This window comes from Cellulomonas avistercoris (genome assembly GCF_014836445.1).
In the GTDB taxonomy this organism is placed as follows: domain Bacteria; phylum Actinomycetota; class Actinomycetes; order Actinomycetales; family Cellulomonadaceae; genus Cellulomonas; species Cellulomonas avistercoris.
The window spans coordinates 215,932-263,044 of record NZ_JACSQV010000004.1; the positions used below are offsets into that span (position 1 = coordinate 215,932).

Below are 47,113 nucleotides of genomic sequence, written 5' to 3' on the forward strand. Positions count from 1 at the left end.
CCCGGGACGTGCCCGGACGGCCGCGCGAGGGCTCCGTCAGCCCTTGACGGCGCCGGTGAGGCCACCGACGATGCGCCGCTCGAACAGCGAGAAGAAGATCAGCGCCGGGATCATCGACAGCGACGTGAAGGCCAGCACCCGGGCCGTGTCGACCGAGTACTGCGAGGCGAACGACTGCACACCCAGGGGCAGGGTGTACATCGCCTCGTCGTTGAGGATGAACAGCGGCAGCATGTAGCTGTTCCAGCTCGCCACGAAGGCGAGGATCCCGACCGTGACGACGCCCGGGATCGACAGCGGGACGACCATGCGGAAGAAGAACCCGAGACGGCTCGCACCGTCGATCGAGGCGGCCTCCTCCAGCTCCTTGGGGATCGCCCGCAGGAACGGCACGAGGATGATGATCGTGGTCGGCAGCGCGAACGCGACCTGCGGGAGGATGATCCCCGCGAGCGAGTTCATGAGCCCGAGGTTCTTGATGAGGATGTACAGCGGCGTGATCGCCACCGTCATCGGGAACATCAGACCGGCCGCGAACAGCGAGTACATCGCGGGCTGCGCCTTGAAGTCGTACCGCGCGAGCACGAAGCTCGCCATGACCCCGAGGATGACCACGCCGATGGTCGTCGCGATGCCGCAGATCGCCGAGTTGGCGGCCTGCTGCCAGAACATCGAGCTGTTGAGCACCGAGGCGTAGTTGCCCCACTCCCATGTCGTCGGGAAGCCCGACGGGTCCATGGTGATCTGCGAGTTGGTGCGCAGGCCGCCGAGGACGATGAACGCCACGGGGCCGATGCACACACCGACCAGCAGCCACGCGACGACGTAGACCAGCGGGTTCACCCGCTCGAGCTTCTTGCCGCGCCGCTTGCGCGCGGGTGCCGGAGCGGGTGCCGGGGTTGCCTGGACGGCGATCGCGGACATCACTTCTTCCCTTCCGTCAGCGCGCCCTCGGTGTCGCGGCGAAGCACGAAGCGCTGGTAGGTCAGCGCGATGACCAGCGAGATGATGAAGAGCACGACGGCGACCGCGTTACCGAAGCCGTAGTTCCCGGCGTTGCGCCCGTTGAGGACCATGTAGGTGGCCATCGTCGAGGTGCCGGCCGTGGCGGACACGTACTGACCCCAGATGATGTAGACGAGGTCGAACAGCTGCAGCGACCCGATGATCGACAGGAACGCCCAGATCCGCAGCGTCGGGCCGAGCAGCGGCAGCGTGATGCGCCGCTGGGTCTGCCAGTACGACGCGCCGTCGATCGCGGCGGCCTCGTGCAGCTCCTCCGGGATCGACTGCAGACCCGCGAGGAAGAGGATGACGGCGAACCCGACGTACTTCCACGTGATGATCAGCATCAGCGACCAGATCGCGACGTCCGGGTCGGACAGCCAGTCGACCGCCCAACCCTCGAGCCCGATCTTCTCGAGGAAGCCGTTGACCGCACCCGTGGTCTGGAGCATGAGGCTCCAGCCGGTGCCGACGATGACCTCCGAGACGACGTACGGCACGAAGATCAGGACGCGGATCAGCGAGCGCCCGCGGATCTTGCGGTTCAGCAGCAGCGCCAGGATGACGGCCGCGGGGCCCTGCAGGACCAGGGACATCACGACGATGAAGCCGTTGTGCATCAGCGCTTCGTGGAAGGTCGTGTCCTGCAGGATCGTGACGTAGTTCTCCAGGCCGACGAAGTCGGTGGGAGCGCCGTAGCCCTTCCACTTGAAGAAGCCGTAGTACGCCGCCATGACCACGGGGAAGATCACGAAGGCGACGAACACGATGATGGCCGGACCGCCGAGGAGCGCGATCTCGGCGTGCTTGCGCCAGTCCGTCCGCCGGGTCCGGCGGCGGACCGGGGGCGGTGCCGTGACGGCATCGTCCCCAGCCGCCGAGCGTCCCGCGGGCGACGGCGTCGTGGCGAGCGCGTTCTCGCCCTGGGAGTCGCTCATGGAACTCGTTACTCCTTGGCTGCCGCGGCCTTGACCGTGGCGACGATGCTGTCTGCGTCACCGCTGCCGGCGAGCATCTCGACGACTCCGGTGTTGAGCGCGTTGCCGACGTTCTGGCCGAGCAGCGTGTCGAGCCACACGCTCACGTAGGCGGCGTCGTTGTAGGACGCGAGCACGTCCTGCAGGGCGGGGTCGGTGACGGCGGCCTGTGCGTCCTTGGACGCGGGGATCGTCACGAACGCCTCGGCGTAGCCCTCCTGGTGCTCCTGCTCCATGTAGAAGTTCAGGAAGTCGGCGCACTCCTTGGGGGCGTCCGCGTGGCAGGCGTAGCCGTCCACGCCACCCATCATGGCCGTCGGGTCACCCTCGCCACCGTCGACCGCGGGGAACGGGAACCAGCCGAGGTCGGCCAGCGGCTCGCCGTCCGGGGTCAGACCGGCGATGACGCCCGGGTTCCACGCACCCATGAGCTCCATCGCGGCCTCGTGGTTGGCCAGCAGGCCGGCCGAGGAGCCGGCACCCTGCTGCGCCGTCGTGGTGAGGAAGCCGTTGTTGAACGGCTCGACCTCGGCGAAGTCGGCGTACGCCTGGCCCGCCTCGAGCCAGCACGGGTCGTCGAAGTTCATCTCGGCGGCCGACTCGTTGATGGTGTCCTGCGTGCAGGCACGCAGCGCGAAGAAGTAGTACCAGTGCGCGGCGGGCCACGCGTCCTTCGCACCCAGGGCGACGGGCTGGATGCCCGCGGCCTTGAGCTGCGCGACGACGCCCTCGAGCTCGGCCATCGTCGTCGGCGTCTGGGTGATGCCGGCCTGCGCGAACAGGTCCTTGCTGTACCAGATGCCGCCGGGCAGCACCGCGGTGGGCATGCCGTAGACCTTGCCGTCCACCGCGAAGGCGTCGAGCGTGCCGCCGACGGACTCGCGCACCTCGTCGGAGATCAGGTCGGTGAGGTCCATCGCCTGACCGGCCTCGACGATGTCGGCCAGCTTGCCGCCACCACGCGCCATGAAGACGTCCGGCGCGTCGCCCGAGTTCAGGGCGGTCTGGAGCTTGCCGTCCATGTCCTCGTTCTGGATGGACTGGACCTTGACGGTCACGCCCGGGTTGGCGTCCTCGAACGCGGCGACCGTCTTCTCCCAGTACGCCTTGCCGTCACCGGTCGTCGAGTTGTGCCAGAACGTGAGCTCGACATTGCCGTCGGCGCTGTCGCCGCTGCTGCCGCTGCCCGAACCGCCGCAGGCGGCCAGCGCAAGCGCGCCCATGAGCACCGCGGTCGATACCGCGATGGTCTTCTTTACCCTCATCGGTCGTGTCCTCTTCGTTGAGCCTCACGGGGCCCGGGCGTCGCTGACGCCCGTGGAGCCACCGGGACCGCCGCATCGCGTCCCGCCGTCGCAAGTCGGGCGGCGTCACTCCTTCGGACGCTTGTCAGCACTCCCCCCGTCGTGCGGGGTGGCCGTTTCCGACTGTCGCAGGCGCTCGATTGTAACGTCAAACTGCGATCGATAACGATATCGAAACTCGCCCGACAGGTCAGGACAATCAGCCCGAAGCACCCCGCAGCAGAGCCCTCCCGGTTGTGCAGCGCGGACGGTCGCGGCGGTGTCCCACCGCGACCGTCCGACGACGCGCGCAGGGCCTCGGCGACCTCGACGACGCCACCGGGACCGTCCGTGACCTGCTACTCCTTGGCGGCGGCGGCGTTGACCGTGGCGACGATGCTCGCGGCGTCACCCTGGCCGGCGAGCATCTCGACGACCGCCGTGTTGAGCGCGTTGCCGACGTTCTGGCCGAAGAGCGTGTCCAGCCAGACGGACACGTACGGGGCCTGCTCGTACGCGGCCATGACGTCCATGAGCGCGGGGTCCGTCACGGCACCCAGCGCCTCCTTGCTGGCCGGGATCGACACGAACGCCTCGGCGAAGCCCTCCTGGTTGTCCTTCTCCAGGAGGAAGTTGAGGAACTCCGGGCACTCCTTCGGCGCATCGACGTGGCAGCTCAGACCGTCGATGCCGCCCATCATGGCGGCCGGGTCACCCTGGCCGCCCTCCACCTCGGGGAACGGGAACCAGCCGAGGTCGGCCAGCGGCTTGCCGTCGGGCGTCAGACCGCCGATGACGCCCGGGTTCCAGGCGCCCATGAGCTCCATCGCCGCCTGGTGGTTGGCGACGAGGCCGGCCGACGAGCCGGCACCCTGCTGCGCCGTCGTCGACAGGAAGCCCTCGTTGAAGGGCTCGAGCGCCGCGAACTGCGCGTACTCCTCACCGGCCTCCGTCCAGCACGGGTCGTCGAAGCTGCGCTCGGTCGCCGCGGCCTCGACGGTCTCCTGCGAGCACGCGCGCAGCGCGAAGAAGTAGTACCAGTGGGCCGCGGGCCACGCGTCCTTGGCACCCAGCGCGACCGGCGCGATGCCGGCCGCCTGGAGCTTGGCGACCGCGTCCTCGAGCTCGGTCATGGTCGTCGGCAGGTCCGTGATGCCGGCCTGCGCGAACAGGTCCTTGCTGTAGAAGATGCCGCCCGGCAGCACGGCCGTCGGCATGCCGTAGACCTTGCCGTCGACGGTGAACGCCTCGACGGTCGTGCCCAGCGCGTCCGCCGTGGCGTCGTCGATCAGGTCGGTGAGGTCCATGACCTGCCCGGCCTCGGCGATGTCGGCGAGCTTGCCGCCGCCGCGGGCCATGAAGATGTCCGGCGCGTCGCCCGAGTTCAGGGCGGTCTGCAGCTTGCCGTCCATGTCCTCGTTCTGGACGACCTGGAGCGTGATCTCGACACCCGGGTGCTCGGCCTCGAAGGCGTCGGCCATCTCCTGCTGGTAGGCCTTGCCGTCGTCGGTCGTCGAGTTGTGCCAGAACGTCATCTCGACGGAGCCGTCGCCCCCGCCCGAGTCTCCCGAGCCCCCGCAGGCTGCCAGCGCCAGCGCGCCCATGACCACGGCGGTCGACGCCGCCAGCGTTCTCGTTGCCCTCATCAGATCTGTCCTCTTCGTCGAGCCAGCTGATCCCAGGCGGCGCCTGGGTGCCCCCCGCCGTCAGGTGCGCCCGGCGGCTGCGCCCGCGAAGGACGCGCGGCGTCACCCCGTCGGACGCCCACCGGTCGCGCCCTTGTGTCATCGGCGGCCGGGACGACTCTCGCATTCACCCGATGTATCGTCAAACCTCCCCCGGCACGTACGTGCGCACGACGAAGGCCCCGGTCCCTCGCGGGGCCGGGGCCTTCGTCGGTGGTGCGGGTGCTGCGGGGTCAGGACGCGGGCGCGAGCCCCGTGCCGCCGTCGCCGCGGCCTGCCGCGGTCGGGGCGGGCGGGACGTCCGTGCCGGACCCGGGGGTCCCGACGGGCGCACCCACGGCGACCGGCTCGCGCGACGCGGCCGTGCGCGGGACGCCGTGGAACAGGAACTCCCCGAGCAGACCCTCGCCCTGCGCGTCGACGATGACCGTCTGACCGGCCTTCAGCTCGCCGAACAGGATCTTCTCGGACAGGGCGTCCTCGATGTCCCGCTGGATCGCGCGGCGCAGCGGACGTGCACCGAGCACCGGGTCGTAGCCCTTCTCCGACAGCAGCTTCTTGGCCGCCGGGGTGATCTCGATGGTCATGTCCTTGTCGCGCAGACGCTTGTCGAGCTTCGCGATCATCAGGTCGACGATCTGGAAGATCTCGGTCTGCGAGAGCTGCGGGAAGACCACCACGTCGTCGACGCGGTTGAGGAACTCGGGACGGAAGTGCGTCTTGAGCTCGTCGTTGACCTTGGCCTTCATGCGCTCGTAGTCCGTCGCCAGCTCGCCACCGGCCTGGAAGCCGGTCATGACGCCCTTGGCGATGTCCCGCGTGCCGAGGTTCGTGGTCATGATGATCACGGTGTTCTTGAAGTCGATGACGCGGCCCTGGGAGTCGGTCAGGCGACCGTCCTCGAGGATCTGCAGCAGCGAGTTGAAGATGTCCGCGTGCGCCTTCTCGACCTCGTCGAACAGGACGACGGAGAACGGCTTGCGCCGCACCTTCTCGGTGAGCTGACCGCCCTCGTCGTACCCGACGTACCCGGGGGGCGAGCCGAACAGCCGCGAGACCGTGTGCTTCTCCGAGAACTCCGACATGTCGAGCTGGATCAGCGCGTCCTCGTCCCCGAAGAGGAACTCGGCGAGCGCCTTGGCCAGCTCGGTCTTCCCGACGCCCGTCGGGCCGGCGAAGATGAACGACCCACCGGGACGCTTCGGGTCCTTGAGCCCCGCACGCGTGCGGCGGATGGCCTGCGAGAGCGCCTTGATCGCCGCGTTCTGGCCGACGACCCGCTTGTGCAGGTTGTCCTCCATGTGCAGGAGCCGGCTGGACTCCTCCTCGGTGAGCTTGAACACCGGGATGCCGGTGGCGTTCGCCAGCACCTCGGCGATGAGCTCCTCGTCGACCTCGGCGACGGCGTCCATGTCGCCGTTCTTCCAGGCCTTCTCCTTCTCGATGCGCTTGAGGCCGAGCTGCTTCTCCTCGTCCCGCAGGCGCGCCGCCTTCTCGAAGTCCTGCTCGTCGATCGCGGACTCCTTGTCGCGACGCGTCTCGGCGATCTGCTCGTCGAGCTCGCGCAGCTCCGGCGGAGCCGTCATGCGACGGATGCGCAGGCGTGCGCCGGCCTCGTCGACCAGGTCGATCGCCTTGTCCGGCAGGTAGCGGTCGTTGACGTACCGGTCGGCCAGCGTCGCGGCCGCGACCAGCGCGGCGTCCGTGATGGACACGCGGTGGTGCGCCTCGTACCGGTCGCGCAGACCCTTGAGGATCTCGATCGCGTGCTGCAGGTTCGGCTCGGCGACCTGGATCGGCTGGAAGCGACGCTCCAGGGCCGGGTCCTTCTCGACGTACTTGCGGTACTCGTCGAGCGTGGTGGCGCCGATGGTCTGCAGCTCGCCGCGCGCCAGCATGGGCTTGAGGATCGACGCGGCGTCGATCGCGCCCTCGGCGGCGCCCGCCCCGACGAGCGTGTGGATCTCGTCGATGAACAGGATGATGTCGCCGCGCGTGCGGATCTCCTTGAGGACCTTCTTCAGGCGCTCCTCGAAGTCACCGCGGTAGCGCGAGCCGGCGACCAGGGCGCCGAGGTCGAGCGTGTAGAGCTGCTTGTCCTTGAGCGTCTCCGGCACGTCACCGCGGACGATGTCCTGCGCGAGGCCCTCGACCACGGCCGTCTTGCCGACGCCGGGCTCACCGATCAGCACCGGGTTGTTCTTGGTGCGGCGGGACAGCACCTGCATGACCCGCTCGATCTCCTTCTCGCGCCCGATGACCGGGTCGAGCTTGCCGTCGCGGGCCGCCTGCGTGAGGTTGCGGCCGAACTGGTCGAGCACGGCCGACCCCGACGGCTGCCCCTCGGCGGGGCCGCCCGACGCCACGGGCTCCTTGCCCTGGTAGCCGGAGACGAGCTGGATGACCTGCTGGCGCACGCGGTTGAGGTCGGCGCCGAGCTTGTTGAGGACCTGGGCGGCGACGCCCTCGCCCTCGCGGATCAGGCCGAGCAGGATGTGCTCGGTGCCGATGTAGTTGTGGCCGAGCTGCAGCGCCTCGCGCAGCGACAGCTCCAGGACCTTCTTGGCGCGCGGGGTGAAGGGGATGTGACCCGACGGCGCCTGCTGGCCCTCGCCGATGATCTCCTGCACCTGGGCGCGGACCGCCTCCAGGGAGATGCCGAGCGACTCCAGGGCCTTGGCCGCGACACCCTCACCCTCGTGGATGAGGCCCAGGAGGATGTGCTCGGTCCCGATGTAGTTGTGGTTGAGCATCCGCGCCTCTTCCTGGGCGAGGACGACCACGCGACGGGCTCGGTCCGTGAATCTCTCGAACATGTGCACTCCTCACGAGCGGCGTGCCCCGGCGGCGCCGCGCAGCAGGGGTTTGCGCGGAGCCGGCAGAGCGGCGTGTTTCGATGCTAACGGCGGGGTACCCCCCGGACGTCCCGTGTTCGCCGCAGGCGGAGCGTCCGTCGCCCGTGCGCCGGACGTCGCGCGGCCGGTAACTTCCCTGCCGGGGGCGAACGGCCCCGCTCGTCCGGCACCGCAGCCGGGCGCCGGACGGACGGAGGGTCCCGTGGGACGCGTCGTGGTGGTCGGGTCCGTGAACGCGGACCTCGTCGTGCAGGTGCAGGCGCGCCCGCGTCCCGGGGAGACCGTGCGCGGCGGCCCGCTGGCGGTGGGGCCGGGCGGCAAGGGCGCCAACCAGGCCGTCGCCGCCGCCGTCGTCGGGGCCGAGGTCACGCTCGTCGGGGCTGTCGGCGACGACACCCACGCCGACGTCGCGCTGCGCGGGCTGCGGCGCGCCGGGGTCGACCTCACCGAGGTCGACGTGGCACCCGGTGCGACAGGTACGGCCGTCGTCGTGGTGACGCCCGACGGCGAGAACTCCATCGTCGTCAGCCCCGGCGCCAACGGCACCGTGCAGCCCGGACGTGCGGCCGCCGCCGTCGACCGGGCGCCCGCCGGCGCGGTGGTCGTCCTGCAGCTCGAGCTGCCCGCCGCGACCGTCGAGGCCGCCGTGCGGCAGGCCGCCGCACGGGGCCTGCGCGTCGTCGTCAACGCCGCACCCGCGGCAGCGCTGAGCCCCGCGGTCCTCGCGGCGTGCGACCCGCTCGTCGTCAACGGCTCCGAGGCCGCCGTGCTGCTGGGGCAGGACGCCGTGGGCGACCCCGCCGCCGCCGCGCGTGCGCTGCTCGCGCTGGGCCCGCGGTCCGTCGTCGTGACGCTCGGGGCGGAGGGCGCCGTCCACGCCTCCCAGGGCTCCGAGAAGGTCCGCACGGTGACCCCGCCGCGCGTCGCGGTGGTCGACACCACCGGCGCCGGCGACGCGTTCGTGGGCGCGCTGTGCGCAGCGCTGGCGGACGGCCTCGACCTCGGCGACGCCGTCGGGCTGGCCACGCTGGTCGGCGCCCTCGCGGTGCAGCGCCCGGGTGCCCAGTCGTCCTACCCCGACGCCGCCGAGATCGCGGAGGCGCGCCGCGCCCGCCCCTGACACCGGGCCGGGGCGCGGCAGCGGCGCGCCCCAGGTTTGCGCACCAACTACCGATGGCACCGTGCGGTCGCCCGCCTAGCCTGCAGGAGGCCGCCGGCGTGCGCGGTGACGAGCACGGAGGTGGACGTGGACAGGCGGGCGGGCAGTCGGGGCGCTGCGGTCGTGGTGGGCGTGCTGACGCTGCTGACGGGCTGCGCGTGGTTCGGTGACGACGGGACGGACCGCACGCAGGTGCTGGAGCTGTCCGTCGGCGACTGCGTGGTCACACCGCAGGACGTGCAGGCCGAGCTGACCGACGTCGCGACGGTCCCGTGCGGCACCACCCACCAGATGGAGGTGTACGCGCTGGTGCCCGACGCCCTCGACGGGCCCGACGCGTACCCGGGCGCCGACGCGCTGACCGCCTTCGCCGACGGCGCGTGCGCCGAGCGGTTCGCGGACTACGTGGGCGTCGACTACCGCGACTCCGAGCTGTTCTTCACGTACCTGGTCCCGTCGACCCGCGGCTGGTCCGAGGGCGACACGACCGTCACCTGCCTGGCGACGACGACCGGCGAGCCGCTCACCGCGTCCGTCGCGGGCTCGGAGCGCTGAGCCGTGCCGCTGCCCGTGACCACGTCGGCGACCGTCACCTGCTCGTTCGGCACGGGCCCCGCGACGCTCGTCGCGCTGCCCACGCCGCGCGTCCTGGTCGAGGGACGTCCGGTGGCGACCGTCGCGGACGCCGCTCCCCTGGTGAACGTCCCCACGTTCGCCATGTGCACGTCGCTGGCCAACCCGCAGGTGGCGGCCGCGACGGCGGCCGCGCTCGGGGTGCTCACGCCGATGCCCTGCGTCCCCGCGACGACGGGCACGTGGACGCCGACCGCGCCGCGCACGGTCGTCGGCGGGCGACCCGTGCTCGCGCAGGGGGCGATGTGCATGTGCGCGTACGGCGGCGTCGTCCAGGTCCTCGTGCCGGGACCCGTCCGCACCACCGTGGCCTGACGCCGGTCAGTCGTCCTCCAGCGCCTCGACCTGCAGGACCAGGGCGTCGAGGTCCGCCGTGCGGACGTCGTGCGCCGCCTCCGTGGCCGTGCGGCTGCCGGCGACGACGTCCTCCACCGCGTCGAGCACGCGCTCGACGGTCGCCTCGACGTCCTCGACCACGGCCAGCACCAGCGCCCCGAGCACGTCGGGGTGCAGCACCGGCCGGCCGTCCGGCACGGGCGCGAGCGGGCCCAGCGCGAGGGCGCCGCGGACCGCGACCGTGCCCGCCGGCGAGCCGGCCTCGACGCACGTCGTGAACAGGTCCGTCGTCAGGAGCGCCGCGAGCGCCATGACGTCCGCCGCCCGGTCCGCCGGCACGTCGACCGGCACGCGGCCGTAGCAGGTGACCGTCCCGGCGTCCTCGCGCACCAGCACGAGCACGGGCTCACCGCCGGGCAGCTGCGACGCGAGGTCGAGCGTGCCCGCCTCGTCGTGCACGCGCAGCGGCCGGGCCGGGGCGAGCGCCGCGGCCACCGCGGCGAGCAGCGGCCTCACGGCGTCGCCCCCGCGGCCTCGGCGAGCTTGCGCTGCAGCAGCTCCAGCAGCAGGTCGACCATCTCCGGGGAGTTGCGCTGAGGACGTGCCGCCAGCTCGGCCTCGATGTCCGCGACGGACACCTGGTCGACGAACGCCGCGAACTGCGGCGGCGTCGCGTCGGTCGCGAGCGTGTGCGCGCCGACGACCAGCCCGGCCGCGGCCGCACCGGTCCCCTGGGTCGCCAGCACGGTGGTCATCCGCTCCTTGCGGGCCAGGTGCTCCTCGCCCTTGAGCGTCTGGCGCACGCGCCAGAACAGGCCCCGGTCGTCGCGGGCCTTGCCGCCGTTCGCCTCACCGCCCGCCTGGACGGTGTTGCGGTCGCCGGCGAGCTGCCCCGAGCGCCGCCAGCGGTCCGTCAGGCCGCCCGCGGTCCCGCCGGCCGCACCGACCGCGTCCTCGAACGCCGCGCGCGTGCGCTCGAAGACGGTCTGCGGGTCGGCACCCACGCCCATCGACTCGAGCACCGCCTCGCGGATCAGCGCGAGCGCGCCGTCGTCCGTCGTCAGCTGCTCGTTCTCGGCCCCCGACAGGTCCGTCGGCGCCGAGCGCTGCCGCCGCGGGTCGTGCGCGACGACCGCACGCGGCTTGATGCGGTCCAGCAGCGGCCGGCCGACCGGGCGCCCGTGCACGCGGTAGTTGGCGAGGAACGCCTCGGCGGTCGGGTCGCCCGCGGCGGCCCGCAGGACGATGCCGTCGACGGCGGCCTTGGGGTGGCGGCGCAGCTCGTGCTCGGCACCACCCTCGAGGTGCTGCACGGCCGACTCGCGCTCGGCGGTCTGCGCCTGCACGACGAACACCTCGTCGGCGATGAAGTGACCGAGCGAGTGCACGTTGTCGACCACGGACTTCACGCCCTTGATCGCCGCGGGGATGCCGAAACCGCCGCCGGACGCGACCTGCCCGATGGACAGCCCCAGGTCGACCACCGACGAGCCCAGCGCCCACGTCGTGCTCTCGAGGTTCTTGGTGTGGCTGCGCGACACGTTCATCAGCGGCCACACCATGACGTTGGCGTTCTTGCCCGTGCGGTTGGCGCGGGCCTCGAACATCGCGGTGTCGGTCTCGTGCTGACGCATCCCGGCCACCGCGACGTCCGTCACCGCCTTGACCATCGCCAGGGCGGAGGCCGCGATGTCGAGGCCGGGGACGACCTTGGCGACGCCGCCCGCGACACCCGAGTCGATGAGCTTGGCGAGGTTCGCGGTGGACTTCGCCGCCGACACCAGGCCGTCCACGGCCGACGCCCCCGACTTGGTGGCGCTCATCGCGGCGTACGGGTCCTTCTCGCGCCAGGCGTCGCGCACCGAGCGTGCCGTCGCGAACGCCTCGCGCACCGCGGTGAGCAGGCCGCCGAGGATCCCGGTGACGGTCGAGATCCCCTCCTTGGCCTGGCCGCCGGCGGTCTTCAGCGGGTCGTCGGCGAGGTTCTCGTACGCGTCGTCGGACTTCACGCCGTTCGCCTTGCGCCACGTGGCACGCGAGATCGCGTCGACGGCGCCGCCGTCGAGGGCCTCGGGGACGGACAGGTCGGACCCGCCCGGCGAGCCCTTGAGCTCCGGGGTGTACCGGTCGGCGATCGCACCGCCGGCGGACTCGATACCGCCGAGGGCCGAGCCACCCAGCGACTCCGCCGTCCCCGCCCCCGCGTCGAGCCGGTCCAGCGCCGCGAGGTTGGCCGCGACGCCCTGCGCCTGACGCTCGCGGCGCGCCTCGAGGATCGGCGCCCGCTGCTCCGCGAGCGCCCACGCCTCGCGGTCGACCGCGGAGCTGCGGACCGGCAGCCGGCCGGCGACCTTGGGCGCGAGCGAGCCGCGGACCTGCTTGGCCGCCCGGTCCCGCGCGAGCTCGGGGTGCAGGTCCGGCTCCGCCTGCGTGATCGCGCGCATCGCGGTGACCATGCGGTCGTAGACCTCCTCGAGGTCCCGGGGCATGACGCGCGACTCGGCCAGCTCCTCCTCCTCGGCCTCCATCGCCTCGGCGTGCCGCCCCTCGACCTGCCGCGCGGAGCGCACCTGCAGCATGAGCCGCTCGGCCGCGGTCTCGCGCGGCGGCCGCACGGACTCCAGCGACGTGAACCTGCCGTGCCACGTGGTGTCGTACGCCTCCTGCGCGGCCTCCTCGGGCGTCGCGCCGGCGGCCAGCAGCTTCGTGTACGTGCGCGTCTCGTACGCCAGGGCCTTGTCGAACCTGGCCCACAGGACGTCCATGCGCTCGCCCGCCGTGACCGACGTGATGCCGTCGTCGTCGTGCACCATGCTCGACAGGTTCGCGCGGCCCTGCTCGCCCTTGGCGCGGTCCGCCGCGAGCGCGGCCAGCTCGGCCGGCTCGGCGGCCTTGCTCTCCTTGACCTTCTGCTTCTTGACCTCCTTGGCGGAGGGGGCCGCCGGCGCGGACGAGCCGGAGCCGAAGAGCTTCTTGAACGGGTTGGAGAACCGGCGCACGGCCCGCGACCCGGTCTCCTGCACGACGTGCGCGATCTCGTGCGCGAGGACCTTCTCGCCCACGGGGTCCGCCGGCGCGTAGCGGCCCTGGCCGAAGAAGATGTCGTCGCCGGTCGTGAACGCCTCGGCGGACATCGCGCGCGACAGCCGCCCGGCCTCGGGTCCGGTGTGCACGCGCACGTGCCCCAGGTCCGTGCCGAACGCCTGCTCCATGCGGCGCCGCACGGGCCCGGGCAGCCCGGTGCCGCCGGAGCGCGCAGCCTCGACCTTCGAGGTCACGTCGGCGTCCAGCGCCCCGCCGTCGGCCCCCACGACGCCCGCGGCGCCGTCGAACGAGCGGCGCAGGTGCCCGCAGCCGGGCGTGTGCCGGTGCGGGTCGGCGCCGTCCAGGCGCGCGAGCGCCGCGTCGGCCAGGGCGTCGGCGGCGTGCTCCGCGTGGTCGTCGGCTGCACCCACCGTCAGCGTGGCGGCCGCGGGGCGCAGCACCTCGGGCGCGGCCGGTGCGGCGGTCTGCGGGCCGGCCGCGCCCGGCGCGGCCGCTGTCGGCACGGGGACGCGCGCGTGGTGTGAGCTCATCGGGGCCTCCAGTGACGGTGCGCGGACGGTGCGGGCACGGAGGTGCCCGCGCCCAGCCTCACCGCGAGCCCTGCCCGCGCACATCGGTAAGCACTACGCATGTTCGTGCGTGGCCACGGATGATGCGGCGCTCTGCCCGCACGGGTGCACGACCGACGGTCCGGTTCTGCCCATCCGAGACCGTGGCGGCCGGCTGCGCTCGACCGCTCTCGTGACCCGACCGACCGGTGACGCGAGAAGGGGGCCCCCTTCTCATGAACTCTTCTGTCTGCAGGGGGAGGTCAGGATCGCAGTGACCCTGACCAGCGAAGTCCCACAGCTCGTGTGCTCACCCTACGCTCTGGCCGTGCCGCACGCCACATCCCACGACCCGGTAGCGATCTGTCGGACCCTGAGCCGCGCGCGTTCCGCCACGTACCTCAGGGCCGCCGCGCAAGACCAGGCGGCCGCGGTCGACCTCTACGGGTGGAACGCCCGAGTGTCTGCGGCGCTGATACTGCCCGCGCACTTCGCAGAGGTCAGTGTGCGCAACGCTGTCGACGACGCACTGTCGAGCGTGTACGGCGAACGGTGGCCGTGGAGCGACGGCTTCTACAGGACTCTCCCTGCGCCGGGCGGTCGGGTCTACAAGCCTCGAGACGACCTTGCCGCCAACCGCGCGCGGTACGGCACCACCGGCAAGGTCGTGGCAGATCTGAAGTTCGTGTTCTGGCAGACCATGTTCACCGCCCGTCATGACGGACGGTTGTGGAGCCGGAACATCGTTCGGTCGTTCCCGAACGCCGGGCAGATCGACCCCAAGGCACTCCGTGGCCGGATCTACGACGATTTGGAGGTCGTCCGCCGGCTGCGGAACCGGTTGGCTCACCACGAACCTGTCTTCGCTCGCGATCTGGCCGACGACCTGCGGCGCATGCTCGAGCTCGTCGACCTACGGTGCACGGCAACCGGCGTCTGGCTCCGCGACATGGAGGACGTCACCGCGCTGCTGCGGCGACGCCCCTGAACGTCGCGTCCTGCCCTCCCGAGGATCGGCTTCCCGTTCCGCCCCGATCCGCTGCACAGACGCGTGGAGACGGGCGAGTCTTCACCACCGCGGGTCGGTCAGCCGCCGCCCCAGCTTGGCCACCTCGCGCAGCGTCGCGGCGCGCACGTGCCGCATGCCCAGGGGCTCGCGTGCCGCGACGGCGTCGTAGGTCGCCGCGAGCACGACGTTGCGGATGTCGCCGCCGCACACCTCGACGCTCTCGGCCAGGAGGTCCAGGTCGACCGGGTCCTCGGGGTCCGTGCCGGGCAGCTGCGCGAGGTGGTGCGACCACAGGGCCCGGCGCGTCGGCACGTCGGGGTCGGGGAAGTGCACCATGAAGTGCAGGCGCCGGGCGAAGGCCGGGTCGAGGTTGCCGCGCAGGTTCGTCGCCAGGATCGTCAGGCCCTCGGCGGCCTCCATGCGCTGCAGCAGGTAGGCGACCTCCTGGTTGGCGTACCGGTCCTTGGCGTCGGTGACGGCGGACCGCGAGCCGAACAGCGCGTCCGCCTCGTCGAAGAACAGCACGGCGTTGAGGGACTCCGCCTGCCCGAACACGCGCTCGAGGTTCTTCTCCGTCTCCCCGATGTACTTGTCGACGACCGCCGACAGGTCCACCTGGAACAGGTCCATGCCGAGCGTGTCGGCCACGACGTGCGCGGCCAGCGTCTTGCCCGTGCCGGGGCTGCCGGAGAACAGGGCGCTGATGCCGGTGCCCTTGCCGCCCTTGCCTTGCAGGTCCCCCAGCGCGAGCACGTCGTCGCGGTGCCGCGCCCACGCGACGAGCCGCTCGACCTCGAGGCGCGTGTGGTCGGGGAGCACGAGGTCGTCGAGGGTCGCCGCGGTGCCCTGGGTCCGCACGCGCGAGCCGGCGACGCCACCGAGGCGGCGTGCGGTGCGGCGCACGTCGTCGACGTCGAGCCCGCGCCCCTCGCGTGCGGCATCGGCCCGCGCGCGCCGGCCGACCTTGACGATCTCCTCGGGCGTCATGCGCAGCGACACGACGTCGGCGGTCGCGACGTCCGCACCGGTCATGACGGCCCACCGCTCGGCGCGCTGCCCGAGGGTCAGGCGTCCCGCGGTCACGGTCGGCGGCAGCGACGGCGCCCAGCGCGGGTCCCACACGGTGGCGCCCACGGCCACCACGGGCACGGCACCGTCCGCGACGAGGCGCACGAGGTCCGGCCCGGCCAGGTGGGCCCCGGCCAGCACCAGCACGCTGCGGCCCAGCACCGCCTCGAGCTGCGCCGCGCGAACGGCCTCGTGCAGCGTCGCGGGGTCCGGCCCCTCGCCACCTCCCGGGACGGGCAGGCGCGTCAGGTCCACGACGAGGCACCCGACGTCGAGCTCGCGGCAGGCGGCGACGGCCAGGCCGGTGCCCGCCGCGCCGACGGGTGCGTGCACCCACACGAGCGCCTCGTCCGCCGCGAGCGCCGCCGCGACGTCCGTGTAGCCGGCGACGTCGGCGGGCACGGCCTCGGCCAGCAGCGCGCGGATCTCGGGCGCCGCGTCCGCGCGGCCCAGCAGGTGCGCGACGACCCGGGGCCGCAGACCCACACGCGTCGTCGCGTACGTCGCACCGCCCGCGAGCCGCAGCAGGCCGGCGCGGCGCAGCGCGGCGCCCGGCGCGAGGCGCGCGTGGGCGGCCCGGTCGACGACCGACGCACCGGTCAGCTCGAGCGTGAGCGCGAGCGTCGGCAGGCCGGCGCCGCCGTCGCCGGCGAGCAGCCCGCACAGCAGGTGCGCCACGGGATGCGTCTCCGCGAGCAGCGCGACGGCGACGACCCGCCGGTCGGACGGGGCCAGCGCGCACGCGTCGGCGAGGTCGTCGAGGGCCGGTGCGAGCGCGTCGAGCCCGGGCGCGTCCGCCCGCAGCGCGTCGAGCGCGGCGCGGGCCGCGGCCGCGTCCGCCCACCCCGGGCCGCGTCGCTCGACCGCCGCCTCGAACGCCTGCAGCGTCGCCGACGTGCCACCCACCGGTCTCCCCCGCCCCGCCGAGGTCGTGCCCGGCCCGCGCGCGGTCGCTCCGCGCGCAGTCGGCACCCTGGCACCCCGCACGACGGCCCGTCGAGCCCGCGGCGGCAGGTTCCGTAGCGATTACCGATGCCCGCCGCGCGGGCCGCTCCGTAGCGTGGAGCCACCCGACGGCAGGTCCCGCAGCACTCTCCTGCGCGCCGGCACCGGACGGGCGTGTCCGTGTTCCGCAGCCCGTCGGGAGGTGCCGTGCTCATACCTGCCGTGCAGGACGGGCTGGAGCGACTGCTGCGCGCCGCCCTCCCGCTGAGCGAGCAGCAGGGTGACGTCGTCTTCGACGCACCGACGTCCACGTGGTCCGCCACGGTGAACCGCCTGACGGTGAACCTCTTCCTGTACGACGTCGCACGCTCGGCGCAGCCCGCGCGCGTGGAGGCGCCCGTGCGGCACACCGACGGCACGGTCGCACGCCGCCGCTTCCCGCTGCCGATGGTCGAGCTGAGCTTCCTCGTCAGCGCGTGGGCCGGGTCGACGCGTGACGAGCACCAGCTGCTGGGCGACGTGCTCACGCGCCTGCTGGCGCACCCGGCCGTGCCCGCCGAGCACGCACCGGCGGCGCTGGAGTCGTCCGTGCAGCTGGCGGTCGCGTCCGACGAGCGCAACCGTCCGCGCGACCTGTGGACGTCGCTGGGCGGGCAGGTGCGGGCGTCGTTCACGCTCGTCGCCACCGTGGCGGCGGACGCCTACCCGTGGCAGGACGCGCCGACGGCGGTCGCCGGCGTCGAGGCGCAGGTGGCGCGCCGCATGCCCGATCACCGATGAGGGCGGTCAGCGCACCCAGCGCCCTGGAGGTCGCGCCCGGCGGCACGGGGACGGTCCCCCTGGAGGTGCAGAACACCTCGGGCGTGATCGACGAGCTGACCGTCCAGGTCCTCGGCGTGCCCGCGGACGCGGTCGACGCGAGCCCGAGCCGCGTCGTGCTCTTCCCCGACGCGACGGCGCACGTGCAGCTCACGTTCCGGCTGCCCGAGACGTTCCCCGCGGGCACGCACGTGCTCTCGGTCGTGCTGACCGGGCGCGCCGGTGGTGCGACGCCCGCCCCGCTGCCCGTCGAGCTGACGGTGCCCGCGCGGCCCGCCGCCCGGCTCGGTGCCGCGCCGACGCTCGTGCGCGCGCGACGGCGCGCGGCCTACACGGTGCAGGCCACCAACACCGGCAACGTGCCCCTGGACCTGGCGCTGCGGACCGTCGACACCGACCGCGCGCTCACCGCGACCCTCACGCCGTCGACCCTGCACGTGCCGGTGGCCGGGGTGGCGAGCAGCACGGTCGTGGTGCACGCACCGCGCCGGCTGCTCGGCTCCGACCAGGACCGCGCCGTGCGGGTCGAGGCGTCGGGCGTCGGTGACGACGCGGCGGCCGCCGGCGTCCTGCTGACGCTGCGGCACCGGCCGCTCGTGGGCCGCGGCGCCGTGACCGCGCTCGTGCTGCTCGCGATCCTCGCGGCGTGGGCGGCGGCGATGTGGTTCGGCATGCGCATGGCGCTGGGCGCCGAGCCCGTCGGCAAGGTCGCCGCCGGGTCCTTCTACGCCGCGACCGTGGGCGCCGGTGCGGCGCCGGACGGCGCGCTCGCCAAGGACGGCGCGGTCCCGGCGGCGGTGGGCGCGACGCTCACCGGCACGGTGACCTCCGCGGTCGACGGCCAGGGCGTGGGGCGGCTGACGGTCGACGCGCTGCGCCGCTCGCGCGACGGCCTCGTCGTCGTGTCCTCGGCCGCGACGCAGGCGGACGGCACGTACACGATGTCGGGCCTGTTCCCGGGCGCGTACCTGGTGCGCGTCCAGGCCGACGGCTACACGACGCTCTGGTACCCGGCCGGTCCGGACGAGACGGCCGCGCGCGCCGTGCAGGCACCGGCGCAGCAGACCACCGAGGGCGTCGACCTGCGCGTCGAGGGCGACCCCGCGTCGCTCACCGGCACCGTCGACGTGGGGCAGACGACGCGCGAGGTCGCCGTCGACGTCACCGCGACGGCCGCGTGGGACGGCGCCGACCCGGCACTGACGTGGACCACCACCACGCAGGGCGGCACCTACCTGTTCGAGGGCCTGCCCGCGCCGGGGACGTACGCCCTGACGTTCACGGCCGACGGCTACGCGCCGACGACCACCACCGAGCGCGTGCTCGGCGGGCAGCAGCGCATCGCGACCGCCGTGACGCTCGGCGCGGGCACGGGCCAGGTCGCGGGCGTCGTCACCGACGGCGTCAACCGCCTCGGCGGCGTGACCGTCACGACGACCGTCGACGGCGAGGAGGTGCAGGTCGGCACGCCGACGGTCGGCGACGTCGGCCGGTTCGTGCTGCCCGCGCTGCCGACGCCCGCGACGTACGTGCTGACGTTCACGCGCACGGGCTACGGCACCCAGACCCTCGTCGTCGACCTCGGCGCGGGCGAGCAGCGCGACGACGTGCGGGCCGTGCTGCCCGCGGGTGCCGGGACGGTCCGGGGTCGCGTCGTCGACCCGACGGGTGCGGGGCTCGGCGGCGTGCAGGTCGCCGCGGGCGGCACGGGCGGCACGACGACGACGCTCACCGCCGGTGACGTCGGCGCGTTCACGCTCGCCGGCGTCGGCGCGGGCGAGCTCACGCTCACGTTCACCAAGCCGGGGTACACCTCGACGACCGTCGCGGTCGACGCCGCCGGCGGCGCGGCCGGGACGGTGACGCTGCGGCCCGCGGTCGGCACCGTCACGGGACGCGTCCTGCGGGCGGGCACGGGCGTCGCGGGCCTGACCGTGCGCGCGACCGACGGCGCCGAGGTCCGCAGCACCACGTCCGCGCAGAGCGGCGCCCTCGGCGCCGGCACGTACGCGCTCGACGGCCTGCACGCGGGCCGCTGGACCGTGTCCGTCCTCGACGCCGACGGGCGCGTGCTGGCCACGACGCTCGTGGCGGTCGGCGGCGGCGCGGCGGCGCGCACCGACCTCACGGTCCCGGGGTCCTGATGCACGTCGACGTGACCCCCCGCCACCTGCCCGCCGGGGCCGGCGCCACCAGCGAGGCCGTCGTCACCCTGACGAACACGCGCGACGTCATCGCCGGGTTCGCCGTGCGCGTGCTCGGGGTCGACCCCGCGTGGGTGCACGTCAGCGACCCGCAGCCCCGGCTGTTCCCCGGCGCGACCGCGAGCGTGCGCGTCGCCGTGACGCTGCCCGCCGACGCGCCCGCGGGCCGCTCGACGGTGAGCGTCGAGGTCCTCGACCTGGCGGACCCGGCGGTCGTGAGCGTCCAGGAGGTCGTGCTGGAGGTCCCCGCGCTGCGCCGCACCCGCGTCGTGCTGGACCCCCCGACGGTCACCGCCGGGCGTCAGGCCGTGTTCACGGCCGTGCTGCACAACGAGGGCAACACCGAGCACGTCGGCGGCCTGACGGCCGTGGACCCCGAGGCGCGGGCCGTCTTCACGTTCGACCCGCCCGAGGTCGTCGTGCCGCCGCGCGGGTCGACGTCCGTGGTGCTGACCGCGCGCGCCCGGCGCCCGTGGGTCGGCGACCCGCTGCTGCGGCCCTTCGAGGTCCGGACCACGGGCCCGCACGCGCCGGCGAGCGACGCACCGCCGGCGGCGACCGGCGTCTTCGTGCAGCGGCCCCGGTTCACGCGCGGTGCGCTCGCGCTCGTGGGGCTGCTCGCGGCGGTCACGGTGTTCGCGACCGTCATCGCGCTCGCGCTCGGCACGGTCGTGCAGCGCTCGGCGGCCGACCGCGACCTCGCGCTGCAGGTCGCCCAGGCCCGCGACGCCGCGGCGACGAGCGGCACCGCCCGGCTCGCCGGGACCGTCGTGGAGCTGACCACCGGTGCGACGCTCAGCGGCGTCAGCGTCGAGGTCGTGTCCGCGCAGGACACGTCGGCGGCGGTCGCGACGGTCGCCACGGCGTCCGACGGCACGTTCGCGGTCGGCCGGCTCGTCGGCGGGTCGTTCCTGCTGCGCGTGCGCGGCGCCGGGTTCGCGGAGGTCTGGTACCCCGCCGCGGCGTCTCCCGACGACGCGGTCGAGGTCGAGGTCGAGGACGGCGCTGCCGCCGAGGGCCTCGTCGTGGTCGTCGGCGGGGTCCCCGCGACGCTCACGGGCACCGTCACGGGCGACGACGTGGGCGGTGCGACCGTCCAGGTGCAGATGCCGCTCGACACCGAGCCCCTGCTCGGCACCGACGTCGCGCGCGACACCGCGGAGCCCGTCGCCGGCGACGGCGTGGTCGTGCGGACGGTGCCGGTCGGCGAGGACGGGACCTTCGAGGTCGCCGACGTCCCGTCACCCGCCGTGTACGACCTCGTCGTCGCCAAGACCGGGTTCGCGACACACGTGCAGCGCGTCGACGTCGCCGCCGGGGAGTCCCGCAGCGGACTGGAGCTGCCGCTGCTGCTGGGCGACGGGACCATCAGCGGCACCGTGAGCGGCGGCGGCGGGCCGCTGGGCGGGGCCAACGTCGTGGCGTCGTCCGCGACGGTGCGCGTCGAGACGGTCTCGCTCACGCAGGACGCGGTCGGCTCGTTCGTCCTGCGCGGCCTGCCGACGCCCGGCACGTACACCGTGGTGGTCGGCGCGGAGGGCCGCGCCCCGTCGACGCTGACCCTGACGCTCGGCGAGGGCCAGCAGCTCACGGGCGTCGACGTGGTCCTCGGGGACGCCGAGGGGACGCTCGGCGGCGCGGTGAGCGTGCCGGGCGGCGACCCGGGCGGCGTCGAGGTCACCGTGACCGACGGTGCGAGCACGTGGCGCACGGCCGCGCGGTCGGGCTCGGGCACGTGGCGGCTGGCCGGGGTGCCGGTGCCGGGGACGTACACCGTGACGTTCGCGCGCGCGGACCTGCAGTCGCAGGTGCAGTCGGTGAGCATCGACGGGTTCGGCCGCGTCACGTCCGGTGCGGCGTCCGCGGCGGGCCTCGACGTGTCGATGCGCCCGGCGACGGGGACCCTGTCCGGCACCGTGCGCCAGCAGGACGCGTCGGGCACGCCGGTGCCCGCGGGCAACGTCATGGTCCAGGTGGCCTCCGGCGCCGTGACGCGCACCGTCACCACCGCGTCGACGCCGTCCGGGGCCGTGGGGCAGTACGCCGTCGAGGCGCTGCCGCCGGGCACGTACACCGTGACGTTCACGCGGGCCGGGACCCGCAGCGTCGCCCAGATCGTCGTGGTGCAGGCGGGCCAGGACGCGTCCCTGAGCCCCGTGCTCGTGCGCCCCGCGGGCGTGCGCGGCACCGTCACGCGCACCGGCGGCGCCGTCGCGGGTGCCACCGTCCGCCTGTTCCGCGCCGCCGACTACGGACTTGCCGGTGCGCAGCCCGTCGCGACGACGACGAGCGACGCGTCCGGCGGGTACGCGTTCGACGACGTCGACGCACCGCAGAACTACCTCGTGGAGGCCCGCGTCGTGGCGGGCGGCTCGGTGCTCGGCGTCTCGTCGCCGTTCACGCTGACCGCCAGCGAGCAGCGGACCGTGGACGTGACCTCGTGAACGCGCGTGCCGCAGCACGCGGGATCGGAGCACCGCAGTGAGCGACGCCTCCCGGCGCAGCACCGCCACCGCCCCGACCGTCACGGTCGGCGCCGCGGCGCACGGCTCGCCCGGCCGTGACGTGGACGTCGCCGTCCGCGTCCGCAACGTCGCCGACGTGCCGCTCGACGTGCACGTCCACGCCATCGGCCTCGAGCCGGCGTGGGCACCCGCCGCCGTGACGGTCCCGGGCCTCGCGCCCGGTGCCACCGCGGGCGCGACGCTGCGCGTGACGCCGCCCGCGGGCACCGCGGCCGGCAGCTACCCGTTCCTCGTGGTCGTCGAGTCCGCTGCCGGGCGCACGGTCACCGACGCCGTCCTCACGCTCGACGTGGCCGGCGAGCTCGTCGTGAGCATCGAGCCCGCCGACGCGCGCGGCCGCGCCCGGCGGCGCGTGGACGTCGTGCTCGCGAACACCGGTGCGGCCGCGACGTCCGCACGGCTGTCGGCCGTGGGGTCGGGCGTCGACGTCGACGTGCCGCTCGCACCCGTGCACGTCCCCGCCGCGGGCACGGTCCGGGTGCCCGCGGTGCTGCGGTCCGGCCACCGCTGGGTGGGCCGCGAGCAGCGCCACACGTTCCTGGTGACCGCGACCGGGCGCAGCGCACCGCAGGAGGTGCCGGGGACGTTCACGTCGCGCGCGTGGCTCGGGCCGACCGTGCTCAAGGTCGCGGCGGTCGTGGTCGTGCTGGCGCTGTGGGCGGCGGGTGCGCTCGTCGGCATCCCGCGCGTCGTCACGGCCCTCGGCGACCGGCAGGACGCCGCGGTGACGGCGGGCGACGGGCAGGACGGCGGCCAGGACGGCGCGCAGGACGGCAGCCCCGGCGGCGGCCAGGGCGACGGCCAGGGCGACGAGGCCGGCGCGCCCGGCCAGGACGCGTCGGACGCCCCTGCCGTCCCCACGTTGCGCGTCGCCGGGCAGGTCTCGGGCACGGACCCGGCCGGCGCCACCGTGCAGGTCGTGCCGACCTCGGAGCTGTGGGGCTCGACCGCCCCGGCGAGCGTGTCGAACGTCGCGGCCGTCGTGCAGACCGTCGCCCGCCCTGTGGGCGCCGGTTCCGTGGGCGCCGCCTCCGGCAAGCTCCTGGGCACCGCGCTGACGGTCGAGGGCACGGCCGCGACCGCGCAGCGCCTGCGCACCACGACCGACGAGGCCGGCACCTGGGCCTTCGCGGGCCTGTCCCCCACCACGCGCTACCTCGTGACCGTCGCCAAGCCCGGGTACGGCACGCAGCGGTACGTCCTGACGGGCGCCGAGCTGTCGGCGAACCCGCTGCAGACCGAGCTGCGCGCGGGCGACGGCGCCCTGCGCGGCGTCGTCACCGGCCCCGACGGGCCCGTCGGCGGCGTGGGCCTCACCCTCACCGACGGCACGACGACGGTCACGACCCGCACCGTCACCGAGGGCCGCGTGGGCACCTGGTCGGTCGAGGGCCTGAGCACGCCGAGCACCTACCTCGTGACGGCGTCGTCCGACCGGTGGGGCAGCACGTCGCAGCTCGTCACGCTCGGCGCCGCGGGCGAGCGCACGGTCGACCTCGCGGTGGAGCCCGGCCTGGCGTCCGTCACCGGCGCCGCGGTGGGCACGGCGACGCTCGGCGGCGTCGGCGGCATCGGCGGGCTGACCGTCACCGCGACCGACGGCACGGTCACGCGGACCGCCACGACCCTCACCGGCGACGACGCCGGCCGCTTCGTCCTGGCGGACCTGCCCGCCCCCGGCACGTACACCGTGACGCTCGGGGGCCCGGGCTACGCGACGGTGACGCGCGAGCTGGCCGTCACCGCCGCGGGCGTCGACGGCTGGGAGGTCGCCATGACGGCCGTGGGCGGCGCGGTCTCCGGCACGGTCCGCGGCGACGACGGCACGGGCATCACCGCCGCGGGCCTGACCCTGAGCGACGGCACCGAGACCTACAAGTCGATGTCGTCGTCGGACGGCAACGGCTCCTACCGGTTCGTCGGCGTCGCCGCCGGGACGTACGTGCTGTCCGCCGAGGCCTTCGGGCACGTCACGGGCTACGCGCAGGTCGAGGTCACGGCCGGCGGCACCGCGACGTCCGACCTCGTGCTGACGTCGGTCCCGGGCGACGGGCTCGTCGCGACCGCGGGGATCACGGGCCGCGTCACCGACGCGTCGACCGGCGGGCGCGTGCAGTGCCTGGCGACCACCGAGCCGTGCCTCGTCACGGTGACGACGACCGCGACCGCGCTCGACGGCACGACGCGCACGGTCGTCGCGACCGCGGGGCCCGACGACGCGTACGTCCTGCCCGGCGACGGTGACGGCGGCCTGCTGCCCGGCCGGTACACGCTGAGCGTGTCGGTGCCCGGGTACGAGAGCGGCACGGTCACCGTCACGGTGCCCATGGGTGCGGTCGTCGAGGCCGCGACCGTCGCGCTGACGCCGTCGCCGTCCCTCGTCGGCTCCGTGCTGCCGCGCGTCGGGGCCCTGCCCACGGACGTGTGCGTCGTCGCACGCCCGGCCGGTTCGACGACCACGTGCGTGCCCGCGACCACGACCTGCACGGCGGCCGACGCCCGCTGCGCGCGGCTCACGCAGGGCATGTACGAGCTGCGGCGCCTGCCCGCCGGGACGTGGGAGGTCGTCGTCGTGGGCCTCGACGCCGACGACTGGGTGACGCCCGAGCCCGCCGAGGTCGTGCTGCTACCCGGTGAGACCAAGCGCTACGACGCGACCGTCGAACGCCTCGGCATCATCCGGGTCACGACGCTGCGCGCCGACGCGACCGGCGCCATCGAGGTCGTGCGCGACGCGCCCGTGCGCGCCACGCAGCAGGTGGGCGGCACGACCGTGCGCACCGCCGTCAGCGACGAGCACGGCGTCGCCGAGCTGCGGGGGCTGACGCCCGGCACGTACGCGATCGTCACGACCGCGCCCGACGACCCGGGCGTGGACGTCACGGTCGAGCGCGACATCTCCCTGAACCAGCAGCTCGACGCGACCGTCGTCCTCGCCTCCCCCGTGGGCAACCAGGTCGTGCAGGTCGTCGTGCAGTCGGCGCACGACGCCTTCCAGGCGCTCGAGGGCGCGCAGGTCACCGTCACGGGCGTCGTCGGGTACTCCGGCACCACCCAGGTGCGCCGCAGCCAGACGTACACGACCGACGAGTCCGGCGAGGCGCTGGTGTGCACGACCGCGGCCGGCGCGTGCGCGGGGCACCCCGTGCTGGCGCTGGTGTCCGGCCAGGTGGACCTGGTCGTGCAGGCCGACGGCTTCGACACGCTGCGCCTCGACGGCGTCGAGCTCGGGGGCGTCGACCGCATGACCCTGACGCCGTCGTACCAGCTGCTCGACGCGTCGGTCGTGCTCGCCCCGCGCGTCACGACGCCGCCCGCCGTCACGTTCGAGCTGGTGTCCGCACCGCCCGGCACCGGCACGGTGCGTCTGACGCCCGCGGCGACCGGTGCCGACACGACCGTCGGCGAGGCGCCCGACGCACGTCCCGCGACGCGCGTCGCCCTGACCTTCGTCGACACCGTCCTCGGCGTCGAGAACCGGATCCGCCCGGGCACCTACCGCTTCGCCGTGCGCGCCCCCGGCTGGAGCGCCGCCACGGGGGGCGGCGAGCTCGTCGTCGAGGTGCCCTACCGCACGACCGGCGGCCCGGCCACGACGCGCTCCGAGACGGTCCTCCTGCGCGACGGCGGCGTGCGCGTCACGCTCGCGCCGGACGGTGCGGCGCCCCTGGCCGCCGCACGCGTCACGCTGTCGGCCGGCGGGACGGTCCTCGCGCAGCGCGACGTGAACGCCGCGACCGTCGTCGACCTCGGCGCCCGGCCGGTGGGCACCTACGAGGTGCAGGTGGTCGCCGCCGGGTTCCGCACGCCCGAGCCGGTCGGCGTCGAGGTCGTCGCGGGCACCGTCGCGACGCCGTCGGTCGCGCTCACCGGGCTGGGCCGCGTGCACGGCACGGTGTCCACGCGCCTGGCGCCGGGGTGGACCGTCGCCCTGCCGGGCGCCGACGTGCGCGGCGAGGGCCCCGCCGACGCGACGGGGGCCACGACGACCACGTTCACCGCCCGCTCCGACACGACGGGGGCGTACACGCTGGTCGGCGACCTGGACCGCGAGGGCCTGTGGGCGGGCGACTGGGACGTCACCGCCTCGGCCGAGGCGCACACCACGGCCACCGTGCCCGCCGCCGTCACGACCGGCACCACGACCTCGCACCTCGAGCTCGACCCGCTCGGCTCGACGCTCACCGTCCGCGTCACCGACGCGAGCGGCGCGCCGGTCACCGAGGGCCTCAACGTCCGCCTGGCGTACTCCGACCACGCCGTGACGATCACGCCGCCGACCGTCGTGGACGACGAGTTCGTGTTCGGCGGGCTGCTGCCGCTGACGTACACGCTGTGGGTGGTGCCCTCGACCACGGAGTACACGACCGTGAGCACGCGCGTCACGGTCGGCCCCGGCCAGCCGGGGCGCGTCGAGGTGCCGCTCGCGACTCCCACGGGCGCGGTGCAGGGCCAGGTGACCCAGGAGACGGCCGACGGTGCGAGCGTCGAGCTGCCGGGCGTCGTCGTGACCGCCACGCCGCAGGGCGCCACCGAGGGCGTCTCCGTCACCACCGGTCCCGACGGCCGCTACCTGCTCAGCGGTCTGGGTGGTGGCACGTACGCGCTGACGTTCGTCGCGTCGGGCGTGACGATCACCCGCGGCGTGCAGGTCGTACCCGGTCAGGGCACCGTGCTGGACGTGACCTTCCCGCTCGCGCGCCACGCGGTGACGGTGCAGCTCACGTCGACCATCGGCGCCGACCTGACCGGGGGGCTGGTGACCCTGACGTCGAGCACGGGCACCGTGCTCGGCCCGCAGCCGGTCGCACGGTCCGGCGCCCAGCACGTGACGACGTTCGCCCAGGTCCCGCCGGGCACCTGGACCGTGCGCGCCGCGGGCCCCGCGGGTCACCTGGCGAGCGTCGAGCAGACCGTCGAGGTGACGGGGCCGCGGACCGTGGCGCTCGAGCTGCGCGAGGTCGAGGTGCGGCTGCGGGCGACGGGCGGGGCGCCGTCCGTCGTCGTCCGCGTGGCACCGACCGTCGGCAGCCCGCTCGACGTGCGGCTGATCGACGGTGCGAGCGACTCGGTGCTGTACCTGCCCGGCACGACGAGCGGACCGGCGGCCCAGCTGACGGCCACCACGACCGCCGGGTGGCTGGTCGCGCTGTCGCAGTCGACGGTCCCGGCGAACGCCCGGCAGCTGCTCGTGACGGCGACGACGAGCCCGGTCCCGGCGGCCACGTCGGTGTCCGCGACGACGTCGGCGCCGGTCACGGTCGGCACCGACCTGACGGTGACGGTGCGCGTGACGACCGCGTCCGGGACACCCGCCGGGCAGGTGCAGGTCGCCCTCGGCTCGCCGCCCGTCTGGGAGACGGCCGTGGGCGCGACGCTCGTCGACGGCACCGCGACCGTCACGCTGCCGACCACCGGGTGGTCGCCGGGGAGCACCACGCTGCGGGTGCGGTACGTGCCGTCGGCCACGACGTGGCAAGCGTCGTCGACGACGGTGACCGCGCAGGTGCAGCCCGCGCCGCCCGCGCCGAGCCCGACCGACCCCGGCGGCGGGGACGGTCCGGGCGGTCCGGGCGGCCCGGCAGCTCCTGAGGCGCCCGGCGAGCCGTGACCCGCCGGGCGGGCCGCGCCCGCGGTGGGAGAGGATGGTGCGGCACGCGCGGCACCACGCGTGGCGCGACGCGACGACAAGGACACCCCACGTGATCGAGATCCTCAGCCCCTCCGAGGTGGCCCGCGCGCGGGACACGGGCGCGCTGGTGGGCGAGATCCTGCAGGCGCTGCGCCGCCGCGCCACGGTGGGCACCAACCTGCTGCAGATCGACCGCTGGGCCCAGGCGATGATCCGCGACGCGGGCGCGCAGTCCTGCTACGTCGACTACGCGCCGTCGTTCGGCCGCGGGCCGTTCGGCCACTACATCTGCACGGCCGTCAACGACGCCGTCCTGCACGGCCTGCCGCACGACTACGCGCTGCGCGACGGGGACCTGCTGACCCTCGACCTCGCGGTGTCGCTGCGCGGGATCGCCGCGGACTCCGCGATCAGCTTCGTGGTTGGCGGGTCACCCGCGCCGGCCGACGTCGCGCTGATCGAGGCCACCGAGCGCGCGCTCGCCGCCGGCATCGCGGCGGCGCGCCCCGGTGCCCGCATCGGCGACCTGTCGCACGCGATCGGCACCGTGCTCACCGGTGCCGGCTACCCCGTCAACACCGAGTTCGGCGGGCACGGCATCGGCTCGACGATGCACCAGGACCCGCACGTCGCCAACTCCGGCCGCCCGGGCCGCGGCTACCCGCTGCGTCCCGGTCTGCTGCTCGCGCTCGAGCCGTGGGTCATGGCCGACACCGACCGGCTCGTCACCGACGCGGACGGCTGGACCCTGCGCAGCGCGACGGGCTGCCGCACCGCGCACAGCGAGCACACGATCGCGATCACGGACGACGGCGCGGAGATCCTCACCCTCCCCCGCTGACCCGACGTCGGCGGGAGCGTGGATCCGTCAGGTCAGGACCACCATCGTCACGACGAACGCGACGCCCGCGCCCAGGAGCGCGGCGAGCAGCGCGACGACCCACGTGCGCGGGTGCGTGCACGGCACGGCCACGGGCACCTGGACGACCTGCGGCGCGGGCTCGGGCGCCGGGGGCGGCGCCGGCACGGGCGCGGGGGGCGGGGTCAGGTCGCAGCCGCAGCGCACGCACGGCCCGCGCGCGTGCGCGTTGTGCTCACCGCAGACGAGGCACGCGACGACGGCCCCCGCGAGCTCGCCCTCGACGCCCGGCGACCGGCGCGCGGGGCCCTGGTCGGCGTCCGGCGCGGCCGTCCGGGCACCGCCGCGGTCGGCCCAGAACAGCGGGAAGTCGCACTGCGGGCAGAACCCGGACGCGTCCCGGCGCAGCAGGTCCAGCGCCGCGCGCGTCCCGCACTCGGGGCACGTCACCGTGTCCGACCCGCCGCCGGGCGCACCGGCGCCCGTCGTGCGGCCCAGGCCGGGCACCGGCTCACGCATGACCTCGGTCATCAGGACTCCCCCTCCGGTCGGGGCCACACCGTGCGGCCCGCCACCACCAGCTCGACGTGCACGTGCGCCGGCACCTCGGCGCGCACCAGCTCGACCAGCTCGTCCTGCGTCAGCCGCCCGGTCGACGCGGCCTCGAGCCGCACCCACGCCGTGTCGGCCGGCTCGTCGCCCAGCGCGTGCACGCCGCCGCCGTCGACCACGTGCGCGGGCCCGCCGGTGTACCCCTCGAGGAGCACGCGCAGACCGTGGGCCGTGCCGCGCCACGGCAGCGCCGCCGCACCGGCGACCAGCAGGTCGCGCTGCAGGTCCTCCGGCAGGTCGGCGTCGAGGCCCGGCAGGCCGATCCAGCGCGCCAGGTAGCGCACCATCTCGGGCGGTGCGAGCCGGGGGTCCGCCAGGTACGGCAGGTTGTCCGGGTGCGCCAGCAGCGTCTCGGCCTCGGCCTGGAAGATCCGCACGAACCGCGAGAAGAAGTCCTCCGCGACCATGCCCGCGGGCAGCTGCGCGAGCAGCCAGTCCTCAGCGCGTCCCACGTCGGGCTCCCGTCGCCGCGGACCTCATCGGACGACCACGCGGTGCTCGGCCGACAGCAGCAGCGTGTCCGCGTCGATCGTCAGGGACTCGCGGCCCTCGCCGACGCGCCGGCCGTTGCGCAGGTCATAGCCGAACAGCGTGACCTCGTCGACGCCCAGGACGCCGTCGACGCCCTCGGCGACCTGCGCGACCGCGGTCGCGGTCAGCGTCTGCCCGAACGGCCAGCCGGTGCCCTGCGGCCCCCCGACCAGCGGGTGCACGAACCGCGTGAGCGCCTCGACGACGCGCTCGCGCACGGCCTGCACGGGCCGCCCGGGGATCGCGCGCACGAGCGCCGCGACGGACACCCCGTGGTAGAACGGCGCGCCGAGGCCCACGGAGACGCCGACGGTCCGGCGCAGGTCCAGCTCCGCCGCGACGACGTCGAGCAGCCGCGGCGAGAGCACGAAGTCGTCGATGGTGTGGGTGCGCGGGTCGCTGCGCACCTGCGGCACCAGCAGCACGTGCACGGGACGCGCGGGGCCGTCGGGCGGCACGGGCAGGCAGCGGGCGCGCGCGACCTCGACGGACGCCTGCCGGGCGACCTGCTCGAAGTCCGACGCGGTGACCGCACGCTGCCCGGTGCGCAGCGCCAGCGGGCCCCGGACCTTGGCCTCCTCGACCGTCTCGGCGTCGACGCCGCCCGTCGCGGGCACGAGGTTGGTGACCGAGCGCACCGACGGCAGCGCGGTGCGCAGCGACGTCACGGTGCGCGCCCCGACGTTGCCGGCGGACCCGCCGCCGGTCCGGTAGCCCGTGACGCGCACCTGCGCGCCGTCGGGCGGCACCGCGCCGTGCTGGCGCGAGCGGCCGTCGGGCTGGCGGACGGCGGGACCGAACCGCACCTCGCCCGTCGCGGAGTCCCACACGACGTGCCGGTCGTCCGGGCCGGACGCGGAGAAGTCCGGGACCTCGTCCCACTCGGTCGCGCCCGTGCGGTCGACGACGACGACGCGCTCGTCGCCGCGCCGCGTCGCGACCGGCGCCGCCGAGACCGCGAACCGCTGGCCCGGGCGCCCGTCGGAGCGCCCCAGCACCTCCGCGGGCATGGCCTGCGCGTGCTCGGCCGGCACGCTGACGCCGACCGTGCGGACCTGCACCGACCCGACCTGCGGTGACGCCTGGTACGCGGGACGACCGTCGGCGCGGTCGAGCAGGCGCGCGCGCAGCCAGTAGGCGGTCGTGCCCCCGATCGTCAGGGGCGCGTGCCGGTCACCGACGAGCAGCGTCACGGTGCCGTCGCGGTTGAGGCCGCCCGTGGTGTCGTCGTCGACGAGCGTGGGCACCCACGCCTCACCGGTCCACACCTCCCACGCCAGGGGCGGGCGCGTCGGGTCGACGCCGATGCCCTCGGCGTGCGCGGTCACGTCGAGGCGCAGCACGAGGTCCGCGAGCGGGTCGGCGCAGCCCAGGTAGAACGCGTCGCCGTCGCGGATGGGCGACGACGGGAAGCAGCGGACGCTCTCGCCCGGGACCTGCAGCGCCTCCCACACGTCGCCCGACGCGGCACCGTCGGGCCCGGCGGTGCGGGCCGCGACGAGGCGCGGCGGCACCGCGACGGCCTCGGCCGACGTCGCGAACACCACGGGCTCCTGCCCGCCGACCGTCACGGTCGAGACCGCGGTGCCCGCGGGGACGACCACGGGCTCGGTCGCGGGCGCCGCGAGGCGGAACGTCAGGCGCGTGTGCGCGACCGAGGGCGGGAACGGCTCGACGCCGACCAGGCCCAGGAAGTGCGCGTACATCCGGTCCGGCACCTGGTTGACCCGGTACAGCACCATCTCGCCGACCCACGCGAACAGCTCGACGAGCGCGACGCCGGGGTCGGACAGGTTGTGGTTGGTCCACTCGGGCGTGAAGCGCGGGATGAGGCGCTTGGTCTCGTCGACGATGTCCTGGAACCGGCGGTCGTCGAGGTTCGGCGGGTCGAGCGGCGGCATGTCAGGAGTCCTCGCGGGGGATCACGTAGAAGGGGAAGACCAGGTTGCGGCGGTCGTTGGTGGACCGGACCCGGTAGTCGATCTGGATGTGGAGCAGGCCCGAGTCGTCCGGGTCCTGCACGGGGCGCACGTCCTCGACGTCGACGCGCGGCTCCCACTGGGCGAGCGCGTCGCGCACGGCCTGGCGCACCAGGCCGACGAGGTTGGGGGTGATGGGCTCGAAGAGCAGGTCCCAGATGCGGCAGCCGAACGCGGGGCGCATGAGGCGCTCGCCGGGTGCGGTGAGCAGGACGACGCGCATGGCGTCCTCGACGTCGCCCGTGCCGTCGGTCATGGCGATCGAGCCGGTGTGGTCGACCGCGAACGGCCACGCGAAGCCGCGGCCGACGAAGTCCGCCGCGACCGTCATGCGGTCGCGGGTGTGCTGGAGGTCGCTCATCAGTTGATCGCCACGGGGTTGCCGACGACCTTGGTCGGGCCGGACGCCGAGACCTCGGCGGTGCCGCTGGCCTTGAGCGCGACCTGCGCGCCCGTGACCTCGACCTTCGCGGTGCCCTCGATCTTCACTGTCGTGCCCTTCAGCCGTAGCTCGTTGTCCGCCTGCACCGCGATGTCGGTGCCGCGCACGGTGACGCGTCCTGTGCCGTCCAGCTCGATCGACGACGACCCGGCGACGATGCGCAGCGGGATCTTCCCGACCTCGAGGACGGCCTTCTGCTGCGAGATCCGCAGCCCGTGGCCCGCGGTGCCGAGCGCGAGCTCGACGTACGCGTCGTCGCCGGACTCGCCGTCCCCCAGCACGAGCCGCTGCCCGTGGCGCGAGTGCATCGAGCGCACGCGCGGCCCGCCGTCGGCGCGGACCGTCTGCGGGGGCGGCGCGGACGCCGAGTGCAGGCCTCCGAGCACCACGGGCCGGCTGACGTCACCGCCCTCGAACGCGACGAGCACCTCGTCCCCCGGCTCGTGCTGCAGGACCATCCCGCCCGCGCTGCCGCCGCCGGGCGCGAGCACGCGCGCCCAGTCCGACGACGTGCGGTCCGACGCGGTCACGTACGTGACGCGCACGCGTCCCAGCCGGTCGGGGTCGTCGGTGCTGTTGACCGTGGCGACCACCAGGCCCGTGTGCCGCGCGGACCGCCGCTCCCCCACGCCGGCCGTCGCGTCGCGCAGGTGCACCGGCTCGCGGTCGCCCGCGACGAACGACGTGCGTGACGCGCGGCCGTCGAACCGGTGCTCGACCTCCTGCACGTAGTACGTGCCGTCGAGCGGGCCGCCCTCGGCGACCTCGACCTCGCCGCCGGGCACGACGCCGGGCAGCAGCGGCCCGCGGCCGTGCGCCTCGACGCGCCCGTGCCGCGCGGCGAGCGCCTGCGCGCGCACCTGCGCCTCCTCGGCCGAGCGCACCTGCAGCCCGCCGACCTGGATCTGCGGGGTCGCGCCGTGCGCGTCGACGCGCGCCGTGAACCCCGCGCGCGGCGCCGGTGCGTCGGCGGTCGCGCGCACGGCCGTCGTCGTCGCGGCGTCCCAGCCCTGCACGACGTACGTCGCGTCGGGCCGGCCGACCTGCCGCGCGGACAGCTCGTCGAGGTCGACGCCGACGGTCAGGCGCGTGCGGCGGGACCCCGACGCCGTCCCGGACGCCCGCTCCCACACGCGCAGCGTCGTGCCGTCGACGACCCAGTCCAGCCCGGACGCGACGGCCAGGTCGTCGATGAGGCCCAGCGGCGAGTCCGCCTGCAGGTGCCACGGCTCGGTCCGCGACGACGGCCAGCCCTGCAGGCTCAGCCGTGCCGAGCGCGCGAGCTCGGCGACCACCTGGGACGCGTCGACGTTGGCACGTGCGACGACGCTCGCGTCGGTGGTCAGCGCGTACGCGCCGTCGTGCGCCGTCACCGTCGTGGTGCTGCCGCGGTCGTCGGCGCGCGTGCCCAGCGCGGTGACCGTCCCGGTGAACAGGGACGTGCCGTCGGCGCGCACCTCGACGTCCTGCCCGATGGCCAGGCGCGACGTGACCAGCGCGTACCCGCGGTCGACGAACGTCAGCGACGCCCGCCCGACGGTGCGCACGCCCCGCTGCACGCGGACCTCGAGGAGGTCGGCGAGCTCGGTGATGCCCAGCGCACGCCCGCCCAGGCGCACGTCGAACGACGTGTGCGCCAGCGGGTTGAGCCGCGCGGTGCCGAGGTCGGTGCTCACGCGTCACCCCGCGGGACGGACAGCACCGTGCCGGGTCGCAGGTCCAGCGGGTCCTCGATGCCGTTGGCCTGCGCGAGCGCACGCCAGCGCGTCGGGTCGCCGTAGTGCTGCGCGGCGATGCGGTCGAGGGTCTCGCCCGCCTGCACGCGGTGCACGCGGTGCGGCTGCGGCGTGCCGGACGTCGGGTTCTGCGGGCCGAACGCGCGCGACGGCTCGTACTGCCGCAGCTCGAGCGCCGCGCGGGCGCGCAGCGGCGTGCCCGACGCCGAGAAGTACGTGAACGTCAGCTCGAGCGCCGCGACCACGGCCGTGAACGAGTGCAGGTCGCCCCAGTGGAACGTCACCGTGGGCGGGCGCAGGTTGCCCGTGGCCTCGTCGGCGCCCGGCAGCGACGGGTCGACCTCCATGAGCTCCAGCAGGCGCCCGGTGTGCCGGGTGACGTCCGAGCCGTCGTGCGTCGTGTCGAAGAACAGGTCGACCGACAGCACGCCGGACGACGAGCCCGCGTACCGCAGCCGCGGCACGCCGCGCCCGGGGCGCGGGTCGCCGACCCAGTGGTTCTCGCGCGTGAGCTGCAGCTGCGCCGGGTTGAACAGGCACGGCACCTTCTGCCCGCCCTCGATCTCGAGGAAGGCCTTGACCGGTGCCGTCGTCGTCGCCGCCATCAGAAGACCTCTCGCGTCTGGCGCCACGCGCGCCGCTCGTCCTGCTCGGCCAGCCGTGCCTCCACGACCCGCACGACCCGGTCGTCCAGCTCGTGCTCCAGCCACGACGTCAGCTCGGCGCGCAACCGCCGCTCGACGTCCGCCTGAGGGGTGCGTACCTCGTCGTGCACGGGGGTCCTCTCCTGGCCGAGCGGTGCGAGCCACCGCCGGACGACGGCCGGCCCGGACTGCTGGGCGGACGGGGCGGTGGACGCGGCCGGTCCGGGTGCCGGGCGCGTGGACGACGACGCCGTCGTCGGGGCCGACGCGGGCACCGGGGCGAACCCCGGGGCGGGGGCGTCGCGCCGCACGACCGTGCGCGGGGGCACCATCGTCAGGCGCCGGACGGGACCGGACGCGGCCGCGAACGCGGGTGCGGGTGCGGCCGCGGGCGGCGTCGTGGCCGGGAACGCGCGTGCGGCACCCGACGGCGTCGGGGGTGCGGCGAGCGGGTGCGCGTGCGGGTGCGCGAGCGGGTGCGCGGCGGCGTGCGGCGAGCCGGCGGCACCCGCCAGGGCCGCGGGCGTCGCACGACCGGGCGTCGACGTCGGCAGCGTGCCCGCGAAGCGCGACGCCCCCCGGCCGGCGCGGGCCACGGCCGGCAGCGTCGGTGCGCTGACGGCGGCGCGCAGGGCGGGTGCCCCCACGGCGGCGCCCACGCCGACCGGCTGCAGCGCGCGTGCGAACCCGCCCGCGCCCGCCAAGGAGGCGACCGCGGGGGTCCGCCGGACGGGTCCGCCCGTGCGCCGCGCCGACGAGGGCACCGGGCGCACCGGCGCGCGGTGACCGGGCACGGGGGGCGCACCGGTGAGGGTCGTCGCGGTGGTCGAGGTCGACGCGGTGGTCGAGGTCGACGCGGTGGTCGAGGTCGACGCGGCGGTCGAGGTCGACGCGGCGGTCGAGGTCGACGGGTGCGTCGGCGGCGCCGCCGGGGTCGACGTGGGCGTCACGCGCGTCGACGGGGTCGACGTGCTCGTCGGGAGCACCGCGGACGTCGTCTCCCGACCGGCGACCGTCGACCCGGCCGTCGCGGCGTGGTTCGCCGCGCGAGCGGCCGCGGCGACCGCAGTGGGCGCCGACGGCGCCACGGACCGGCGCACCGGTGCGGGTGGCACGTGCCGGCTCGCGTGGGCGGGCGCACCCGACGCCGTGCGGGCGCCGGCGCGGGCGCTGCCGGCGTGGACCGCCGCGGCGCCCTGGCGGCCGACCGGCAGTGCCGGGGTGCTCGTGCCCAGGCCCGTGCTGCGGCGCACGAGGCGGCGGCGGTGACCCGCACCCGGCAGCTGACCGCCGCCGGGCCGGGACCGCGGCCCGGCGGCGGTCGCCGCGAGCCTCGGACCGGCAGGCTGGAGCGCGGCCGGGCCCGACGCAGGCACGACGGGGCGGGGTGCCACCGGAGCAGCAGCGGGCAGGAGGCCCGGGATGGCACGGCCCGGCACCGACGTCCTCGGGGCGTGGACCGCCGGGGTCGAGGCCACCGGGGTCGAGGCCACCGGGGTCGAGGCCGCCGGGGTCGGAGCCACCGGAGTCGTGGTCCCCTGCGCGCCGGCGGGGCGGTCGGCCGTCGCGGGCGCGGAGGCAGCGCGGGCGCCAGGGGCGGACGCAGCGGCCACGGACGTCCGGGCCGCGACGGTCACGGGCGCGACGGTCACGGTGCCGCGCGGGGTCCGGGACCCGGCGCGCACCCCCTGGCCGGGTGCCGTCGAGACGCTCGCCACGGCAGCTGCCTGCGCGGACGCGGCCGTCGACCCGAGGGACAGCCGGCGCACCGCCACGGCCCGGCCACCGCCCGGCGCACCGACGGCGGGGGCTGCGGCGCGCACGTCCAGGTCGCGCGACCCGCGCAGCGCCAGCGCGGCGCGGCGCACCGGGCCCGCCAGCGCCGTCACCGCGGACGGCAGGCCGGCCGCGGCGCGGGGCGTCCGCGCGACGAACGCGCGTCCGGGCGCCGTCGCGCGGCCTCCGGGCATGATGACCGGACGCACGGGCGTCGCGTGGGCGGCCGGACCGGCCGCCGACGGTCCTGCCGCCGCAGCGATGGTCCCCGGAGCCGCCAGGGCGGGGGTTGCCGCCGCGGCAGCGGCAGGGATGCTCGCGGGTGCGTCGGTGCTCATGCCTGCGGCAGGTCGCACCTGTGCAGCAGGGCTCAGGGGTGCGGCAGGGCTCACCGGTGCGGCTGGGGTCGCGGGTGCGGCGGCCGACGTCACGGCGGCCGCCGTCACGGCGGAAGCGACGGACGCGGACGCGCTGCCGGACGGCGTCGCGGACGCGCGGGACGTCGGCAGGCCGCCGGAGGGCGCCGGTGCGGACGGTCGCACGGCCGGGACCACGGCACGTGCGGCGGCCCGGCGGCGCAGCGCGGCCCCGGCGTGGACCTGCCGGCGCACCAGGGCACCTGCGGGTCCCGGACGCGCGGGACCGACGGGCGTGCCGCCGGTGGCCGTCGTCCTCGTCGGCACCGCAGCGCCCGGCGCGGGGCGCGCGGGTGACGGCTGCTGCGGCGCCGACGTCGGCCCCGGGCGGCTCCGGGAGGCCCGCCGTCGTGGTGCGACGTCCGAGGGTGTGGTCATCGAGCCGACGGCGCTGACCGCGTCCGGCAGCCGCATGGGCACGACGCGCGGCGCGAGGCGCGCCTGCACGGCACCGGGCCGGTGGCCGCGCTCGTCGGGCAGCCGGTCGGCGGAGCGGGGCAGACCGCGCGGGCGGTCGCGGTGCGCGGCGACGACCACGTCGTCCTGCGCGGCCCGGGCGCGGCGCGTGGCCGCCAGGTCGCCGGACCACCAGCGCGGCGGGCGCACGTCGCCGGCCACGCGTGCCGCGGGGCCGGTCGCGGGGCCCGCGAGCGCGCGGCGCACGGCGACGGGCCGTCCCGACCCGGCGGCGAACCGGGCCGCGGCCGACGCGAGCGAGCCGATCGCGGCGGGACGCGGACGCGCGACGGGACCGGGCCGCCGCCACCGCTGCGCCACGCCCGCGCCGAGCGGGGTCGCCGGAGCGGCCGCCGGCTGCGCGCCGGCGGCCGTCATCGCGTCACCGCGCGGAACCCGTGGTGCGCGACCTCGAGCGACTCGGTGAGGGGCGCGTCGGAGTCCGCCGACAGCGACGGTCCCGTCCAGCTGACCGCGAACGCGCCGTCGATCTCCCACGAGCGCATGCGGTTGCCGCGGTCGTCGATGACGGTCACGGCGCCGGTGGCGCGCGTGAGCGTGTCGTCGTTGCCGGCGAACCCCTGGCCGGACGACTGCTGCACCCAGCCGAAGAGCGCGTCGGACTGCACCATGCCGCGCGTGAAGACCAGGTGCGGCCAGCGCATCACGCCGGGCAGCTGGTGCACGTACCCGTTCTGGCCCCCTTCGACGTGCTCGACGACGTCGACGTCGAGGCGCAGACCCTGCACCTCGCGGAACGTGCCGATCTCCACGCCGTCGACCTCCAGCAGGAACCTGCCGGAGGTCGTCGGACCACCACCGCCCAGGGGCGTCTGCTCAGACACTCTCGCGCACCGCCTCCCACGCCTGCTCGTTCATCGCCGCGACCGCCCGGACCATGCGGACCCTGTCGAGGTGCTCGAGGTCCAGCAGGTCGTCCAGCGGCCAGTGCAGGTGGTACGCCAGGTAGGCGATCTCCTGCCAGACCGCGTCGACGGGGTAGCGCAGCACGGTCCGGTCACCGCGTCTCGGCCGGGAGCTCCTCGATCGCCGAGCGCACGGGACGCGCGGTCGGCACGAGGCCCGCGTCCGGCACGTCGGCGACCGGGGCCGGCTCCTCGACCGCGGCCGGCGCCGCGGGCGCGACGTCGTCCTGCCCGGCGAGGAACTCCTCGATCTCGGCCGGGGTGCCGAAGTTGATGACGCCGTAGAAGTCCTGCAGGTACGCCAGGTCGGCGGCGAACAGGCCCTCGATCTCGTGCGTCGTCACCAGCTCCAGCGAGCCCAGGCGCTCGACGACCCGGGCGAGCACCACGACGGTCAGCCGCGGGTCGTCCGGACCGCTGATCGTGGGGTCGCGCAGCGGCTCCAGCTCGTCGCGGGCCGTCGCCAGGCGCATGACGCCCTGGTGGTGCCACGCCCCCTCGCGGTCGACGTAACCGCGAGGGAGCGTGAACTCGTACCGGGTGCGCAGGGTCACTTGACCCGCTCGAGCCGCTCGATGACCAGCGAGACGGTCTCCTTGATGGCGTCCGACCCGTCGACCGACAGCTGGTCGGTCGAGATCTTGCTGGGCCAGCCGTTGAAGAAGTTGAACCGCGCGACCTCCTTGGCACCGGCGTCGTACAGCACGACGGAGCCGTTCTTGCGGTTCTGGGCGCGGTCGCCGGACAGGCCGCCGTCGCGGACCGCCTTGAACCACTTCCACAGCGCGTCGTTCGTGATGTCGCCGGGGGCGACGCGGGTCAGCTGCAGGTCGGGGACCTCGACGGTCTGGCCGAGGAACTTGACCTGCTGCTTCTTGCCGTCGGCGCCGATCTGGGTGACCTTGCCGACGCCGACCTCGACGTCCAGCCCGGACACCGAGATGAGGGCGGAGACGACCTGCCCGTCGATCTCGAGGAAGAAGTTCTGGGAGACGATCGGGTCGGCGCTGAACAGTCCGTTGCTTGCCATGCGGTGCTCCTGTGGTGGTCGGGACGCTCAGCCGTCAGGCCGCGCTCTGCTTGTTCTGGCTGATGCGGAAGACGACGAACTCGGCGGGCTTGACGGGTGCGAGCCCGACCTCGACGACGAGGCGGCCGGCGTCGATCGACTCCGGGGTGTTGGTCGTCTCGTCGCAGCGGACGAAGAACGCCTGCTCGGCGGTCGACCCGAACAGGGCGCCGGACTGCCACAGGCCGTGGAGGTAGCCCGTGAGGGTCCGCTTGACGCCCTCCCACAGGGTCACGTCGTTCGGCTCGAAGACGGCCCACTGGGTGCCCTCGAGGATCGTCGACTCGACCATGTTGAACAGGCGGCGCACGTTGACGTACTGCCAGTCGGTGTCCGACGTGAGCGTGCGGGCACCCCAGATGCGGATGCCGCGCGTGCCGAACGGGCGGATGGCGTTGACGCCGATGGGGTTGAGGAAGCCCTGCTCGCTCTGCGACACGGCGCGCTCGACGTCCAGGACGCCGCGGATCGTGTCGTTGGCCGGGGCCTTCCACACGCCGCGCGTCTCGTCCGTGCGGGCCCAGACGCCGGCGACGTGGCCCGACGGCGGGATCACGATCTCGGCCGACGCACCCGAGCCGAGGGGGTTCTCGACCTTGATCCAGGGGTAGTACATGGTGGCGAACGCCGAGTCGTACTGCGCGACCTCGGAGCGCCACTCCTTGACCTGCTGCGGCGTCATCCCGGGGGGCGCGTCGAGCAGGGCCATGCGGTTGGCGTGCAGCTCGCAGTGCGCGATGAGCGCCGTCTGCACGGCCTTCCACAGGCCGAGGTCGAGCGTGCCGTCCTCGCGGGTGGCGGCGGTGACCAGGTCGGGGACGGCCACGATCGTGACGTCCTCGGCGATGGCCAGGCCGTTGATGCCGGTGCGGGCGGCCTCGGAGCCGGCGAACTTGCGGCCCGTGACGGGCACCTTGACCGGCTCGGCCTGCTGCAGCTCGTACGTGCCGGGGCGCATCAGCTCGAGCTGGCTCGACAGGTCCGTGGCGTCGTCGAGCCGGATCTCGAGCTTGACCTTGGTGGACGTCTTGTTGACGACGGTCGCCGCGTCGCGCGGACCGCCGAGGCTCAGGCCGGGGAAGGTCTCGACGGCCTCGCCGCCCTCGACCACGGTGAGCGTGAACGTCGTCGGACCCTCGAGGTCCTCCGGGGCGTCGTCGCTCTGCACGACGACGGACAGCGGCGCGTCGGGCTCGACGGACTCCACCGACACCGGCAGGCCGAGCGCGCGGTCGGCCGCGGGCAGCTCGAGCGTCGCGGGCTTGCCGGAGGGCTCCGCGTTGGGGACGCGCACGATGTAGGCCATCGTGCCGCCGTTGAGGAAGTACCCGTAGACGGACAGCGGCAGCATCGCGCCCTCGACGAAGCCGCCGTACAGGGCCTCGTACTGGGTCCAGCTGGTCACCAGCCGGGGAGCGAGACCCTGCGGGTCGGCCGGGTCGTCCGACGGGGCCTGGGCGGTGAAGCCCACGAAGGCCGTCACGGCGGTGGGTGCCGAGGACAGCACCTTCTGGGACGAGGGGATCTCCTCGACGTACACGCCGGGCGCGGTATAGGTGGGCACTGGTGGGTCCTTCTCTCGGTCGTGAGGTCCCCGCGCGGCGGCCGGTCGGGATCCGGCGTGCTGCGGGTCGTCGTGAGGCTAGGCAGCGCCGCCAGGGCGGGACATCGGTAATCGCTACCGAGGTTCTGCCGACCCCCCGCCGACGGGCGTCGGAGTGACCCCCGGACGGGTGAACTACGTCACCTGGACGAGCGTTCAGGCAGCCTTCGTCGCACTTGCCCGTCTCGCTCACCGGAACGCCGTCGCCCCTGGGACCTGCGCCGACGACGTTCGTCCCACGCACCACCGCTCGGAGCCGCTATGCCCAGGTCAGACGCCCGCAGAACCGCCGCACGCGCACGCGCGTCCGCGACCGTCCCGACGCCCCGGCGGCTCCCCTCACCGCCGACGGCCGCCCCGGCGACCGTGCTGCACCCCGACGCCGTCGACCGTCTGACGGCGTCCCTCGCGGCCGGGCGCAGCGTCCTGGTCGTCGGTGAGGCCGGGTCCGGCAAGACGCACGCCGTCGCGCGGGCCGTCGACCGGCTGCGCGCCGAGCACGACGACCTGCACGTCGTGCACATCAGCGGCACGGGCACCCACGACGGGCTTCCGCTCGGTGCGCTCGAGCCGCTGCTGGACGAGCCCGGTGCGGCCTTCGGTGACCTCGCCGGGACCCTGCGCTCGCTCGCCGCGAACCTCGAGCGCCGCCGCGGCGGCGGCCGGCTCGTGCTGCGCGTCGAGGACGCCCACCGGCTCGACGACGCGTCGGCCCGCGCGCTCGACTGGCTGGTGCGGCAGGACGCGGTCCAGGTCGTCGCGACCCTGCGGCAGAGCTGGGCGGCGCGCGCGCCGTGGGCCGCGCTGTGGAAGGACGACGTCGTCGAGCGGCTCGACGTCGCACCGCTGACCCGGGAGGCCGCCGCGCGGTGGCTGACCGCCGAGCTCGGCGCCCCGGTCACCGCGGACACCGCCGACCGCCTGTGGCGCACGGCGGGCGGCAGCGCGACGCGCCTGCGCGAGGCCGTGCACGACGCGCAGGCGTCCGGCGCGCTGGAGCAGCGCAACGGTGCGTGGGTGTGGCGCGGCGGCCCGCAGGGACGCTCGCGCACGCTCGACCTGGCCGAGCTGGACCTGCAGGGCGTCAGCACGCAGGGACGGGCCGCCCTCGAGGTCTGCGCCGTGGTCTGCCCGGTCGCGCTCGACGTCCTGCTCGACCTGGTGCCCGCGGCCGCGGTCGACGAGCTCGTCCTCGCCGGTGCGGTCACCCTGACGACGGCGGCGACGCTCACGGGCGGCACGGTGCGCGTCGTCGACCTCACGATGCCGGCCTACGCCGACGTGGCGCGCGCGTGGATCCCCGCGTCGCGCCAGCGCGAGCTGCTGCAGCGCGCGCTCGAGGCACCGGTGGCCCACGGGGTCGCGGCCACGTCGCTCATCCGCTCGGTCTCGCTCGCGATCGACCTGGGGATGGACGTGCCGCCGGCGCGCGTGCAGGAGGCGCTGACGGCGGCGTTCGCGATCAGCCAGTACGACTCGGTCGTCATGCTGGCGACCGGGGTGCTCGCGTCGTCCCCCGCCGGTCACGCCGCGGCGCAGCTGCACGCGCTGCGCGGCGACGCGCGGGTCATGCTCACCGAGCTCGCCGACGCCGAGCGGGACTTCTCGCGCGCGGCCGAGCTGCTGGCCGAGGGTCCGTTCGACGTCGCGAGCACCACCCTCCTGCTGCACGTGGCCGACATGGCGGCGCTCGTGGCGCACCGGCGCCTGGAGGACGTCGACCGCGCGCTGGCGCGCCTCGACGAGATCGTGCGGCCGCTGCACGCCGCCGACCCGGTGCTGCCCGTGCTGCGCTGGCGCGACGAGGTGGAGGTGACGCGGCTGACGCGGCTGGGGTACGCGGGCCGCCTCGAGACGATCGACGCCGCGCTCGTCGCCCTGGAGGGCGGCGCCCACCCGGCGCGTCGCGTGTCGCTCGCTCCCCCGACCGCGATGGGGCTGGGCGAGAGCGGGCGGCTGCACGAGGCCTTCGCGCTGTGCACGCGGTTCGGCGAGATCGCGGCCGCGCACGAGGACCAGCACCGCTGGGGACGCGGCGAGGTGCTCGTCGCGACCTTCTTCACGCTGCTGTGGTCGGGCGAGGTCGAGGCGGTCCGGGCCGCGCTCGCGCCGACGGCCGACGACACGCCCATCGCCGTCGAGTGGTCGACCGTGCACACGGCCCTGGGCCTGCTGGCGATCGCCGACGGCTCGTGGAACGACGCCCGCACGCACCTGGCGACGGCCCGCGCGCGCTTCGACGAGACCGACCTCACCGGCCTGGCGTCGTACTCGCTGACGGCCGAGGCCACGGCCGCCGCGGCGTGCGGGGACACCGCGGCGGCGCGCGACCTGCTGGAGCAGGCCTCGCGCGCGTCGGTCGGCTCGGCCCGGGCGATGGAGGGCGACCTGCGCGTCCGTCGTCTGGACGCGCTGGCGTGGCTGCGCAGCGCCGACCTCGTGACGGAGGCCCGCGGGGTCGCCCGCTGGGCCCGCGAGCGCGGTGCCGCACGCGTCGAGCTCGAGGCGCTGCACCGCTGGATCGACGCGACCCGACGCGTGGGCGGCCAGGCCGACCCGACCCTCGTGGCCCGCGTGCGGGACCTGGGGGCGGTCTGCGACGGCGCCCGCTCGGCGGCGCTGGTCGCGCACGTCGAGGCGCTCGCGGCGCAGGACGCCGACCTCGCCCGCATCGCCGAGCGCGAGCTCAACCGCCGCGGGCTGTGGCTGCCGCCGCTCGGCGCACCGGTCGCGCTGACGTCGCGCGAGCAGGAGATCGCGTCGCTGGCGGCCGGCGGCCTGACGAGCCGCGCGATCGCGCAGCGCCTCGTGCTCTCGACGCGCACGGTCGACTCGCACCTGTCGCGCGTGTTCGCCAAGCTCGGCGTGCACTCGCGCGAGGAGCTGGCGAACGTCCTGCGCTGACGTGCACCCGCCGGGTGGAACTCCGCCCGGCGTCCGGGCGTTCTGATCAGCACGACCGGGCGTTCCGGTACCGTGACCAGCGCCGTCGCCGGACGGCCGCACGCGCCACCAGCGCCTCCCGGGAGGACCTTCGATGACCGAGCCCACCCCGCTGCAGCCGCCCGCGTCGAGCGGGGCGTTCGCGCTCGAGGCGCCCGCGCCCGTCGCGCCCGTGGCCACGCACGACGCCCCCGCGATGGCGCCCCGCGTCGACCCCGCGGCGCTGCCCGGCCTCGACGCCAAGGTCGGCGCGTACCTGAGCAGCCTCGACTCGGCGCAGGCCGGCTCGCCGGAGTTCGCCGCGAAGGCCGACGACGTGCGCCTCATGGGCGACTCGGACATCCGGCAGGCCGCGGACACGTCGAACCGCCTGCTGCAGGTGCCCGTGCGCGAGCTGCGCGAGGGCGGTGTCTCCGGCACGTCGCAGGTGTCGAAGTCGCTGCTGGACCTGCGCCGCACGGTCGAGGACCTCGACCCGTCGGAGAAGACGGTCGGGCGCAAGCTGCTCGGCTTCCTGCCGTTCGGTGACACGCTCACCGACTACTTCCGCCGCTACGAGAGCTCGCAGAAGCAGATCGACGCGATCGTCAAGGCGCTGTACCGGGGTCAGGACGAGCTGCGCAAGGACAACGCCGCGCTCAACCTGGAGAAGCAGAACCTCTGGGACACGATGGGCCGGCTCAACCAGTACATCTACGTCGCGAGCTCGCTGGACACGCAGCTGTCCGCGAAGATCGCGCAGCTCGAGGTCGCCGAGCCCGAGCGCGCGCGGGCCCTGCGCGAGGACGTGCTCTTCTACGTCCGCCAGAAGCACCAGGACCTGCTGACGCAGCTCGCGGTCTCCATCCAGGGGTACCTGGCGATCGACATCATCATCAAGAACAACATCGAGCTCATCAAGGGCGTCGACCGCGCGACGACCACGACGGTCTCGGCGCTGCGCACCGCGGTGCTGGTCGCGCAGGCGCTCAACAACCAGAAGCTCGTGCTCGACCAGATCACGGCGCTGAACACGACGACGTCGAACATGATCGCGTCGACGTCCAAGCTGCTGCGCGAGCAGTCGGTGCTCATCCAGCAGCAGGCCGCGAGCGCGACGATCGGGCTGCCGCAGCTCCAGCAGTCGTTCTCCGACATCTTCGCCGCGATGGACTCGATCGACACGTTCAAGGTGCAGGCGCTGGACTCGATGGCGCAGACCGTCGGCGTCCTGGAGACCGAGACCGCGAAGGCGAAGCAGTACCTCGACCGCGTGTCGCGCGCCGACCGCACCGAGGTCGCGAGCGGGTCGCTCGACCTGGGCCTGCGCTGACCGGGTGCCACGGACGGGGGAGGTGAGCGGCCGGTGAGTGCTCTCGGCGACCTCGTCGCGCGCCTGCTCGGCCGCCGGCCGCGCCACGTCGTCGTGCTCGAGGAGGACCCGGTCCCGACGGCCGAGCAGATCGCCACGGCCGTGCGGGACGTCGAGGCGAGCATCGAGGGGCGTGTCCCCGCCGCGGTGACCGCGCGCGTGCACCGCATCACCGGGACCGTGGAGGACATGGTGCCGCGCCTCGACCGGTTCGGGGTCGGCGACCGGCAGGCGTACACCGTGGTCGCGACGGCTACGAGTTACCTGCCCGAGGCCGTCGAGGGCTACCTGCGCCTGCCGCGCGACTTCGCCGACCGCCGCGTGGTGTCCCGCGGCAAGACCTCCCTCATGCTGCTGTGCGACCAGCTCGACCTGCTGGCCGTGACGCTGGAGAAGATCTCCGACGCCGTGTACCGGGCCGACGCGCAGGCGCTGGTCGCGCACGGGCAGTTCCTCGCCGAGAAGTTCGGGCAGTCGTCGCTCGACGTGCCCGGGACGGGAGCACCGTGACCGGGTCCACGACGGACAGCCTCGCCGCCGGGCTGGACGCGCTCGTCGCCGTCGGGCGCGCGGCCGGGCTGGACGCCGCCGCGGTGCGCGACGAGGGCGAGCGCCTCGCGGCCGCGGTGGCGGAGTCCGCGCCGGGCGCGGCACAGGCGTGGCTCGACGTGACGGGCCGCGACGCGACCGCGCTCACCGACTTCTTCGCGGCCGCGGGGTCGGCCCGCCGGTGGCGGCACGCCCCGACGGACCTGCTGACGACGCTCATCGCGGCACGCTCCGGGCACGCCGCCCCCTACGCCGACGCCCTCGCGCACGTCGTGTCGGCCGCCTGCGACCAGGGCACCCCCACCCTCGAGGTCGTCGCGGCCGCCTCCGTCACCGCCGCCGTCCAGCGCGCCGCCGCCGCTACCCCCTTCTCCCCCACCCCCACCCCTCTCTCCCCCCTCCCCCCGGCCGCGAGAGAGCAATCCAGCTCCCCCACCCCCACCCCCCTGGGCGCGAGAGAGCAATCCAGCTCAACCGAACCCGGACCGGATCGCACTCTCACCACCGGGGTGGAGGGCGGCGGCACCGCCGAGAAGTCGTTCGACGAGCTGCTCGCCGAGCTCGACGCGCTCGTCGGGCTCGACCGCGTCAAGCGCGAGATCCGTCAGCAGGCCGAGGTGCTGCGCGTCGAGCGCCTGCGCACCGACGCGGGCCTGACGCGCCCGTCGCTGACGCGGCACCTCGTGTTCGTCGGCAACCCCGGGACCGGGAAGACGACGGTCGCGCGGCTCGTCGCGGGGCTGTACCGCGCGCTCGGGCTGCTGAGCAGCGGGCACCTGGTCGAGGTGGACCGCTCCGAGCTCGTCGCCGGGTACCTGGGCCAGACGGCCACCAAGACGACCGAGGTCGTCACCAAGGCGCTCGGCGGTGTCCTGTTCATCGACGAGGCGTACTCCCTGGCGGAGGACCAGTACGGCGCCGAGGCCGTGAACACGCTGGTCAAGGACATGGAGGACCACCGCGACGAGCTCGTCGTCATCGTCGCCGGGTACCCGCTGCCGATGGCACGGTTCCTCACCACCAACCCGGGCCTCGAGAGCCGGTTCGCCACGACGATCGCGTTCGACGACTACACCGACGCGCAGCTGCGCGAGATCTTCGCGCTCGCCGCCCGCAAGGCCGACTTCGAGCCGTCGACCGAGGCGCTCGACCTCGTCGAGCAGATCGTCGCGGCCCAGCCGCGGCACGAGGGGTTCGGCAACGGGCGCCTCGCGCGCAACCTGCTCGACCGCGCGGTGCTGCGGCACGCGTGGCGTCTGCGGGACGTGCCGGCCCCGACCGTCGAGCAGCTGCGCACGCTGCTGCCGGCGGACCTCGCGACGGACGTCGAGGACGTCGCGACCGACCTGCCCGTGCCCGACGGGCCGCCCGCCGACGTGCCGCCCGCCGACGTGCCGGCGCCCGACGGCCCGGACGGGCCGCCCCCGCCCGCCGACGCCCCCGGCAGCACCCCCGCCCCCCGCACCGAGGAGCCCGCGTGACCACGACCGTCG

General features: G+C 75.1%; 33 protein-coding genes. 13 read left to right on the forward strand and 20 right to left on the reverse strand.

What is annotated here, in order from left to right; all coding sequences use genetic code 11:
* Nucleotides 1–36 precede the first annotated feature (36 nt).
* The 5 genes from H9657_RS06765 to H9657_RS06785 all read right to left on the reverse strand — a co-directional run bounded on the left by H9657_RS06765 (nt 37) and on the right by H9657_RS06785 (nt 7,766).
* Nucleotides 37–924: a carbohydrate ABC transporter permease gene (locus H9657_RS06765; RefSeq protein ID WP_191781689.1), complete on the reverse strand. Its 888-nt coding sequence runs from the start codon at nt 922–924 to the stop codon at nt 37–39.
* Entirely contained in the window at nt 924–1,943 is a 1,020-nt protein-coding gene (locus H9657_RS06770; protein ID WP_191781691.1) for a carbohydrate ABC transporter permease, read from the reverse strand. The genes H9657_RS06765 and H9657_RS06770 overlap by 1 nt, the downstream gene beginning before the upstream one ends.
* Before the next feature lie 8 nt (nt 1,944–1,951).
* Nucleotides 1,952–3,247, reverse strand: a complete 1,296-nt coding sequence (locus H9657_RS06775) for an ABC transporter substrate-binding protein (protein WP_191781693.1) — start codon at nt 3,245–3,247, stop codon at nt 1,952–1,954.
* A gap of 377 nt (nt 3,248–3,624) precedes the next feature.
* Nucleotides 3,625–4,911 carry an ABC transporter substrate-binding protein gene (locus tag H9657_RS06780; RefSeq protein ID WP_191781695.1) on the reverse strand — a complete coding sequence of 429 codons (1,287 nt, stop codon included), beginning with the start codon at nt 4,909–4,911 and terminating at the stop codon, nt 3,625–3,627.
* Nucleotides 4,912–5,183: 272 nt separating this feature from the next.
* On the reverse strand, nt 5,184–7,766 hold the full coding sequence (locus H9657_RS06785) for an ATP-dependent Clp protease ATP-binding subunit (RefSeq protein ID WP_191781697.1): 2,583 nt from the start codon (nt 7,764–7,766) through the stop codon (nt 5,184–5,186).
* A gap of 241 nt (nt 7,767–8,007) precedes the next feature.
* On the opposite strand from H9657_RS06785, the gene H9657_RS06790 reads away from it, so the two are divergent.
* The 3 genes from H9657_RS06790 (at nt 8,008) to H9657_RS06800 (ending at nt 9,912) form a co-directional block, all read left to right on the forward strand.
* Nucleotides 8,008–8,925 carry a ribokinase gene (locus H9657_RS06790; protein ID WP_318241349.1) on the forward strand — a complete coding sequence of 306 codons (918 nt, stop codon included), beginning with the start codon at nt 8,008–8,010 and terminating at the stop codon, nt 8,923–8,925.
* A 171-nt stretch (nt 8,926–9,096) separates the two neighbouring features.
* Nucleotides 9,097–9,519, forward strand: a complete 423-nt coding sequence (locus H9657_RS06795; protein WP_191781701.1) for a septum formation family protein — start codon at nt 9,097–9,099, stop codon at nt 9,517–9,519.
* 3 nt (nt 9,520–9,522) lie between these two features.
* Nucleotides 9,523–9,912 (forward strand): DUF4280 domain-containing protein, encoded by a 390-nt coding sequence (locus H9657_RS06800; RefSeq protein ID WP_191781703.1) that lies wholly within the window; start codon nt 9,523–9,525, stop codon nt 9,910–9,912.
* 6 nt (nt 9,913–9,918) lie between these two features.
* On the opposite strand, the gene H9657_RS06805 is transcribed toward H9657_RS06800, so the two are convergent.
* Nucleotides 9,919–10,449, reverse strand: coding sequence for a hypothetical protein (locus H9657_RS06805; protein WP_191781705.1), 531 nt, complete (start codon nt 10,447–10,449; stop codon nt 9,919–9,921).
* The gene (locus tag H9657_RS06810) at nt 10,446–13,508 is read right to left on the reverse strand and encodes an eCIS core domain-containing protein (protein ID WP_191781707.1); all 3,063 of its coding nucleotides are present in this window, start codon (nt 13,506–13,508) and stop codon (nt 10,446–10,448) included. The genes H9657_RS06805 and H9657_RS06810 overlap by 4 nt, the downstream gene beginning before the upstream one ends.
* A 346-nt stretch (nt 13,509–13,854) precedes the next feature.
* On the opposite strand from H9657_RS06810, the gene H9657_RS06815 reads away from it, so the two are divergent.
* A complete protein-coding gene (locus H9657_RS06815; protein ID WP_191781785.1) occupies nt 13,855–14,514 on the forward strand; it encodes a hypothetical protein in 660 nt (219 codons plus the stop codon).
* A gap of 81 nt (nt 14,515–14,595) precedes the next feature.
* On the opposite strand, the gene H9657_RS19595 is transcribed toward H9657_RS06815, so the two are convergent.
* The gene (locus tag H9657_RS19595) at nt 14,596–16,509 is read right to left on the reverse strand and encodes an ATP-binding protein (protein ID WP_191781708.1); all 1,914 of its coding nucleotides are present in this window, start codon (nt 16,507–16,509) and stop codon (nt 14,596–14,598) included.
* 246 nt (nt 16,510–16,755) lie between these two features.
* Here H9657_RS19595 and H9657_RS06825 point away from each other — a divergent pair, with 246 nt between their 5' ends.
* The 5 genes from H9657_RS06825 to map all read left to right on the forward strand — a co-directional run bounded on the left by H9657_RS06825 (nt 16,756) and on the right by map (nt 28,569).
* Nucleotides 16,756–17,328, forward strand: coding sequence for a DUF4255 domain-containing protein (locus H9657_RS06825; RefSeq protein ID WP_191781710.1), 573 nt, complete (start codon nt 16,756–16,758; stop codon nt 17,326–17,328).
* Nucleotides 17,325–19,511, forward strand: a complete 2,187-nt coding sequence (locus tag H9657_RS06830; RefSeq protein WP_191781712.1) for a carboxypeptidase-like regulatory domain-containing protein — start codon at nt 17,325–17,327, stop codon at nt 19,509–19,511. The genes H9657_RS06825 and H9657_RS06830 overlap by 4 nt, the downstream gene beginning before the upstream one ends.
* 11 nt (nt 19,512–19,522) lie before the next feature.
* The gene (locus H9657_RS06835) at nt 19,523–22,015 is read left to right on the forward strand and encodes a carboxypeptidase regulatory-like domain-containing protein (RefSeq protein ID WP_191781714.1); all 2,493 of its coding nucleotides are present in this window, start codon (nt 19,523–19,525) and stop codon (nt 22,013–22,015) included.
* 37 nt (nt 22,016–22,052) lie between these two features.
* The gene (locus tag H9657_RS06840; protein ID WP_191781716.1) at nt 22,053–27,707 is read left to right on the forward strand and encodes a carboxypeptidase regulatory-like domain-containing protein; all 5,655 of its coding nucleotides are present in this window, start codon (nt 22,053–22,055) and stop codon (nt 27,705–27,707) included.
* 91 nt (nt 27,708–27,798) lie between these two features.
* Nucleotides 27,799–28,569 carry a type I methionyl aminopeptidase gene (gene map, locus H9657_RS06845; protein ID WP_191781718.1) on the forward strand — a complete coding sequence of 257 codons (771 nt, stop codon included), beginning with the start codon at nt 27,799–27,801 and terminating at the stop codon, nt 28,567–28,569.
* Between the two features lie 27 nt (nt 28,570–28,596).
* On the opposite strand, the gene H9657_RS06850 is transcribed toward map, so the two are convergent.
* Genes H9657_RS06850 through H9657_RS06905 form a run of 12 tightly spaced genes read right to left on the reverse strand, consistent with a single transcriptional unit; the run spans nt 28,597 to nt 40,738 of the window.
* The gene (locus tag H9657_RS06850) at nt 28,597–29,118 is read right to left on the reverse strand and encodes a hypothetical protein (RefSeq protein WP_191781720.1); all 522 of its coding nucleotides are present in this window, start codon (nt 29,116–29,118) and stop codon (nt 28,597–28,599) included.
* Nucleotides 29,118–29,651 (reverse strand): phage tail protein, encoded by a 534-nt coding sequence (locus tag H9657_RS06855; RefSeq protein WP_318241350.1) that lies wholly within the window; start codon nt 29,649–29,651, stop codon nt 29,118–29,120. Before H9657_RS06855 ends, H9657_RS06850 begins: the two co-directional genes overlap by 1 nt.
* A 24-nt stretch (nt 29,652–29,675) precedes the next feature.
* Nucleotides 29,676–31,631, reverse strand: coding sequence for a putative baseplate assembly protein (locus H9657_RS06860; RefSeq protein ID WP_191781722.1), 1,956 nt, complete (start codon nt 31,629–31,631; stop codon nt 29,676–29,678).
* 1 nt (nt 31,632) lies between these two features.
* The gene (locus tag H9657_RS06865) at nt 31,633–32,070 is read right to left on the reverse strand and encodes a GPW/gp25 family protein (RefSeq protein WP_225214780.1); all 438 of its coding nucleotides are present in this window, start codon (nt 32,068–32,070) and stop codon (nt 31,633–31,635) included.
* Nucleotides 32,070–33,827, reverse strand: coding sequence for a phage baseplate assembly protein V (locus tag H9657_RS19600; protein WP_191781725.1), 1,758 nt, complete (start codon nt 33,825–33,827; stop codon nt 32,070–32,072). The genes H9657_RS06865 and H9657_RS19600 overlap by 1 nt, the downstream gene beginning before the upstream one ends.
* Nucleotides 33,824–34,492 carry a CIS tube protein gene (locus tag H9657_RS06875; protein WP_191781726.1) on the reverse strand — a complete coding sequence of 223 codons (669 nt, stop codon included), beginning with the start codon at nt 34,490–34,492 and terminating at the stop codon, nt 33,824–33,826. Before H9657_RS06875 ends, H9657_RS19600 begins: the two co-directional genes overlap by 4 nt.
* The gene (locus tag H9657_RS06880) at nt 34,492–37,557 is read right to left on the reverse strand and encodes a hypothetical protein (protein ID WP_191781728.1); all 3,066 of its coding nucleotides are present in this window, start codon (nt 37,555–37,557) and stop codon (nt 34,492–34,494) included. The genes H9657_RS06875 and H9657_RS06880 overlap by 1 nt, the downstream gene beginning before the upstream one ends.
* Nucleotides 37,554–38,024: a phage tail protein gene (locus H9657_RS06885; protein WP_318241351.1), complete on the reverse strand. Its 471-nt coding sequence runs from the start codon at nt 38,022–38,024 to the stop codon at nt 37,554–37,556. The genes H9657_RS06880 and H9657_RS06885 overlap by 4 nt, the downstream gene beginning before the upstream one ends.
* Nucleotides 38,017–38,190 carry a DUF6760 family protein gene (locus H9657_RS06890; protein ID WP_177199566.1) on the reverse strand — a complete coding sequence of 58 codons (174 nt, stop codon included), beginning with the start codon at nt 38,188–38,190 and terminating at the stop codon, nt 38,017–38,019. The genes H9657_RS06885 and H9657_RS06890 overlap by 8 nt, the downstream gene beginning before the upstream one ends.
* 7 nt (nt 38,191–38,197) lie before the next feature.
* The gene (locus H9657_RS06895; protein WP_191781730.1) at nt 38,198–38,659 is read right to left on the reverse strand and encodes a hypothetical protein; all 462 of its coding nucleotides are present in this window, start codon (nt 38,657–38,659) and stop codon (nt 38,198–38,200) included.
* Nucleotides 38,656–39,135 carry a phage tail protein gene (locus H9657_RS06900; protein WP_191781732.1) on the reverse strand — a complete coding sequence of 160 codons (480 nt, stop codon included), beginning with the start codon at nt 39,133–39,135 and terminating at the stop codon, nt 38,656–38,658. Before H9657_RS06900 ends, H9657_RS06895 begins: the two co-directional genes overlap by 4 nt.
* Before the next feature lie 34 nt (nt 39,136–39,169).
* On the reverse strand, nt 39,170–40,738 hold the full coding sequence (locus tag H9657_RS06905; protein ID WP_191781734.1) for a phage tail sheath family protein: 1,569 nt from the start codon (nt 40,736–40,738) through the stop codon (nt 39,170–39,172).
* Nucleotides 40,739–41,038: 300 nt separating this feature from the next.
* Here H9657_RS06905 and H9657_RS06910 point away from each other — a divergent pair, with 300 nt between their 5' ends.
* The 4 genes from H9657_RS06910 (at nt 41,039) to H9657_RS06925 (ending at nt 47,101) form a co-directional block, all read left to right on the forward strand.
* A complete protein-coding gene (locus H9657_RS06910; RefSeq protein WP_191781736.1) occupies nt 41,039–43,681 on the forward strand; it encodes a helix-turn-helix transcriptional regulator in 2,643 nt (880 codons plus the stop codon).
* A 133-nt stretch (nt 43,682–43,814) separates the two neighbouring features.
* Nucleotides 43,815–45,032, forward strand: coding sequence for a toxic anion resistance protein (locus tag H9657_RS06915; RefSeq protein ID WP_191781738.1), 1,218 nt, complete (start codon nt 43,815–43,817; stop codon nt 45,030–45,032).
* 33 nt (nt 45,033–45,065) lie between these two features.
* Nucleotides 45,066–45,581: a hypothetical protein gene (locus H9657_RS06920; protein ID WP_191781740.1), complete on the forward strand. Its 516-nt coding sequence runs from the start codon at nt 45,066–45,068 to the stop codon at nt 45,579–45,581.
* On the forward strand, nt 45,578–47,101 hold the full coding sequence (locus tag H9657_RS06925) for an AAA family ATPase (RefSeq protein WP_191781742.1): 1,524 nt from the start codon (nt 45,578–45,580) through the stop codon (nt 47,099–47,101). The genes H9657_RS06920 and H9657_RS06925 overlap by 4 nt, the downstream gene beginning before the upstream one ends.
* Nucleotides 47,102–47,113: the final 12 nt, after the last annotated feature.

Excerpts from the sequence above, each read along its gene's own strand:
- H9657_RS06810 (WP_191781707.1), bottom strand. The coding sequence starts at position 13,508 with ATGAGCTCACACCACGCGCGCGTCCCCGTGCCGACAGCGGCCGCGCCG.
- H9657_RS06850 (WP_191781720.1), bottom strand. The coding sequence starts at position 29,118 with ATGACCGAGGTCATGCGTGAGCCGGTGCCCGGCCTGGGCCGCACGACG.
- H9657_RS06865 (WP_225214780.1), bottom strand. The coding sequence starts at position 32,070 with ATGAGCGACCTCCAGCACACCCGCGACCGCATGACGGTCGCGGCGGAC.
- H9657_RS06765 (WP_191781689.1), bottom strand. The coding sequence starts at position 924 with ATGTCCGCGATCGCCGTCCAGGCAACCCCGGCACCCGCTCCGGCACCC.
- H9657_RS06830 (WP_191781712.1), top strand. The coding sequence starts at position 17,325 with ATGAGGGCGGTCAGCGCACCCAGCGCCCTGGAGGTCGCGCCCGGCGGC.
- H9657_RS06860 (WP_191781722.1), bottom strand. The coding sequence starts at position 31,631 with ATGCCGCCGCTCGACCCGCCGAACCTCGACGACCGCCGGTTCCAGGAC.
- H9657_RS06780 (WP_191781695.1), bottom strand. The coding sequence starts at position 4,911 with ATGAGGGCAACGAGAACGCTGGCGGCGTCGACCGCCGTGGTCATGGGC.
- H9657_RS06915 (WP_191781738.1), top strand. The coding sequence starts at position 43,815 with ATGACCGAGCCCACCCCGCTGCAGCCGCCCGCGTCGAGCGGGGCGTTC.
- H9657_RS06770 (WP_191781691.1), bottom strand. The coding sequence starts at position 1,943 with ATGAGCGACTCCCAGGGCGAGAACGCGCTCGCCACGACGCCGTCGCCC.
- H9657_RS06775 (WP_191781693.1), bottom strand. The coding sequence starts at position 3,247 with ATGAGGGTAAAGAAGACCATCGCGGTATCGACCGCGGTGCTCATGGGC.
- H9657_RS06900 (WP_191781732.1), bottom strand. The coding sequence starts at position 39,135 with ATGGCAAGCAACGGACTGTTCAGCGCCGACCCGATCGTCTCCCAGAAC.
- H9657_RS06785 (WP_191781697.1), bottom strand. The coding sequence starts at position 7,766 with ATGTTCGAGAGATTCACGGACCGAGCCCGTCGCGTGGTCGTCCTCGCC.
- H9657_RS06910 (WP_191781736.1), top strand. The coding sequence starts at position 41,039 with ATGCCCAGGTCAGACGCCCGCAGAACCGCCGCACGCGCACGCGCGTCC.
- H9657_RS06880 (WP_191781728.1), bottom strand. The coding sequence starts at position 37,557 with ATGACGGCCGCCGGCGCGCAGCCGGCGGCCGCTCCGGCGACCCCGCTC.
- H9657_RS06875 (WP_191781726.1), bottom strand. The coding sequence starts at position 34,492 with ATGGCGGCGACGACGACGGCACCGGTCAAGGCCTTCCTCGAGATCGAG.